Below are 50,570 nucleotides of genomic sequence, written 5' to 3'. Positions count from 1 at the left end.
CTGGAAACCGATTCAAGCCGTCACGCTCAATCCAGAACGGGATTCAGTCGTCGCAGCTGAATTGGCCAACCTTTCTATAGATCGATTGGCTGCATAAGTCAGGCGACAACTATCTTGACACGCGCCGGTTGGCTCATGGGACTGTCTAGGTTGTTGTTCTACTCGTTGTAGAGAACTGTTTTATATGACAAAGGGGCTTGGGCTAAGCACGCATGCCACTTCCGAAGTTCAAGTAGCTTTTGAAGAAAAAGCGAAGCGGAGTGCAGTTACTCCCGTCAGTGGAAAGGTCACGATATTTGCGGCACCAACCATAGACATGACTATTTACGAAATATATCTTGAATTTCGCACAGCACCGATCGGCAGCCTGGCAGCGAGCTCTGCGATTGCAGAGACGGCGATTTTTACTGGTGGTCGCTTGCTCCCGGCATTTGGGGCGGGCTACGAAGTTGGTACGGGAATTAACTACCTCATCACCAGCTATGCTCCGGAATTGGGTGACGCGATTGGAGGTACGATTTACGGAATAATTCAGAATATTAACGCTGCTGCATCGAATATTCAAAGAGGACAATATGAGCAAGGCCTGCGTCGCTGATCTGGCGCATCTTTGGACAATACAAATGCGTCTTCCTTGAAATATGCGCTCCCACAGATGTCTGTGATGGCTCCCCTCTGAGCGCCTGGGTTTTTGTCGTTGGTTTGAATCCAGCGGCGGCGTCCACTTGCTTGATTTACTCAAGAAGTGCGGCGCGACAATGGCACCACGCTCAATACGACGCGTTGCCCAAACTGCATAGATGCGTGATGGTTTTCATTCTACTCAAGCAGTAGCCAGTACACTTTTGCATCAAAACACACTCCTTTTATCAATCAATGATGGAATAATTTCTCGTGACTGCCAACTATCCCTTACCCGTTTTCACTGACACGAAACTCGTTGAACTGGTGACGTATGATCCAAATCATCTGTTGAATACACTGGTCAACACGTTGCGATTGAAAAATGACGCTGAACTTTCTCGCGTGCTCGAAATCGCACCACCGGTTATTAGCAAAATTCGCCACCACAGTATGCCAGTAGGTGCGTCAATGCTGATCCGCATGCATGAAATCAGCAATCTGAGTATCAGAGAATTGCGTGCCTTGATGGGGGATCGACGTCAAACATTTCGCGCGGGTGGCAAGTACCTCAAGCAGAAAAAATGATTGGAGTCGGTACAATGCAGAGTCCGCATGATAGATTGTCAATATAACTAAATTCGCCCATCCCCCACAAATGTAAAATTAGCCAAAAATACTCCCTGCTGCCTACAGGTTTCACTCAATCCTTGGTCGGTTTTGAAACCAATCCCCTCGCTGTTTTTACATTTTTGGGGAAGCTTTTACCTTCACCTTGGCGGTGCCTCCTCTTGGTCCTTTAAGGTATTGAGCCAATAAGTCGGATCCAAATATAAAGATGCCCAGGCGTCACGTCTAGCGTTGACGTACTTGGGCTGAATTCAAAGGTTCCGGATAGATTAATGTGCTGCCGGGCAATTGGCGAAATCCGACGCATCAGCTCGATCGCCAGCTTGCCGCCAGAAATCAATTTTCGCTCATAGAGGCGGGACAATATTAGTGTGTTGTAATAAATGACTGCATTGGCAATCAACCGTGAACATTCGTTCCACGCATGTTGCTCTTCTTCGGTCTTGACGCGGAATTTCTCTCCGTTGACGAACGCAACTGCGTGCCGGAAACGATGATAGGCATCCCCCCGATTCAAAGCTTTCTGGATCCCTTGCCGGAGATTTGGGCCGTCGATGTATTTCAGAACGTACTCGGTAAAGCACGGATTATTGAGTGTATAACGCCACCGCGCGCAGCGCCTACCAAGCTGACAATACGGGGCAGTACCAGGGTATCCCGCTGGGCGGTATGTCCGGCGTCATGCTCAACATAACGATTCCGGCCATGGCAATCGAATTCTGGGTTGAAAACGACTAATCATTTGCACCTCCAAGGTGTCTGGGGAAACGGGATTGCATATATGCAGTCCCGTTTTATCGCCGCCTATACACGCGAATTCGATGCCATCATGTATTACGTTCAGTTGAGGTTACCGTTCGGGCCGTTCTATAAGCGTTAACTGACAAGTTGCATTTTTGCAACAGTAGCCCCCAGCTCACCAGAAATGCCGGAGGCCGCTTGCTTGACGGTGTCGATCAGCGATTGCATTCGCTTGAGCGACATATAAGGAACGGTGCTGGACACGCTGATCGCAGCGACAATCATGTGGCGGGCGTCGTAAATTGGTGCTGCGACACAGCGAATCGACGGTTCGTTGTCCTCCAGGTCGAAGGCGTAGCCTCCCGCCGTGTATTGACGCATCTGATCGCGAAATTCAGTCCAGCTGCGCTTTTGCAATAGTTTGGAAGTGTCGGAGTTGGCTGCCGTGTTGCGCTTCTGGTAAAGACTTTTCCATTCATCCTCCGGCATTCCCAGCATCAATGCCTTGCCAACACCGGTGGTCGCGATCGGCATTCGATGGCCCACGCGTGAGCGCATTTCCAATCCCTTTTTCCCGGGAATTTTATCCAGGTAAAGCACATCGTCGGCGTCGCGTATGGCCAGATGAATGGTGTCGCCGGACTGTTCTGCCAGTTGATCGAGATAGGGGCGAGCAACCACTGTCAGCGAAATTTCTTCGCGCGCCTGAAACCCCAATTCAATCAACTTTGGTCCTAGCGCATATCCGACATTCGCCGTAAAGCGTAGATAGCGCTCCTGCACCAGGCAACTCGCGAGTCGGTGAGTCGTGCTACGAGTGGTACCAACTACCCGCGAAATTTCCATCAACTCACGCGCACCGCCGGCTACCGCTTGCAATACCGACAACCCGCGCGCCAGCGTTTGGGTGCCTGTAGTAGTGGCGCTATTTTGATCTACCTCGGTCAAGTCGGGGGGCTTACGCATCATGAAAGTCCGGCATCGTAAAAATTCCTATCGAAGAAGCGCATAGGATAACCGTTTAAATGAGAAACGGCGATAGAGTCATGTGTTATTTGAATTAAATACTATATATTGGGATTTGATTTCATATATTGACAGGTTAGGTAACTTCAAATAAAGTACGTCAAAATACTCCCATGGAATCTTTTCCAAACAAATTGATGAATCAGGCACAAAATCAAACACAGCTAATCGCACTCGACTGGGGCACCTCGTCGTTGCGGGCTTATCGTCTCGGTGTGGACGGTCAGGTATTGGAGTTACGCGCGTTGCCGTGGGGCGTGATGCGCCTGCCGGAGGTTGTGTCAGCTGAAAATTCCGGTGCGGATGGCAAGGAGGGGTTTGAGTTGGCGTTTGAGCAAGCTTGCGGCGATTGGCTCCTTGCCGCGCCGCACACCCCGGTGATTGCGGCAGGGATGGTCGGCAGCCGTGAGGGCTGGCGCGAAGCGCCTTACTTATCGATACCGATTACGGTCGATCAGATCGGCAGGACGCTGAGTACCGTACGCACGCGCACCGGCCAGATCATATATATCGTACCCGGGCTGATCCAGAACTCGGCACTACCGGACGTCATCCGAGGTGAAGAGGCTCAGGTAATCGGTGCGCTCAGCATGCTCGATTTCAATAAAAGCAGCTCCAGCACAGAACAGCAAGATGAGCCGGATGCGGTCCTGATCGGCTTGCCCGGCACCCATTCCAAATGGGTTCAAGTACGCGGGCAGCATCGTGAAATGAAAAGTCACATCGAGCATTTCAGCACATTCATGACTGGCGACGTGTACGCAGCGCTTTGCGCGCACACCATTCTGGCGCGCGGCATGCAAGCCAGCGACATCAGCCGCGGCGATCATGGTGCATTCGACCGCGGCGTCCTGGTGGCGAAAACACCGGCAGGACGCGCCGGCGTCCTGTCTACCATCTTCAGCACACGCACACTAGGCCTGACCGGTGTGCTGGATGCCGCAGGCCAACGCGAGTATCTGTCAGGGTTACTGATCGGCCATGAAGTGGCGGCATTACAAGCTTCATTGACGGAGCAACGCCAGCAGTTTCCGCGCGTGATACTGATCGGCGATGCGGCGTTGTGCGAACGTTACGTGCGAGCCCTCAAAGCATATGGTATTGATCAGGTCGAAGTGGCGGAACAAGCAACAGAACGCGGCTTGTGGCAACTGGCGCTGGCCGCGGGTCTACTGACTCGTATACAACCATAACCAAAGAATGACATGCTAAAAAATGCAATGCAACATTGTGGCCTGATTGCGATTCTGCGCGGCGTTGAGCCGCACGAAGTGGCGGCGATCGGTTTGAAACTGTACGAAGCCGGCTTCCGGATCATTGAGGTGCCGCTCAACTCGCCACAGCCTTTCGACAGCATCCGCACCCTGCGCAACGGCTTGCCGGCAGACTGCGTAATCGGTGCCGGCACTGTATTGACGACGGATCAGGTGGCAGAGGTTAAACGTGCCGGCGGTGAGATCATCGTGATGCCGCATAGCGACCCGCTGGTGATCGCTGCCGCCAAGCAGGCCGGATTAGCTTGCGCGCCGGGGGTGGCCACGGTAACGGAAGCATTTGCCGCGCTGGCTGCCGGCGCCGACGTATTGAAAATGTTCCCGGCCGAGCAATTAGGGGCGAACGTGGTCAAAGCATGGCGCGCAGTCATTCCAGCGGCGGTTGCATTGATTCCGGTGGGTGGTATCACGCCCGAAAATCTGGCAACTTTTGTTACCTCAGGTGCATCTGGTTTTGGCCTGGGCTCGGCGCTCTATAAACCCGGTCTAAGCGCAGCGCAGGTCGCTCAGAATGCTGTCAAATTCGTTGCCGCATGGCGCAATACGCAACCTTGAAAATTAATCTGATTCAAAAAAAGCGTGGCGTCGAGCCGACGTCTCCATTGAAGAGAGCGCAACAATGAAAATCACCAAACTGACCACTTACATCGTACCGCCGCGTTGGTGTTTCCTGAAAATAGAAACCGATGAAGGTGTAGTTGGCTGGGGCGAACCGGTCGTTGAAGGCCGGGCACATAGCGTTGCCGCTGCGGTCGACGAATTGTCCGACTACCTGATCGGCAAGGATCCACGCCATATCGAAGATCACTGGACGGTGCTGTACCGCGGCGGATTTTATCGCGGCGGCGCCATCCACATGAGCGCATTGGCCGGCATCGACCAGGCGCTATGGGATATCAAGGGCAAGGCGCTTGGCGTTTCGGTCAGCCAATTGCTGGGCGGCCCGGTGCGCGACAGCATCCGCGTGTATTCCTGGATCGGTGGCGATCGCCCTGCCGATACGGCAGCGGCGGCCAAGGATGCCGTGGCGCGCGGCTTTACCGCAGTGAAGATGAACGGCACCGAAGAACTGCAGTTCGTCGATTCCTATGAAAAAGTGGAAGCGACTCTGGCCAACGTCGCCGCGGTACGTGAGGCGGTCGGCCCGCATATCGGCATTGGCGTCGACTTTCACGGCCGGGTGCACAAGCCGATGGCAAAGGTCCTGATCAAGGAGCTGGACCCGTACAAGCTGATGTTCATCGAAGAACCGGTGCTCAGTGAAAACTACGAAGCCTTGAAAGAGCTGGCGCCGCTCACCAGCATCCCGATCGCGCTGGGCGAGCGGCTGTATTCCCGTTGGGACTTCAAGCGCATCCTGAGCGAAGGTTATGTCGACATCATCCAGCCCGATGTTTCCCACGCTGGCGGCATCACTGAAACCCGTAAAATCGCCACCATGGCCGAAGCCTACGATGTGGCAGTGGCATTGCATTGCCCGCTCGGTCCGATTGCCCTGGCCGCCTGCTTGCAGGTTGACGCAGTGTCGTACAACGCATTCATCCAGGAACAAAGCCTGGGAATTCACTACAACGAGAGCAACGATTTGCTCGACTATGTGAAAAACCCTGAGGTATTTGCCTACGATAAAGGCTACGTGACCATCCCGCAAGGACCAGGGCTCGGCATTGAAATCAACGAGGAATATGTCAAGGAGCGCGCCGCTATCGGCCACCGCTGGCGCAATCCGATCTGGCGTCACAAGGATGGCAGCTTCGCTGAGTGGTAGGAATAACGAATAAAAAGAGGCAGCCATAGCCTCATTCATACAACTATCAATCGATTCAATCTAAAAATCTAGAAGAATCCAAAAGGAGACACGCATGCGACATGCACCGCCGGACATCGGCAATTCAAACCTATTCAGAATTTGGCGCAGCCAACCCGGTTAGCAGGTCATGGTCATGAGAAACGGATCATGGACGGGGCTTAGTCGTAAGACTATCCGGAGGAGAAAATTGGAGCGTCATGCTATCGGCGCTCGTGCCGCTTTCTGCGAACGTCCGGTCCCGGGGCAATATTCAATTGGCAGCAACACAAACACATCCATAGTCTGAGCATGACGTGCTGCACGCGCAATTCTACACAATGACCTGATCGTCATTTTGAGGAGTAACCGGACCGATGAAGTCGCGGCCATCGGCCCGGTGTTACATGAAGCCGGACAGTGGGGTAGTTTGCTGTGATGCAGCCCCGATTTGAAACTAACAAGGAGACTTTTGCATGAAAAACATAATCCGAAAATCGATTGCCATGTTGGGCTTCGCCACGATAGCGCTGGCTAGTCATGCTGCGATGGCTGAGGAAACCAAGATCGGCTTCCTGGTCAAGATGCCTGAAGAAGGCTGGTTCCAGGAAGAGTGGCGTTTTGCAGAGCAGGCAGCAAAAGAAAAAGGTTTCACGCTGATCAAAATTGGTGTTCCTAATGGCGAAAAAGTGATGAGCGCCATTGATAACCTCGCGGCGCAGCATGCGCAAGGCTTTGTGATTTGTGTACCCGATGTCAAGCTGGGCACGGCCATCGTTGCCAAGGCAAAACAACTCAACTTGAAGTTTTCTACTGTAGACGATCGCCTGATCGACGGTAAAGGCAAGCCAATAGAAAGCGTGCCGCACATGGGCATTTCCGCTTTTGAAATCGGTAAACAGGTAGGAGCGGGTCTGGTCGCCGAGATGAAAGCACGGGGATGGAACATGAACGAAGTTGGCGCATTGCGCATTTCGTTTGATGAACTTCCTACAGCAAAAGAGCGGACTGATGGCGTACTCGATGCGCTTAAGGCCGCCGGTTTCCCAATGGCCAACGTCGTCAATGCACCTGAAGTGAAGACAGATACCGAGAGTGCCTTCAATGCAGGCAGCACCGCGTTGCTGAAAAATCAGAAATTCAAAAAATGGCTGGCTTTCGGGTTGAACGATGAATCTGTCTTAGGGGCCGTGCGCGCCGCTGAAGGCCAGGGTATCAAGGCGGACAGCATGATCGCCATCGGTATCGGTGGTAGCGCCTCCGCAGTCAGTGAATTCGCAAAGAAAGACGTAACCGCGTTTTTGGGTACGGTCTTGATCAGTCCGAAGCGCCATGGTTATGAAACCGCAGTGAACATGTACGACTGGGCAAAGAACGGCAAAGCTCCGCCAGCCTTGGTCCTTACCAGCGGCAAGATCATGTACCGCGGCAACCAAAAAGAAGTCAAGGCTGAAATGGGCTTGTAAGCCATGTAGGCGGGTATTCACCCGCCATGCAAGCACAAGCCAAGCTGCGCCGAGACCTATTGGGCGGCCGGCGCAGCCTTCGTTATAAATCAGCAGATCGCCCAGCGCGAGGAGACTGCCAGTGAGTACCTATTTACAATTTTTATCAATCAGCAAGCAGTTTCCTGGTGTGAAAGCGCTTGACGGTGTGTCGTTTGAGGCCGCCGAAGGACAAGTCCATGGACTGATGGGCGAAAACGGAGCCGGAAAATCTACCCTGCTGAAAATCCTGGGTGGCCAATACATTCCATCGTCAGGGCAAATTCTGATTGGTGGTCAGGAACAGCACTTCCGTAGCGCCAGCGATTCGATTGCTGCTGGCGTTGCGATCATCCACCAGGAACTCCAGTATGTGCCAGACATGTCGGTGGCTGACAACCTCATGCTGGGACATTTTATTTCAAAGTTCGGCTATCTGCGTGAGTCTGCTGCACTGGAGTTGGTTCGGTCGGAGTTGGAACGAATGGGCGTTGACATCGATCCGCGTGCCAAATTGCGAGATCTGTCCATTGCGCAGCGTCAGATGGTTGAGATCTGTAAGGCATTGATGCGTGATGCCAAGATCATCGCCCTGGACGAGCCTACCAGCAGCCTGTCTAATCGCGAAACAGAAATCCTGTTTCGCATGGTGGACGACCTCAAGCGCAAGAATAAGGCATTGATTTATATTTCTCATCGCTTAGATGAGATTTATCGTTTGTGCGACAGTTGCACCGTCTTCAGGGATGGACGCAAGGTGGTGTCCTACCCGTCGCTGAGCCAGGTGTCCCAGCATGAGCTGATTAACCAGATGGTAGGGCGTGAAATTGCCGATATCTATGACTACCAGCCTCGACCCTTGGGGCCGGTGGTGCTGAAGGTCGAAAACATGCAAGGCAAGTCCGTGCCGCAGCCACTGAGTTTTGAGGTTCGCCAGGGCGAAATCGTTGGCTTTTTTGGTTTGGTGGGTGCGGGCCGAAGCGAATTGATGAAGTTGGTTTACGGGGCCGAGACCATGCATACCGGCAAAATTTTCCTGGGTGATAAGGAATTGCAGGGAGTGGGGATTCAAAACTCGATTGCCAACGGCATTGTATTTTGTCCCGAGGACCGCAAGGAAGAGGGGATCGTGGGCGGACGCTCGGTGTCAGAGAACATCAACATGAGCGTACGACGCCATGATCGCAAGTTCAGATTTTTCGTCGACGATAAAAAAGAAGCCGCAACGGCAGACCGATTCATCAAATTGCTGAAAATTAAGACACCGAACCGATCTCAGGAAATTCGTTTTCTATCGGGCGGCAATCAGCAAAAAGCCATTCTGTCACGTTGGCTGGCAGAACCCAATGTAAAAGTCATCATCATGGACGAGCCCACACGCGGCATTGACGTAGGCGCAAAGCATGAAATCTACGCCGTGATGTACGAGCTGGCGCGTAAGGGCTGCGGCATTGTGATGGTGTCTAGTGAACTACCCGAGGTACTGGGTGTGTCTGACCGCATTGTGGTGATGTGTCAAGGACAAATTGTGGGTGAAGTGAGCCACGAAGATGCCAATGAAAACAAGGTACTTGCAATGGCTTTGCCCAAGAGCGCCACTGCTTCAATAACTGGAAATTGAGAGAACATGAAAACACAACCATCCTTGATGCGACGGGTCATCGAAGACTACAGTCTGATTTTTATCTTTGTCGCGATGTTCGTAACCTTGTCGTTGACCGTGCCGTATTTCTTTTCGCAGCAAAACATGATCGGGCTTGGCCTTTCAGTTTCGCAAATTGGCATGCTTGCCTGCACCATGATGTTTTGCCTGGCCTCGCGTGACTTCGATCTTTCGATTGGTTCAACCGTGGCATGCGCGGGCGTGGTCTGCGCCATGGTGCTGAACAAGACAGACAGCATAACCATGGGGATTCTGGCCAGCCTGGCGTGCGGGATTATTGTCGGATGGATCAACGGCGCGGTGATCTCCTATCTACGCATCAACGCGTTGATTACCACCTTGGCAACCATGCAAATCGTGCGCGGCATGGCCTTCCTTGCCTCTGGTGGACAGGCGGTCGGGGTCACCAACGAGAGCTTTTTCGGCCTGGGTACGAGCATGCTGCTGGGCATTCCTACCCCGATTTGGATCACGGTACTGTGTTTTGTGGTGTTCGGCGTGATGTTGAACAAGACGGTATATGGACGCAATACCCTGGCAATCGGGGGAAACCCGGAAGCCTCCCGGCTCGCCGGCGTCAACGTTGCAAAGACCCGTGTCTACATCTTCCTGATCCAGGGTGCTGTAGCAGGTTTGGCGGGCGTCATCCTGGCCTCGCGCATTACGAGTGGGCAACCCAATGCGGCGCAAGGTTTTGAGCTCAGCGTGATCTCGGCCTGCGTGCTGGGCGGGGTGTCCTTGATGGGCGGACGCGCCACTATTAGTGGGGTGGTGGTAGGGGTGCTCATCATGGGGACCGTGGAGAATGTGATGAGCCTGCTCAATGTCGACTCGTTCTACCAATATGTGGTGCGGGGTACGATTTTGTTGTTGGCCGTGCTGGTGGACCAGCTCAAGAGTCGGGCTGAGTGAGCTCCTGAAAAATGATTTCCCACTATCTCCGTTGCTATAACGAAAAGCCGTACTGGAAAAAAACATGACTCATCGACTTCAAGGAAAAATTTGCATCGTGACCGGTGGCGGCCAAGGCATCGGTGCGGCGGTGGCGGACTGCTTTGCCGGGGAAGGTGCCAGCGTGGTGATTGCCGAACTGGATGAGGCCGTGGGGGCTGCCAAAACGCGTGACCTCGTAGCGCAAGGCGCCTCTGCGTTGTTCGTTCGCACCGATGTGGCGCAGGCCGAATCGGTTCAGGCCATGGTGGCCGCAACGCTGGCACGGTTTGGACGCATCGATGTGCTGGTCAACAACGCGGGTATCAACGTCTTCCGGGAACCTCTGAAAATGACGGTGGATGACTGGAAATTGTGCATGTCGGTCGACCTGGACGGCGTGTGGCATTGTTGTCAGGCCGCGCTGCCTGCCATGCTCGACGGCGGCGGTGGCAGCATTATCAATATGGCCTCGACGCATTCCTTTTCCATCATTCCCGGGTGCTTTCCGTACCCGGTGGCCAAGCATGGCGTGATTGGCTTGACTCGGGCGCTGGCGCTGGAGTACGCCGCCCGCGGCATACGTGTCAACGCGATTGCACCGGGTTATATCGAAACGCGCCTGAATATCGAGCACTGGAATAGTTTTCCCGATCCTGCCGCTGCCCGGCAAGCTACTTGCGATCTGCTGCCACCTAAACGCATCGGGCGTCCCGATGAGGTCGGGATGACGGCAGTTTTTCTGGCGTCCGACGAGGCGCCATTTATCAACGCCAGTACCATCGTCATTGATGGCGGACGATCAGTTGTATATCACGACTGATCGGGTACTCGGAATATCGCGGGAAACCTCAATTCCCACAATTACAAAGGCAATTCTGGAGGCACTATGACAGAACCAAAACACCCATCCCGCCGCCTGCGCTCGCAAGCATGGTTCGGCGGCGACGACAAAGATGGTTTCATCCACCGCAGCTGGATGAAAAATCAGGGTTATCCAAACGATGCATTTGATGGCAGACCAGTGATTGGCATCTGCAACACCTGGTCCGAACTAACGCCTTGCAACGGTCATTTCCGCGACCTGGCCGAAGCCGTCAAGCGCGGCGTCCTGGAAGCGGGTGGTTTTCCGGTCGAATTTCCCGCCATGTCGCTGGGGGAATCGAATTTACGCCCGACCGCCATGCTGTTCCGTAATTTGGCCAGCATGGATGTGGAAGAATCGATCCGCGCTAACCCGATCGACGGTGTGGTGCTGCTAACCGGCTGTGACAAAACTACCCCGGCGCTGTTGATGGGCGCGGCCAGTGTGGATCTGCCGACCATCGTCCTGTCGGGTGGCCCTATGTTGAACGGCAATTACCGCGGCAAACCTATCGGTTCCGGCACCGACGTCTGGAAATTCTCGGAAGACTTGCGTGCAGGCCGCATGACCTTGAGCGATTTCAAGCAGGCCGAATCGTGCATGTCGCGCTCGACCGGGCACTGCATGACCATGGGCACGGCTTCGACCATGGCCAGCATGGTGGAGGCGCTGGGCGTCACCTTGCCAGGTAATGCGGCGATTCCGGCCGTCGATGCGCGGCGCAAGCTGCAGGCGCAAATGACCGGACGGCGCATCGTCGATATGGTGCATGAAGATTTGAAGCTATCGCAGATATTGACCAAGCAGGCGTTTGAAAACGCCATCATGGTGAATGGCGCAATCGGGGGCTCGACTAATGCTGTGGTGCATTTGCTAGCGATTGCCGGCCGTATTGGCGTCGACCTGACCCTGGCAGACTGGGATCGGCTGGGGCGCGATATCCCCTGCCTGCTGAACCTGATGCCGTCAGGCCAGTATCTGATGGAAGATTTTTATTATGCGGGCGGCTTGCCGGTGATTATTCGCGAGCTGCTGGGGAGTTTGCACGGCGACGCTCTGACCGTCACCGGGACTAGCCTCGCGGCCAATGTCGAGGATGCGGAAAATTTCAATCCCGACGTCATCCACCCGCTGGCCGAGCCTTTCAAGGAAGAGGGTGGCATTGCGGTCTTGAAGGGCAATCTGTCGCCGCGCGGAGCGATCATCAAACCATCGGCCGCAACGCCGGCGCTGATGCAGCATCGCGGCCGCGCCGTGGTGTTTCACAGTATCGAGCATTACAAGGAAAGAATCGACAATCCCGATCTCGATATCGACGCCAGCTGCGTCATGGTGTTGCAAAACTGTGGCCCCAAAGGCTATCCGGGCATGGCAGAGGTGGGCAACATGGGCTTGCCAAAAAAATTGCTGGAGCAGGGAGTCCAGGACATGGTACGCATCTCGGACGCGCGCATGAGCGGTACCGCGTTTGGCACCGTGGTGTTGCACGTTGCGCCGGAAGCGGCGATGGGCGGCCCGCTGGCGCTGGTGCGCGACGGCGACATGATCGACCTCGACGTGGCGGCACGGCGTCTGCACCTGGATGTCAGCGATGAAGAACTGGCCCGCCGGCGCGCAGAATGGCAGGCGCCCGTGCCGGCCATGCGCGGCGGTTATCAGTCCATGTATATAAAGCATGTATTGCAGGCCGATCAGGGCGTCGATCTGGATTTTCTGGTCGGTTGCCGCGGTTCCGCAGTGCCGCGTGAATCACACTGAGCATGGACGGTAACATGAGTGCGGCGAAGCAACTCGATCTGCTGGTCGATGCCCAGAACCATCTGGGGGAGGGTGTGCTGTGGTGCGAACGCAGCCAACGGGTCTACTGGACCGATATCCTGGCGCAGCGGCTGCATTGTTATTGTCCGGATAGTGGCGCGTGCAGGGATTGGATCATGCCGGAGCGGCTGTCCTGTTTTGCATTCACGACAGATGAAAACATTTTTTTGTTAGGGCTGGCATCCCGACTGGCTTTTTTCGATCTGCGCACCGAGACCGTGACCGATATCTGTGCGGTGGAAGCCGAATTGCCGATGACGCGGGTCAATGACGGCCGTTGCGACCGTCAGGGCCGCTTCGTGTTCGGCACCATGGATGAACGGGGTAGCAAAGAGTCAATAGGTAGTTTTTATCGGCTTAATCACGATCTGACGCTGGAACGTCTGCCATTGCCGAGGATTGCCATCGCCAACAGCATTTGTTTCAGTGTCGATGGCAGCGCCATGTATTTTTGCGATTCGATAGGGAAAATCATCTACCGCTGGGACGGCTACGGGAGCAGCGATGCCTCGCAGTTCAATGTGTTTGCCGAGCTCGGCTCCGGCCCCGCTGCACCCGATGGCGCGACCGTCGACGCCGATGGATTCCTATGGAGCGCACAATGGGGAGGTGCCCGCGTGGTCCGTTACGCACCGGATGGCGGCGTTGACCGTATGTTGCATCTGCCGGTGTCGCAGCCAAGCTGCGTCTGCTTCGGCGGTACACAGTTCAACCAGCTGTTTGTGACGACAGCGCAGGAATCGCTCTCGGTCGGCATGCTGATCGACGAGCCGCTGGCCGGCGGCCTGTTCCATAAGCAGTTCAATGATGTGCGCGGTTTGCCAGAGGTGCGCTTCGGTGGACGTATATAACGATTACAAATGAATGAAGTCAAAGGAGCAGGCATGACAAATTATCAGGGCATCTATCCGATTCTGTACGCGTTCTTCAAGGCCGACGGGACGTTGGACCGCAACGCCATGCGGGCTCAGGTCGAAGCCAGTATCCGTCATGGTGCGCATGGCATTGCCATCCTCGGTTTGGCGACCGAAGCCAATAAGCTGGCGGCCGGCGAACGGCGCCAGGTGATGGAATGGGCGGCCGAGGATGTTGCTGGCCGGGTACCGCTGGCGGTGACCATCAGCGAGCCGAATATTCCCGAATATGTGGCGTTTGCCAAGGCGGCCGCCGGACTGGGAGCCGACTGGGTGGTGCTGCAACCACCGGCTGGCCGGAGCGTGCCCGAGACCGAATATATTCGTTTTTTCGGCGCGGTAGCCGACGCTTGTCCGGTACCGGTAGCGATCCAGAATGCCGCCATGTATTTGGGCACGGGCTTGTCTGATGCGGGTTTGAAAGTGCTGGGCCGGAATCATCAGAACGTAAAAATCCTGAAAGCCGAAGGTACTGCCGCCGCAATCCGGAAAACCATTGAAACTACCGATGGTATGTTCACTGTTTTCAACGGGCGTGGCGGTTTGGAACTGCCGGATAATTTGCTGGCCGGCTGTGCCGGCCTGATCCCGGCACCGGAGTGTTTCGATGTGCAGGTCAAAATATACAATCTGATCAGGCAAGGCGGCGAAGATAATTTGCAACAGGCACTGGCGCTGTACCGTGAGATATTGCCGCTGATTGTGTTCCTGATGCAGTCGATCGATAACTTCCTGTGCTATGGCAAACGCCTGACGGCTCGCCGTCTGGGACTGGAGCAGGTGTTTGATCGCGCTCCGGCGTTGGCGCCTGATGCTTTTGGTCTGGCCACGCTGGAACGTTATAGCGATCACTTGCTGGCCTGGTAGCGTTCTGTGTGGCAAAGGATGCCATCATGAAAAGTATGGAATCGGCCATGGAGGTTTGGCATGAATCACTGGCTGCAGTCGCACCTGGTTTGTTTCGAATTCATGTGCGAGGTGCGCGGGTCTGGCTGACATTTCTGAATGTCGGTGCGCGCATCGAGCGTTGGCGCCGCCTCACCAGGGATGGCGATTGGGTAGATCTATGTCTTTTCTATCCCGACCCGAGGCATGCCTTGGCGGATCAAGTCTCAATGGGGGTGACCGTAGGGCGGTTTGCAAACCGTATCGCCAATGGCGAGTTCCCGATGAACGGCAAAATTGTACGCCTGGAGCGCAACGACTCCGGGAAGAATCATGTCCACGGCGGTGCGCTGGGATTTGGTCAACGCCTGTGGCAACTGAAATGCATAGGCTCGCACGGCGTGGAGTTCAGTTTGCATTCCCCGGATGGCGACCAAGGTTATCCGGGTTCTGTCGAAATGGAAGTCTGCTATGACCTCGAGTCCGAAGACCTGTTGCGCATCGTCCACAGAGCTTTTTGCGCACAAGAAACGATCATCAACACCACCAACCATGCCTATTTCAATCTGCATGGGGTTTCGTTGAGGGCAGGTGAGGCGCATCAGCCAAGCATCATGGACCACCAATTGCAAATTGCCGCGGACCAGTATCTGCACGATCGTGGTGACTATATCCCCTCGGGTGCAGTGCTGGAAGTCGAAAATACGGCTTTTGACTTTCGAGTGGCACGTACCTTGTCCGACCAGGTGCCGAGAATGCCCAACGGATGTTTCAATACCACATATGTGAACCCCCAGCGCGATCCAACCCGCATGCTGGCGCACGTTAGTTCTCCAGGATCTCCTTGGACGCTTAGTGTAGGGAGCGATGCACCTGGCGCAATTTTTTATAACGGATTCGTACTTTCCAAAGAACGTACTTTTGGTTTGTATGGGCCGCTGGCTGGATTGTGTATTGAGCCCCAAAACTATCCCGATTGTGTCAATCATCCTGAGTGGCCCTCGGCGGTAGCGAGTCCTTCGCAACCCTATTCACGAACAATCATTTATCGATTGGCAGAGAGCGAGTGATAAGCGTCACGGTTAGCGCGGCCATGTCTGACGTTATTTGATAACGCCATGTGGCGGTAGGTAAAGTGGGCTGTCTTTACCCGAAAATTCCTCAAATCTCAGTTTAGAAAATTCTCCGTTGATGCATCTTGATTTATTCAGATGGCCTATCAAATCGCGAGAGTGTCGCATTTCAGCACAAATTAATCCTATATATTGGGATTTAATATCAGATATTGACAGTTAATTTAACTTGAAATACAGTGAGTCAAAATCCTCTTCGTGAAATATTTTTCAGCCAGACAGGCGAATCAGGTTCAGCGTCAAACATGGCTAATCGCATTGGGGTGGCCGGCCGCCGCCGGGATTGGTGCGAAGCGCCGGCCTGTCGATACCGGTTGCGGTCGATCAAGTTGAAGATGCAACGAATGGATATGGCGTAGGCGGCAATCGGTGGATACGGCATTTGTGACTTTCTGTGCCGTCGCCGGTTTGTCGTTGTTTTACGCGCGACAGACTTCGAAGGAAGGCTCGATTTTCATCTCAAAAAAAGAGGGATATTGAGCAAAATTAAACTCATAAGGAGACTTAACATGCAGCAGAAAAAAATCAAATTGCAATGTATGCGGGCGGCGGCAGTCACGATGTTGATCGGTGCCGCTTGTGCCCAGGCACAGGCACAAACCAACGTCACTATCTACGGCCGGGTTGACGCCGGCATCGATTATCAAAGCAGCGTTGCGTTGAAAGATGCCAATGGCAACCTGACCGGCCAGACCGGCAGCAAGTGGGCGGCATCCGGTAATCAGTGGGGGACCAGCATGATCGGCTTCAAGGGCACCGAAGATCTGGGTGGCGGACTTAGCGCCTTCTTCCTGTTGGAATCCGGGTTTGATGCCAGAAACGGGACCACAAACGGTAGCGCCTTGTTCAATCGGCGTTCTTATGTCGGCTTGAACGGCAGCGCCGGCTCGATCAAATTCGGCAAAAACCTGTTTATCGTCAATGACATCTGGAATCTCGACCCTACGGGCCAGCAATTCATGAGTACGCAGAATCTGGTCAAGGGCCGCAACTGGCCGGGAGCCAACAACGTCATCGAATACCAGACACCAACCTGGGGCGGCTTTAACGCTACCGTGCAAACCAGTCTGGGCGAGCAGGCCGGCTCCACCAAAAATGGCCGTAAAGACGGCATTTCCCTGCTGTACTCCACCGGCGGCCTCGAACTGCGTGCTATCTATGACGTTATCCGCGATGCCAACGGCCGTTATACCGACGTCTACAGCGCTTCCAAGGATCTGATTGTGGGCGGCACCTTCACCGTGGACCAGTTGAAACTGTTCGCAGGATACGAGAATGTCTCGGCCCCGGATACCGCCGCGGCTACTGCTCCGGACAAGATCAATCATTACTGGATCGGCGCCAACTACGCGGTGACGCCTGCATTGACCCTGATCGGCGCTGCTTACCATGCCAAGCTCAATCACGATGCAGGAAGTGGTAGCCTGTTTGTGGCCGGGGCCAATTACAACCTGTCGAAACGGACTTTGTTGTACGTGGCTGTTGGCACGATGCGCAACAAGGGTAATGCCAATTTTGGAACAGAGTTCGACAGCCCGTTGCCAGGCCACGCGCAAAACGGTGGTTATGCCGGCATCAGCCACTCCTTCTAAGCGAATTTGATATAGCTGCTAAGTAGCCAGGTATCGTCCCCCTCACTGATCTTGCCGGATCCCTGAGGTTGGAGGCAACAGTCTTACGATTGTTGCCTTCTTTTTTTGCCAAGGGATATGGCGACCCTGATCGCCGCCGCAGTCTGAGGCTGTTTAGTATTTGCGTCAGTACTTACGTGTGTGCCTTGGCTGTGTGTTTGCGGGAATGTGACACTGAAAATCGCGAAGTATATTTGCCACTGGCAAATATAACAATGTTTCCGGACAAAAGAAAAGGGGCTGGATTTGCATGCAACCCCTTATATATCTTGGCTCCCCGACCCGGACTCGAACCAGGGACCTGCGGATTAACAGTCCGTCGCTCTGCCTAAGTAATAGAGCAGAGAAATATCTCATTAATGATGCAAAAAAGCCACCTTCGAAGGGTGGCTTTTCATTTCATCTTCCAAAATTTGGAATTCCATCTTCCAAAAGTTAGTAGGTACTATCGTTTAGAGCATTGAATTTATTGGGGTGGCTGATGGGGCTCGAACCCACGACAACAGGAATCACAATCCTGGACTCTACCAACTGAGCTACAGCCACCATTGCTGTACTACTGCAATTACCGTCATGCTTATTCAGCACTAAGGCAGCTGGCAATTATACAAACTTGCTCGCCGCTTGGCAAATTAATTTATCGGTTTTTATGAAATTCCTGCTGGCTGGCCGATTGTAGCCACCACCGACACCGGTGGATGCAGCTGTAGCAAGCTGGCAAACGCGGTCGTCAGGGCGGACTGGCTGCCGCTGGTGAAGGCGCTCACCTGGCCCGCATGCACGGAAGTACGCAACAGATTGTTTTCAGTCAATATCTTAACCAACTGACGGCTGACCGCGGCGCCGGTATCGATAACGGCGACCGGCCGGGTTGTCAGCTCACCAGCGATTTCTTCGATCAACGGACGGACGAAAGGGTAGTGGGTGCAGCCAAGCACCAGCGTATCGGCGCCTTGCTTTATCAGCGGACTGATATAGCGCCGTAGCAGAAGCGCGGTTTGGGCAGAACGTAATTCGCCTTTTTCAATCTGGTCGACCAGGCCGACGCAGGCCTGCAATTCAAAGCGCACGCCACTGGCCGCGCTGATTTGCTGTTGCAGTGTCAGCAGCCGGGCGCTCAGTAGCGTCGCTTTGGTGGCCAATACGCCAACGATCTTGCTCGGGCTTTGCGCGGCGGCCGGTTTGAGCCCGGGTTCGATACCGATCACCGGCAAGTCGGGATAAGCGCTGCGTATCGCCTTGATGGCGGCGGTGGTAGCGGTATTGCAAGCAACCACCAGCGCCTTGACGCCGCTTTGCAGAAGGAATTCCGTTACCGCCAGCGAGCGCGTGGAAATTTCCGCTTCCGATTTATCACCATACGGGGCGTACGCCGAATCGGCGAAATACAAAAGATCTTCGTGCGGCAGATGCTGACGAATATGCTGCAGCACCGACAAGCCGCCGATACCGGAATCAAAAATGCCGATGGGCGCAACTTGCGCCATCGGCATTTCTTGGGTGTTACCTGTCATTGCGCTTAATTTCAATCAAGTCGACTCAGATGGTGGTCACAGGAATTTTCGACAGCGCTGCATGCGCGATCTTTTCCTGCCATTCCTTCGGCCCGGTGTTGTGCACCGAAATACCGTTGGAATCGACCGCCACCGTCACCGGCATGTCCTTGACGTCAAACTCATAGATCGCTTCCATGCCGAGGTCGGCAAAGCCCAGCACCTGCGCCGATTTGATCGCCTTGGAAACCAGGTAAGCCGCGCCGCCAACCGCCATCAGGTAAGCCGATTTGTGCTTCTTGATCGATTCGATCGCGACCGGGCCGCGTTCCGATTTGCCGATCATCGAAATCAAGCCGGTTTGTTCCAGCATCATGTCGGTGAATTTATCCATGCGGGTAGCGGTAGTCGGGCCAGCCGGGCCAACCACTTCGTCGCGCACCGGATCAACCGGGCCGACGTAGTAGATCACGCGGTTGGTGAAATCCACCGGCAGCTTCTCGCCCTTGGCCAACATCTCCTGGATACGCTTGTGGGCAGCATCGCGGCCAGTCAGCATCTTGCCGTTCAACAGCAAGGTCTGGCCCGGTTTCCACGAGGCGACTTCTTCCTTGGTCAGCGTGTTGAGATCAACCCGTTTCGATTTCTCGGTATCCGGCACCCAATGCACTTCCGGCCATTCCGACAACGATGGCGGCTCCATGTAGGCCGGGCCGGAGCCGTCAAGCACGAAGTGGCCGTGGCGGGTCGCTGCGCAGTTCGGAATCATCGCCACCGGCTTCGATGCCGCGTGGGTCGGATGCATCATGATCTTGACGTCGAGCACTGTGGTCAGGCCGCCCAGTCCTTGCGCGCCGATACCCAGTGCATTGACCTTCTGGAACAGTTCGATACGCAATTCTTCAGTCTTGTTTTGCGGGCCGCGCTTGAGCAAGTCGTACATGTCGATATCTTCCATCAGCACTTGCTTCGCCATCAGCATCGCCCGTTCCGCAGTGCCGCCGATACCGATGCCCAGCATGCCCGGCGGGCACCAGCCGGCGCCCATGGTCGGCACGGTCTTCATGACCCAGTCGACCAGCGAATCGGAAGGATTCAGCATGACGAATTTGGTCTTGTTTTCCGAACCGCCGCCTTTAGCCGCGATCTGGACGTCAATCGTATTGCCCGGCACCAGTTCCATGTGCACCACGGCTGGTGTGTTGTCCTTGGTGTTCTTGCGTTCGAATTGCGGATCGGCCACGATCGACGCGCGCAGCATGTTGTCCGGATTCAGGTAACCACGGCGCACGCCTTCGTTGACGGCATCGGTGATCGAACCCTTGAAGCCTTCAAAGCGCACATCCATGCCGATTTTCAGGAACACGTTGACGATGCCGGTGTCCTGGCAGATTGGCCGCTTGCCTTCAGCGCACATGCGCGAATTGGTCAGGATCTGCGCAATCGCGTCTTTCGCCGCAGGACTTTGCTCCTGCTCGTAAGCGCGTGCCAGATGCTGGATGTAGTCGACGGGATGGTAATAGCTGATGTACTGGAGCGCAGCGGCTACCGACTCGATGAGATCTTCTTGCTTGACGGTGGTGAGGGTGGTCATGGCGTTTCTCGGTAATGGAATTCGGAATTCGGTAAAAGTATTCGGTGAAAATTCGCGATAAAAAATGATAACAAATGACAACAAGTCGACAACAAGTAGACAACAACTACATTCTGTTGCTCATTGGAATCATCGGGATGGAATAAGGTCGCTATTTTACACTTCTTGCACGGCTTTCATGGGCTGCGGCCAACTGGCCACTGCGATTCCGGTCAGCACCAGCGCCAATGCTGCAAAGTGGCCCCAGCTCAAACTCTCATGCAAAAACACCACGCCGATAAAGGCCGCGGCCAGCGGCATCAAGGCCGTGAAGATGCCCGCCACATTGGCTTGCACATGTTTGGTGCCAGTCAGCCACAGCCAGAACGCGATCACGCTTGCTGCCAGCGCATACCAGAAGATCAGCATCCACATGCCGGCAGTGACCTGGCTGAAATCATAAGAAAAGGCGGCAATGAGACCGAACGGTAGCATCAGCAACAGGCCGAACAGATGGCTGTAAGCGGTGATCCGCATCGGCGACAGGGTTTGCGTCAGGCGCTTGGAGAGCACCACGTAAGTGGCTTCGCACAATACCGCAGCCATGACAAGCAGATTGCCGATCACTGAAGTATCGCCGCCATCGGACTTGCTCAGGTTAAGCACGGCAATACCGGCAATCGCCAGCAGGATCGAAGCCAGCGTACGCGGTTGCAATCTCTCCTTGAGGATCAGGCGCGACAAAATCGCCACTGCGGCCGGCAAGGTGCTGGTGATCACGCCCGCAGCAGTTGCGGTGGTGTGCTGCACTCCATACAACATGCACAGCGTAAATAAAAACGTACCGAAGAAAGCCTGGCCAAACAATGTCAGCCATTCGTGGCGCTCCAGGCGCGGCGCTGCTTTGAAGAACTGCGGCGCCATCACGATTACGGCGATCACAAAACGCAACAGGCCGAACACCACCACCGGCATCACGGCGATGATTGCTTTACCGAAACCGATATTGGCGCCCACCAGCATCATGGCCAGTGCCAGGTAAACGTAGGATTTTGTGTGGTGCATGGACTGTAGGATTAAGCTGAATGTGCGATGATAGTCGATTGCAAGGCGGATTGCAGCGTGGATTGTGGGGCGCTGGTAGCGTTAGCATCGATCTATGTAAGGCTTGAGTAAGTGTAAAAGTTTACTTTTAGCGTCAACTTAGCGTATCTATTATTAAAAGCAGGAGACAGCATGGCGAACATCGAAACCTTTGGCCAGGAAACCCGCATTTTCCCCGCCCCGGCAGAATTTTCCAAGACTGCAGCAATTTCCGGCATGGACGCGTATCGCGCTCTGGTAGCCGAAGCCGAGCAGGACTATGAAGGATTCTGGGGCCGCTTGGCACGTGAAAACCTGCAATGGCAAACGCCTTTCACCAAGGTTCTGGACGAATCCAATGCACCATTCTACAAATGGTTCGACGACGGCAAGCTGAACGTTTCCTACAACTGTCTCGACGTGCATTTGCACAACGGCAATGCCAACAAAGTCGCGGTGATCTTTGAAACCGACAGCGGCGATGTCACCAAGGTCACTTATCAGGAATTACATAAAAAAGTCTGCCAGTTCGCCAATGGCCTGAAATCGCTCGGCATCAAGAAGGGCGACCGCGTCGTCATCTACATGCCGATGTCGGTAGAAGGCGTAGTCGCGATGCAAGCCTGCGCCCGTATCGGCGCCACCCATTCGGTAGTGTTCGGCGGCTTTTCCGCCAAGTCGCTGCAAGAGCGCATCATCGATGCCGGCGCAGTCGCCGTGCTGACCGCCGACGAACAAGCGCGTGGCGGCAAGCGTCTGCCATTGAAAGCCATCGTCGATGAAGCATTGGCTTTGGGCGGTTGCGACAGTGTCAAGAACGTAGTGGTCTACAAGCGCACCGGCGGCGACATCAATTTTGTCGCGGGCCGCGATCTGTGGCTGCATGAACTGGTAGCATCGCAGGCTGAAACCTGTGAGCCGGAATGGGTCGATGCGGAACATCCGCTGTTCATCTTGTACACCTCCGGTTCCACCGGTACGCCAAAAGGCGTGCAGCACTCGTCCGGCGGCTATCTGCTGTGGGCCGCGCTGACCATGAAATGGGTGTTCGACATCAAGCCGGACGATGTCTACTGGTGCACCGCCGATATCGGCTGGGTTACCGGCCACACCTATATTGCGTACGGCCCGACAGCTGTCGGCGCCACCCAGATCATTTTCGAAGGCGTGCCGACCTATCCTAATGCTGGCCGTTTCTGGGATATGGTGCAAAAGCACAAAGTCTCCATTTTCTACACGGCGCCGACTGCGATCCGCTCTCTGATCAAAGCTGCCGATGCTGACAAAAACATTCATCCATCGCAATACGATCTGTCGTCCCTGCGCTTGCTGGGTACGGTCGGCGAGCCGATCAATCCGGAAGCCTGGATGTGGTACCACAAGCATATCGGCGGCGAGCGTTGCCCGATTGTCGACACCTTCTGGCAAACCGAAACCGGCGGCCACATGATCTCGCCGCTGCCAGGCGCTACGCCGCTGGTACCGGGCTCCTGCACCTTGCCGTTGCCGGGTATCCAGGCGGTGATCGTCGACGAAGCGGGGCAGGAACTGCCGGATGGCCACGGCGGCATCCTGGTTGTCAAGCGCCCATGGCCGTCGATGATCCGCGCCATCTGGAACAATCCTGAGCGTTTCAAGAGCGCCTACTTCCCGCCCGAGTTCGGCGGCACGCTGTACCTTGCCGGCGACGGTGCGATCCGCAATAAAGACACCGGTTACTTCACCATCACCGGCCGCATCGATGATGTATTGAATGTTTCCGGCCATCGCATGGGCACCATGGAAATCGAATCGGCGCTGGTAGCCAATCCGATGGTTGCCGAAGCGGCCGTGGTCGGCAAGCCGGATGAAACCACCGGTGAAGCCATCTGTGCTTTCGTGGTACTCAAGCGCAGCCGCCCGACCGGCGACGAAGCAAAACAGATCGCCAAGGAATTGCGCGACTGGGTAGCCAAGGAAATCGGCCCGATCGCCAAACCGCGCGAAATCCGTTTCGGCGACAACTTGCCGAAAACCCGCTCCGGCAAAATCATGCGCCGCCTGCTGCGAGTGCTGGCCAAAGGCGAGGAGATCACTCAAGACGTCTCCACGCTGGAAAACCCGGCCATCCTGGACCAGCTCAAAGAAGCGCAATAAATGTTTTAACGGCCTATGCAACGAGCGGTTCGATCTAAGCGAGGGCAGAGTGAAGTTTCGGCATGTCTTTCCGCCAAAACTTCACTCTGCCCCTAATGCCGTTAAGTCAAGGTTACCGGTTATAGCGCTTGGCACGTCATTCCCGCGAACGCGGGAATCCATCTTAACCACCATGCTCTGCAACATGGATCCCCGCGTTCGCGGGGATGACGGAGTGACCGCATTGGTCCATCTAAAGAATACCGTTTGTGGCTTAACTTAACGGCATTAGACTCTGCTCCCGCTTAGTGGGCCACGAAGCAGAAGCAGTAAAACGAAAAGAAACAAACAGGCACTTAAGTTGATAACCAGTGCAGGATGCACCCGGCTTACGCCCTTGGACAGCCCGGTCAGCGCCTGAATAACGGTTTTCTACATAAATTTCGATTTCCGCCGGATTTGTTGCTATAATACGCGGCTTCGTGAAAATCAAATCTAACGAAGCGCTGTTGTAGTTGCAGGAGAGATGGATGAGTGGTTGAAGTCGCACGCCTGGAAAGCGTGTATAGGTTCATAGCCTATCCGGGGTTCGAATCCCCGTCTCTCCGCCAAGTGTTTATAAGGCATCCCGAGCGGGAGGTCTTTTCATTTGTACTATAGATCAGCGTAGTGGTTTTACAAATTCCGGCTTGCGTCGGTACACTCTGTTGGTGATCTTTTCGTCCACATGCGCTAGCAGCATACGGGCATGTTCCAGGGTATCTGCGTCACTGGCACACTCGCGCGTACATCATGCTCCGTGAATCTCTCAGTAACTTTGGTTTCCTGCAGCACTATAGCGGCATAGTTGCGCCACATTGAATCCCAGCCCCTCCGCCACGACCGGTCTGCTGATCAAAACAACCCTCGTTTGCGTCCGTAGCAACAGTTGAGCGTAACGCTAGCACTGTGCCGATTTCGTCATGTAATGCGGTGCGTAGTAGCAAGACAGCGTTGGTGGGCAAGGTTACGCTGTCAGCATGAAAAAAATCTCGATTCTTGATTCTCACACCGGCGGTGAACCTACCCGCCTGGTGCTCGACGGTGGTCCCGATCTTGGGGGCGGCCCTTTGTCCGAACGGCTGCAGATATTGCGCTCGCAACACGATAATTTGCGTACTGCGGTGGTGTGCGAGCCGCGCGGCTCCGATGTGCTGGTCGGTGCGCTGCTGTGCACGCCGCAGGATCCTGCTTGTGCTGCCGGCGTCATCTTCTTCAATAATGTCGGCTACCTAGGCATGTGCGGACACGGCACCATCGGCTTGATTGCTTCGCTGGCATATTTGGGACGCATGGGTACAGGTCGTTACAAAATAGAAACTCCCGTCGGGGTGGTCGAAACCGAACTGCACGACGATGGCAGCGTGACGGTGCACAATATTCCCGCGTATCGCCTGCACAAGGATGTAGTGCTGCAGGTGCCAGGTTACGGCCAGGTGGTGGGTGACATCGCCTGGGGCGGCAACTGGTTTTTCTTGATCGGTGACCATGGTCAAGATCTGCGGCAAGACAACATCGCTGCTTTGACCGATTTTTCCTGGGCGGTACGAGAGAATCTGGCGCTGGCCGGTATTACCGGCGCCAACCAGGCGCCCGTCGACCACATCGAATTGTTTGCGCCTGCTCTGCAAGATGGCAACCACAGCCGCAATTTTGTGTTGTGTCCCGGTAAAGCGTATGATCGCTCGCCCTGCGGTACCGGCACCAGTGCAAAGATTGCCTGCCTGGCGGCGGACGGCAAACTGGCGGAAGGCGCAGTCTGGCGCCAGGAAAGCATCATCGGCAGCGTATTCGAAGCCTCGTATCGGCGCCAAGGCGAGAAAATATTGCCGGTCATTCGCGGCCGCGCGCACGTCAACGCCGAAAGCAGCTTCATTTTCAACCAGAACGATCCGTTCGCCTGGGGGATCGTTTGACCATCGATGTCCTGGTAGTCGGCGCCGGCATTATCGGCGCCGCCTGCGCCGATGCGCTGGCGGCCGAGGGCTTGGCGGTAACGGTCATCGAACGCGAAGCGATCGGGAGTGGCGCCACCGCAGCTGGCATGGGGCATCTGGTGGTGATGGATGATAATCCTGCCGAACTGGCTTTGACTGCTTACTCGGTTGCTCTATGGCGGCAACTGGTCGCGGTTGATCCCAAGCCCCATGAATACAGCTGTTGCGGCACGTTATGGATCGCCGCCGATGAGGAGGAACTGGCCGTCGCGCGCGAAAAGCAGCGCACCTTGAGTGAGCACGGCATAGCTTGCGAGCTGCTGGATGCCGCGTCATTGTATGCACATGAGCCACAGCTGCGGCCCGGTTTGTGCGGTGGATTGCGGGTTAGCGCCGACGCCGTAGTGTATCCGCCCAAGAGCGCCGCGCTGCTGCTGGCTCGTGCGCAGAGCCGTGGCGCCAAGCTGCGCAGCGGCCAGGTGAGTGCTGTAATCGAAGGTGGCGTGTTACTGGCCGATGGCAGTGAAATACACGCCAGCATAGTGCTGGTGGCGAATGGCAGCGCGTCGGTACAGCTGCTGCCGGAATTACCCGTTCGCCCCAAAAAAGGTCATATCGCGATCACCGACCGCTATCCTGGAATGATCAACCATCAACTGGTCGAACTCGGCTATATCAAAAGTGCGCACGCGGCCGATGGCGATTCGGTTGCCTTCAACCTGCAGCCGCGCCCGACGGGACAGTTGCTGATTGGCTCTTCGCGTCAGTTCGATGTTACCGATAAAACTGTCGAACCGGCGATACTGGCGCGCATGCTGGCGCACGCTGCCAGTTTCGTCCCGGGGCTGACGGACTTACATGTCTTGCGCTGCTGGACAGGTCTGCGCGCCGCTAGCAGGGACGGTCTACCACTGATTGGGCCGCATCCATCGAGACCGAATGTATGGCTGGCTACCGGTCATGAAGGACTCGGTATTACCACCTCGCTGGCCACCGCGCAGCTGTTAACCGCGCAGATCGTTGGCAGGCAGACACAGATACCGATAGTGCCGTATTTGCCGGCGCGTTTCGAACAATTAGGAAGATAATATGGCTGATGACCTCACTATCACAATCCACATCAATGGCAGTCGCGTCACGGTGGATGATGGGTGCAGCGTAGCGGCTGCGCTGTCGCTGGCCGCCGCAGGTGCGCCCAGTATCACCCGGAGATCGGTCAGCGGCATGTTGCGGGCGCCATTGTGCGGCATGGGTATTTGCCAGGAATGTCGAGTCAACATCGATGGCAATCCCCATTGCCTCGCTTGCCAGACCATATGTGCAGAGGGTATGCAGATAGAAACTGCACAGGCCGCAACATGATGCGCGATTTCGACATCGTGATAGTCGGTGCCGGACCAGCTGGTCTAGCCGCTGCTCGCTGTGCCGCTCAAAGCGGTGCTGCCATAGCGCTCATTGACGACAATCCCTTGGCAGGCGGTCAGATCTGGAGAGGCGGTCCGGATCGCAGCACACATCCGCAGGCGAAAAAAATATGGACTGAATTGCAAGCGATGTCCAATGTCCAGTGGTTCATGCATAGCCGCATCGTGGGGCTGGTCGGTCCTGCGCAACTGTTGCTGGAAACATCGCAACAGGCGTTTCAGCTGGGTTATCGCAAGTTGATATTGGCGACCGGCGCGCGCGAGCGATTGTTACCGTTTCCCGGATGGACGCTAGCCGGGGTGACTGGCGCTGGCGGCTTACAGGCGCTGGTTAAAGGCGGCTACCCAGTACATGGCAAGCGCATCATCGTGGCTGGTTCCGGTCCTTTGTTGCTGGCGGTGGCGGCGACCTTGCAACAGCGCGGTGCGCAGGTGCTGCAAATACTGGAGCAAGGTAATTGGCGTCAGCTGGCTGGCTTTGCCCTGCAACTCACTCGTACGCCAGCGAAATTGAGGCAGGCCTGGCAATTGCGTGGGCAACTGGCGGGCATACCTTATCACGCCGATAGTTATGTAGTCCAAGCGGAGGGCGAGCGACAGTTACGCGCAGTGCAGGCGGTGAGTGCCGGGCAGCACAAGACGATCGCCTGCGATTATCTTGCTTGTGGATACGGTTTGCTGCCAAATACGGAATTGGCAGAGGCGATCGGTTGCCGCATCGTCGGCGGTGCGGTGCAGGTGGATATGTGGCAGCAGACCAGCATTGAAAATGTGTATTGTGCAGGTGAGGGTAGCGGCGTTGGTGGTGTCGATCTGGCGCTGGCAGAGGGGCACATAGCTGGTGCTCATGCCAGTGGGCTCGGCACTCCCGGCCCCTACTGGCTAGCGCAACGACATAGTCAGCAGGCCTTCGCCAGCCGTTTGAGCAGGGCTTTCAGATTGCGTCCTGAGCTGCGCAATTTGTGCCATTCCGATACCCTGGTCTGTCGTTGCGAAGATGTCGCGTATAGCGCTTTGCAATCGCATGCCAGCTGGCGTAGTGCGAAACTGCACACACGCTGCGGCATGGGGCCATGCCAGGGCCGGGTCTGCGGTGGCGCCACCGATTTTCTGTTCGGCTGGAAACCGGATTCGGTGCGGTTGCCGATTTCGCCAACGCGGATTGGCAGCCTGATGGCCTTGCATGGCAAGAGTGCTGCACAAGATAGCGATCTGGCAGGTTGACTTATCTCGCTCGCAGCAGCCGCCGGTATGCTCGCGGTGTCATTCCGACCGTGGCCTTGAACTGACGCGTGAAAGCGCTATGATCGTGATAGCCGCAAGCGACGGCAATTTCGGTGATGTTGCCATGACCGGCAAGCATGGCCGAAGCCGCATCTAAGCGAGTCTTGATGATCATCTGTCGTGGATTCAAGGAAAAAATCTTCTGGAAGTAGCGCTCTACCTGTGACACCGATAAATCGGCGATTTGCGCGAGATCACCGATCTGCAACTGCTGATCGTAGTGATCATGGATAAAACGCGCGGCTGCGGCGACGCGCTTATAAACAGGATGGTCCTTATCCGGCATCGCCAGATCCCGCGAAATACCTGCCATGCCGGCGATGTCGCCATGGCGGTCTCGCAACACTATTTTATGTGTTACACACCAGCCCGGCGCACAGTTAGGGTACAGGTGCAGTTCCAGTTGATCGTGGATGTCGATGCCAGTGCTCAACACTCGCATGTCCTGTTCCAGATAATTGGCACCGAACCTTGACGGGAAAATATCGCTGACAGTACGTCCCAGTAAAGCGGCCTTGTCGGGGAGCCCGCAACGTGTTACCAGCGTGCGATTGGCAAGCAGATACTGGGCTTGCTTGCCCTTGACGAAAAACACCACATCCGGCAATGCGTCAAACAGTGCTTCGGCAAAAAAGACGTTAGCCAGCGATGCTGCCAGCAGGGTACGGTCGGTCTGGACAGTTGTGTCCGTAGGCGCGGCTAACTGTTTCATTCTGACAATGGGTCGGCTAAAGTTGTATGTATCATACACACAGAAAAATTACAGTGAGGCTGCTGCCAGCGTTCAGCTGGCAGCAGCGTGCTCGAGGCAGCCTAGTTGAGCGGGGCAGGGACTGGTTCACCACCCTTGAATCGATAGATCGTCACCGGCGCATTCTTGAGGTTGTGTCCGACGTCAAATTCATAGTCGCCGACCACGCCTGAATATTTCAGAGCCGCCAGCACAGGACCAAATTTGGCTGGATCGGTGGAGTTGGCTTTCTTCATCGCTTCTGCAATCATCAGCATGCCGTCGTAGAAATACGGTGCGTATGTGAGTGGCGCTTTGCCATAGATTTTCTGGAAATCACTCAGGAAAGTCTTTTCCGTGGTCTTGTTGCCCAACACGGTGCCCCCTTGCACGCAGTACAGCTTGTCGTTGACGACTTCGCCGCCGAGCTTTCCGGTTTCCGCATTGCAGATGGCGTCTCCGCCCATCAGATAAACCTCAAGCCCCAATTCTTTCATCTGACGTTTCATCGCAGCGGCCTGCGTGAAGTAGCCGCCGTAGAAAATGCCATCAACCTTTTTGCCTTTGATCGAGGTCAAAATGGCGCTGAATTCGCTTGCTTTATCATTGGTGAATTCACGACTGACAATGTCGATTTTATTGGCCTTGGCTGCTTTCAGGAAAGCGTCGGCGACGCCTTGGCCGTAGGCGGTGCGGTCATCGATGACCGCAATTTTTTTCAATTTCAATTGCTTGGCCGCATATACAGCCATGTCTCCGCCCAACTGGTTATCGTCCGGATCTAACCGAAACACATGTTGGTAACCCTGCTCCGTAATACGTGGATTGGTGCCAACGGTAGCCATGACGATACCGGAATCGTTGTAAACTTTTGACGCTGGAATCGCTACGCCGGAATTGTAAGGCCCCAGGACCGCTTTGACTTTGCTATCCACTAATTTTTGGGCGACCGCGACACCCGCTTTCGGATCGCCCTGATCGTCTTCTGACTCCAATTGAAACGTTACCGCTTTGCCGGCCACTGTGAACTTGCTCCTGTTGAGCTGGTCGATAGCCATTTTGGCGCCGCTTTCATTGTCTTTTCCAGCCTGTGCCTGCGAGCCGGTCAGCGGGCTGGTGAGGCCGATCTTGACGATCTCCTGTGCCGCCGATACGCCGCTGATTACCAAACTGCAGGCCAGACAAATTGCTTTGCTTGTAAAGTTCATCTTCATTTCTCCCGGGTCGTTAATTAGAGATCAATTTGCAAGAATCGTGTGGATCAAAGATTCACGCCAATGGATTTTTCGAATCTATCCTAGTCATTTCACTGATCTATACCGATTCAAACATGATTCATGCTGAGTTCCGCATAGTGCTGAAGGTATTGATAAATGCCATGGTTGTCGACTTTTCAGAGCAGTTGATTTCCACTCCCTTACTTTGGTGCGACCGCCTAATTTAAATATATTACAAATATATTTGCAAGGTATTATTTTCGTCGCGAAAATTTTTTCCATTGGATTTTTTTTAACCAATCCTGGCTATTTTGTTGATCTATACCGATTCAAACAAGAATCACGCGGAGTTCCGCACAGTGCTGAATTTATTGATAAATGTCATAGTCATCGGCTTTTTTTGAGCGGCATGTTTCATCATTTAAATATATTGCAAATATATTTGTGAGACATTATTCTCACTGCGAAGTCGCATTTTTCAGCACCGGTGGTGACACCAGTCAGATGTATTTTTTTTAAAGGAGCCGCACATGTCGTTACCAAAATGGGAAGGCGTATTCCCCGCTGTTACCACAAAATTCAAAGAAAATGAGGATCTCGATCACGCTGAAATGGAACGGCATTACGCCTTCCAGATCGATAGCGGCGTGCATGGTTTAGTTACCTGCGGATCGTTGGGTGAAGCCAGCACCTTGTCGCTGGATGAAAAGCTGGAAGTTACCAAGATCGCGTTGTCTGTCGCCAACGGTCGTGTACCGGTGCTTGCTAACGTGTCCGAATTGCGTACCAAAGACGCCGTGCATTTCGTCGAGCAGGCCGCCAAGCTGGGCGTGCAGGGCTTGATGGTCATGCCATCAGTGCTGTATGTGGCCGATGCCCGCGAGGCCAAGGATAATCTACGCACCATTGCCAACGCGGCGCAATTGCCGGTGATGGTCTACAACAATCCGGTGGCCTATCGAGTCGATCTGACGCCGCAGGATTTCGTCGAGCTGGCGGACTGTAAATGGCTGGTGGCGATCAAGGAGTCGACCGACAACATCCGCCGCATCACCGACCTGCGCAATGCTCTGGGAAATCGATATCAGCTGTTCATGGGGGTTGACGATCTGGCTTTCGAATCGCTGGCAATCGGCGCCGACGGCCTATTGGCTGGTGTCGTCGTCGCCTTCCCGAAAGAAACGGTGGCGCTGTACACGCTGATGAAAGCCAAGCGCTACGAGGAAGCCCTCAAGCTGTATCAATGGATGACGCCGCTGCTGCATCTGGATGTCTCGACCAAGCTGGTGCAAAACCTGAAACTGATTGAAGCGATGGCGGGAGTTGGCAATGAATTCGTGCGTCTTCCACGTCAGCCGCTGGCTGGAGCAGAGCGTGAGCGTGTTACCGCGATCATTCAGAAGGCGATCGATACGCGTCCTGATCTGCGCAAATTCCAGATCGGTTAATAAGATAGTTGAACGTAACGCCGGTTTTTGAGCGGACCTGGGTAGATCTGCTGGCGCCTGTCATCAATTCGCCGGCGTAGCTTGCGAGAAGCCGTAAGCCATACGACGGATTGCGTTATTACTGGCATCAGCAATATAAAAAAATGGATTTTTCTAATCTTTGGGAGCAAGACATGAAGAAATCGATTCTGATTGCAGGATTGTTGGGTGTTGTTGGCGTGGCGCAAGCACAGACCAACGTCACAATTTATGGCGTTGTCGATTTAGGTATCAACTACACCAATAATGACGGTGGTAAAAAAATCGTTCAATTGGAAAGTGGCTATGCACAAGGTAGCCGCCTTGGTTTTAAAGGAAATGAAGATCTGGGTGACGGCCTGAGTGCTGTGTTCCAGCTTGAAAACGGCTTTGCTGCAGATACCGGAAAACTGGGTCAGGGCGGTTTGTTGTTCGGACGTCAGGCGCTGGTTGGCTTGTCGAGCAAAACGGCAGGTACCGTCACGCTGGGCCGTCAATACGATTCCTTGGTCGATTACCTCGCGCCGATGACAGCGAATGGCAACTGGGCTGGTTATCTGCTTTCGCATCCGTTGGATAACGACAATACCGACAACTCGTTCCGCATCAATAATTCGGTTAAGTACGCTAGCCCTACTTTTAGCGGATTCACATTCGGCGGCCTGTATGGCTTGGGCGAAACGGCCGGTGATAGCACTAAAAACCGTACCTATAGTCTGGGCGCGAGTTATGCCAACGGTCCATTGTCGGCTGGCCTGGGCTACTTGAATTTGACGCGTACCGGCACGACTGCGAGCGGTTCTATCACGCCGACTGATGCTAATTTCCTGGCCGATAAGCAAAAGATCTTTGGCGCCGGTATCAATTACGCGTTTGGTGCGACGACGCTCGGGTTCGTGTACACGAACACCAATCTGACTAATCCAACCGGCGGAAATGGTTATATCAGCTCGTTTGCACCAGCTGTCGGGACATTGAATTCGCTTAAGTTGAGCAACTACGAAATCAATGCCAAGTATCAATTCACGCCAACGTTTTACGCCGGTGCGATGTATACCTATACGCAAGGAAAGTACGACACGACGGTTGGCAATGCTAAGCCAAAATGGTCGACCCTGGGCTTGATGGCCGATTACAATTTCTCCAAGCGGACTGACGTTTATCTGCAAACCGTCTACCAAAAAGTTGGCGGCGATTTGACCGGATCGTCACTTGATAAAGCGTACATCCCTGGTGCTGGCGGCGTTTCGGATAATGACAAGCAATTTGTCGTCCGCGTAGCATTGCGTCACAAGTTTTAAGCGGAATCCGGGTATTGCCAGTTGCCGCGCTGCTTGTGTTTGGCGCGACAGGCTGCAATACCTTGCAATTTTGTCGATTAGAGGTAGTGGCGAGACGTCCTTGGGAGCCCCCCAGTTTGCCCACTTGTATTTGAGTGGGCATTTTTTACGTATTGATCCGCACCAAAATGCGATAACCCATTGAATAAGGCCTATGACGTAAATCTGGAGGAAACGGGTGAAACAAACGACATTTTCCGCGGGTGGTTTTGAAAAATACGGAAAGACGACACGTCGAGCATTGTTCCTGAGTGAGATGGATTGCGCGGTGCCATGGTCGAAGTTGTGCAAATTGATCGAACCGTACTATCCAAAAACCGGTAGCGGCCGGCCGCCAGTGTTACTTGAGCGTTTGCTGCGGGTGTATTTTTTACAGCATTGGTTCAAGCTGTCTGATATGGCGGTCAATGACGCGTTGTATGAATCGATATCGATGCGCAGTTTTGTTGGCGTAGATCTGGGGCTTGGTCCGATACCGGACGAAACTATGATGTGCAAATTTCGTCATCTTCTGATGCGTCACGAGCTGGATCATTGTTTGATTGAAGCGGTTGGGCGCAGTCTGCAAGAACGCGGCATGAAGGTTGCCGGCGGTATCATCGTTGATGCGAGGATCATTGCGGCATCACACACGTCTTTGGCTTTGCCAAGGTGCGCTTTCGCGACATGATGAACGAGTGCGGTCGATGTATCATTGAAAACCTCGACGGCAGTGGTGCTGATGACCTTGCTTGGCACGTATGAGCACTATCTGGGATCGGTTGACAAAATTATGTGCTGGCGCCGGCAATTTGATAGCCAATGTCATCAATCCGATATCTATCGTTTGCGCATGGCTTTTGCGGCATATGATATCGAAGAAGTATCCACCTGGCTGCGGTGTCGCCAGGCTCTGGCAGTCAATCGGGCAGAATGCAGGGCAAGAAAATAAAGGTAGCACGCAATGAAAAACGCAATGACCAAAACTGAAACCAGTCGCCGCACCGTACCTGCACCCAAATTGCGTGCAGCCGATATCGCGTATGACACCTTGGAAAACCTGATCGTGACACTACAGATCCAGCCCGGCGCGCCTGTGGTTGAAGCCGATCTGGTCGAAATGACCGGGCACGGGCGCACCCCCTTGCGCGAAGCGTTGGTGCGGATGACCTCGAACGGCTTGATCAAACAGATGCCCAGGCGCGGTTTGATCGTCAGTGACATTGAAGCAGCCGAACATCTGACGCTGATCGAAACTCGGCGTGTGCTCGATCAACTGATCGCCCAAAGCGCCGCGCGCCTGGCTACGCCGCAGCAACGCAAAGATTTACTGACTTGCGCAAAACGGATGGTGGCTGCAGCCAAAAAGGATGATTTGGGTGCTTACATGCAGGCGGATCAGGAGCTCGATCATGTGGTTCACGCGGCCTGTCGCAATCCGTCGGCCGTGACGGCTGTGATTCCACTGATCATCAAGTGCCGGCGCTTCTGGTATGCCTTCCAGCACGAGGGAGACATCGTCGAAGGCGCCAAATGTCATATGCTGATGGCCTCTTCGGTCGCTGAGGGCGATCCAAAGAACGCTGCAAAAGGAACCAACGCGCTGATCGACTATTTGGAATTGTTTGCGCGCAAAATTATAGATAATTGAACATACTTTAACTAAGAAAATAATATGACCATTACAGGGAAGTCGCTTATCGGCAGCAGCTATAGCACCAGCAACGGTACTGTATTTCAGGCCTTTGATCCGACGCTGGGGACGGAGATAGGGCCGAACTTCCATAGTGCGGACCAGTGCGACGTCGAGCATGCCTGTGATCTGGCGCAAGCCGCATTCGATATCTATCGAGAAATTAACCCGGAAGTGCGTGCAGGGTTTCTGGAAATGATTGGCCAGTACATCCTCGACATTGGCGATGAACTGATCGTTCGCGCCATGGCTGAAAGCGGTTTGCCGCGCGTGCGCCTGGAAGGCGAGCGAAGCCGCACCATAGCTCAGCTACGTCTGTTTGCTGCGGTGTTGCGCGAAGGCTCGTGGAACGATGCCCGCATCGATCCGGCAATACCTGAACGTCTACCGCTGCCACGCGTCGATTTACGTCTACGAAATATTGCGATCGGTCCGGTAGCGGTGTTTGGCGCCAGTAATTTTCCTTTGGCATTTTCGGTTGCAGGCGGCGATACCGCAGCAGCGCTAGCCGCTGGTTGCCCGGTTGTGGTCAAGGCGCATCCGGCCCATCCTGGCACCTCGGAGCTAGTCGGGCGTGCGATTCAACAGGCGGTCGTCGCCAGCAAATTACCGGAAGGCGTGTTTTCGCTGCTGACCGGTATTGGCAATGCTCTCGGAAGCATGCTGGTGCAAAATGCACAGATTCAAGCAGTCGGTTTTACCGGTTCGCGCCAAGGTGGCCTGGCGCTGATGAAAGTAGCAGCGGCTCGGATGCAACCGATTCCAGTGTATGCCGAAATGAGCAGCATAAATCCGATTTATCTGCTGCCGGCAGCGTTGGCAGCGCGGGCTGACACTATCGCCAGGAATTTTGTCGATTCGGTTACCATGGGAGCCGGTCAGTTCTGTACCAATCCGGGACTCGTGTTAGGCCTGGCTGGTGCTGATTTTGAGCGCTTTGCACAGCTGGCGGGAAAGGAATTCACACAACGCAGTGCGGCCACCATGCTGACTGCCGGCATCCATGCGGCGTATCAACACGGTGTCGCCACGTTAGCTGCACAAGCCGACGTCAAACAACTGGGACAAGGTGTGGCTGCTGATGGTTATCAGGCAACGCCCACATTGTTTGCCACTAGCGCGCATGCCTTCCTGAACAACCCGAACTTGAGCGCAGAAGTGTTTGGCCCGGTATCCTTGATGATCGCGTGCGAGAATGAGGCGGAGTTACTACAGGTGACTGAGCATCTGGAGGGGCAGTTGACCGCAACCCTGCAAATGGATGATGGTGATAAGGCACTGGTGCGCCGTCTGTTGCCCCTGCTGGAACGTAAGGTTGGCCGGATTCTGGCAAACAGTTTCCCGACCGGTGTTGAAGTTTCGCATGCGATGGTACACGGTGGTCCGTTCCCGGCCACCTCGGACAGCCGCAGTACGTCGGTCGGTAGCGCAGCGATTTATCGCTTTCTCCGTCCAGTGTCGTACCAGAATCTGGCGCAGGATTTATTACCTGCAGCGGTACAAGATGCCAATCCGCTGCACATTTGGCAGCGACGTGACGGACGGTTGTGGAGGTAAGATTTGCGCAGCTTTATACGCATTCATTGGGACGCCGGGTTCCCATCCAATTGGGTAAGCTTCTCCTGAAAATTGGCCTGCCATCTCGGAGTAGGCCTGAAGCGAATAGGCAATATGCGTGATTAAGAAATTTCCTACATATGATTAGAACAATTCCGCTATCTATTCTTCTTGAGATATTGGAATATTTGTTACCGCCATTTCCCCAGCAATCAAATGTCCAAATCCGCTCCTCGCAATTGCGACATACCGGTGGATAAAGAGATGCGATCTGACAGGCAATCCCGCTTCCGGCCGGACAGATATCACCCTGTAAATCTGACGAGCACTTATGACGAAAATAATGTTATATGGCAATATCATGGGTAATGGACAAGCGGGGAACGGGCGAATTGAAAAAACAGGTCAGGTTCAATCGATAGATTTTTGGAGAGTGCATGGGTAAGATTTTGATCGTCGACGATCATCCGGTGATCCGTATGGCAGTGCGTACTTTGCTGGAACGCGAAGGGCACAGCGTGGTGGCCGAAACCAACAACGGCATTGACGCAATAAGCCTGGCCAAAGAGTTGACGCCAGACTTGATCGTGCTCGACCTGACCCTGCCCAAGCTGGATGGACTGGAAGTAATTGAACGGCTCAAAGCCCTCAATATCCCCATGCAAGTGCTGGTGCTTACCTCGCACAATCCGCTGCATTTCGCGTTCCGCTGCAAGATGGCCGGCGCCGCCGGTTATGTCTGGAAGCAGGGCGATCTGAACGAACTGGTCGATGCTGCCAAGGCGATTCTCTCCGGGTATACCTATTTTCCCAACCTGGCCGCACAGGATGCCCGTTTCGGAGGTCATCAAGTCAATGAGACCGAGCAGCTTGCCAGTTTATCCAACCGCGAGATGGTAGTGCTGCAATGCCTGGCCCAGGGCATGTTGAACAAGGACATTGCCGAACGCATGCTGATCAGCGACAAAACCGTCAGCACCTACAAGACCCGCTTGCTGCTCAAGCTAAACATGAGTTCACTGCTCGAACTGATCGAATTTGCCAAGCGTAGCGGGGTCGCTGGCGAAGGGTGACCACGCCGTATCTCTTTATACCGCTATCGCTTCAAATCCCGATAGAGAATGTCATGCGAACTAATTGCTTCTAAGTAGACAAGTCGAATGCCGTCATCGACCGTATAGCCGAGTAGATATAACTGGCCTTGACCTCTAAATTTATACACAAAGAGATCAGCAAGGTCGCCCTTTTTACGTTCTCCAAGCTTTGGATCGGTCAAAATCACATCAACTGCGTCATCAACGTCAACAGCGATGTTGTCATGCAATTTTTTATATTGGCGAGAAAATCTGCGTGTCTGCCTGGCTTCGTGGCTCATTTGATCCGACTTCCAGGAACGAATGGCACTGCTTGTTCGCGCGGTTCAGACATCGCGGCCATGCGGCACTGTTTTGCCACTGACGCATCCCATATGATTTACAGAAATATTGCCAGTTTCAATCAGATATTTCCTGCATCCAATCCCGACAGCGCCATGCAAAATGGCAGATATTGAAAACTGTCGGGAGCAACATTGAACACCATCGCCGAACTGTCCATCCTGATCGTCGAAGATCATCCCTTGCAACAAAAACTGCTGGTCGAACAGCTACACCGATGGGGGTGCAATTCGGTAGCTGTCGCCAACGATGGCGTCGAGGCGATGAGGGTATTGGCGCGCTCGCCGGTGGATGTGGTTGTTTGCGACATCAACATGCCGAACATGAATGGGCCCCGCTTCGCCGTTGCGCAAGGGGAGCTGGCGCGCAGCACCGGGCAAGCCTTGCCTATGCTGGTCTGGATGAGTTCGGAGGACCGTAATGTGCTTGATCTGCACATCATGCTGGCGCGCGAAGCTGGTTTCCCTGGAGTGTGCGCCTACAGTAAACCGCCTACGGCGTCCTCAGTCTTGCACATACTAAAAGACGCTCTTTCCTTTAAGGATGGCGGAGTGATGTGAATGAGGGCGCTTTTATGGATTGCAGGGCGATGTACCCATCCCGTCAAGCGTCTGCAGCAGCCGAAACCGAAACCATGTGTTGTATCTTCAAGCGAAAAACAAAACGGTCGTCGCCTGCATCAACAAGACATTGCTCATATTTGACGCAGATGAGATGTTTTAACAACAATTTACAAAAAAACGGCATTAACGGAATTTTCCTACGTGATTGCCATACGTCCCCGACATCTTTTCCTTCCGCAAAAAATTAGACTGACGTCACTCCAGTTAAGGAGCTTTCGTCAACCTAATAGGATTCTACATCGTGAAAAAACAAGCACTCATCATTTCCCTGCTGGCCGCATCCGCCTTCGCCTCCACATCAGCCTTTGCTGCAGACGGCACAATTGATTTTACCGGCGCCATCACTGCGGTGACTTGCTCCATTAGCGGCGGCACGCCAGGTTCAGGTACTGGCGACTTCAACGTAACTTTGCCGACAGTGCAAGCCTCGGCATTTACCGCCAATCCTGCAGCTGGCTCCACAGGTTACAACATCTACATTGGTGCAGCGGGTGAGGCAGGTTGTGTGAACGGCACGCTGGCCGCGGTTCACTACGAAGCATCAAGCCCTATGGTTGATCGGGCAACCGGCCGTTTGAACTTGCTGCCAGCTAGTACAGCTGCTGGCGTACAGGTGCGTATTTTGGATGCATTGGCAGGTAATGCGCCAATCAACCTGTTTACCAACGTTGAATCTACTCCAGTTACCGTTGTAGGTAACCAGGCAACTCTGCCATTTATCGCTGAGTACTACGCTGCAACTCCTGCTGCGGTCACTCCAGGTAGCGTTCTCAGCAATGTCAACTATTCAGTGACATTTAACTAATCCTGTAACGCAGACGTTGACGCCGGTTTGTTAGCGTCGCATTTAGTCTGAATGCAATCCATCTCATTCCCGGATGGGATGGATATTTATTTTGTTTTGTTTTTTGCCTGACGAGGAGAGCAGAAATGCGCTATCTGACACACTTGTCCCGCTCTTTTGCCATAGTGATATTGGGCCTCGCGGGATTAATGAGCTTGCCTGCGCAAGCCGGTATTGTGATTGCTGGCACCCGTACGGTGTATCACGCAGATGATCGTGAAGTCACGATAAAACTGACCAATGATGATAAAAAATTTCCCCGTCTGGTACAGGCCTGGGTGGACGATGGTGATGAAAAAATCAGTCTGGATAAACTCGATGTTCCGTTTACGCTGACGCCGCCGGTATTTCGGGTGGAACCCGGGAAGAGCCAGGCAATACGTATGGTGTACACCAAAGAGCCGTTGGCAACTGACAAAGAAACGTTGTTTTGGCTCAATGTGCTGGAAGTGCCACCGAAAGTCGGTGAAGAAGATGAAAACCAGCTGCGTTTTGCCTTTCGCATTCGTACCAAAATATTTTTCCGCCCAGCCAAGCTGGCAATGAAGCCGGAGGATGCGCGCAACGCACTCACATGGTCATTGGTCAAGGACGGAGCAAACCAGGTATTGGAAGTACGTAATCCATCTCCCTATTATGTATCGTTCCAGAAAATAGCCCTGGCGATCGGTGAGAAAGAGATCGACAGCCCGGATTACGCCATGGTGGCCCCAGGTGGTACCCAACGTTACATGTTGAAGGATGCACCAGCGACACTTGGCGCCGATGCCAAAGTGAAGTTCTCAATTGTTGATGATTTCGGCGCATTTATTCCTGTTACCTCTCCACTGACTGCCCACTAAGACTCTCTGGGCCTGGGCAGCGTTTGCCCAGTCAGTTGGCTGCCACTCTATAAGAGTTGGTGAACACATATTAGTGGTAATACGACTGTTTTCCAGCACATCCCACCTGTTTTGTACGCCATCCGCTGAGCGGACGGTGGGCTGCAATTTTGCTTTCATATTTGAGTGACCCATGAACCGATCTTCTGCCCTGTCAACAGCGCGCACCAGTCGCCACAAGCGTACCGATTACGCGGTATGCCAACCGCGTTTGCTCAGCATGCTGGTATCCGGTGCGATCGCCAGTATGCTGGCGCCATCGGCGATTGCCTCTACTGCCATACCGATGGCTGCCGCAGCGATGAAATTCGATAGTGGATTTTTTCCGGGTGGTTTCTCAACTACGCCAGTGGATGTGTCGCGCTTCGAGGTTGCAAACGTCGTCCTGCCGGGCACTTACCGGGTCGATATCAGCGTCAATCAAAACCGTCAAGGGCGGGAAGATGTCACGTTTTCCACGTTACCGGACCAAGACAATGCGGTTCCCTGTTTTGATCGCGCGACCTTAATCCGGTTCGGTGTCGACCCGGACAAGGTCGCACGGGGTGAGGGTAGCCGTTCCGTGGAAGATGTCGCCGCCCATCAAATCCCGGATGGTCCGTTATGTGGCGATCTGTCCACGTGGATTCCTGGTGCGACGGTAGTGTTTGATGCGGGGGAACAATCGCTAGAGATCAGCATTCCGCAAATTTTCATGGATCGCTCAGCCCGTGGCTATGTCGATCCAAGTCTGCTTGATAGTGGCGTTACCGCGGGAATATTGGGTTACAACTTCAGTACATCGACCGCTACCGGTAGTGGACGAGGCACGCAAGCTTACCTGGGCTTGAATGCGGGCGTCAATGTCGGTGATTGGCGTTTGCGGCATCAAGGCGCCATCAATTGGAACTCCCAGTCTGGTGCTGTGCCTTATCAAAATACTGCCACCAATATACAACGTGATATCACAGCCCTGAAATCGCAGCTGATTATCGGGGATACGTTTACCACAGGCCAGATTCTCGATAGTGCTCGGATACGCGGTGTAACGCTGTCAACGGACGACAGGCAACTCCCGCATTCGCAGCAAGGTTATGCACCGGTGGTACGTGGCGCCGCAGAAAGCAATGCCCGTGTTACGGTTAGCCAAAATGGTTACACGATTTATGAAACCACGGTATCGCCAGGGCCTTTCGTCATCGATGACCTGTATCCCACCGGCTATGGCGGCGATTTACTGGTCACCGTAACTGAAGCCGATGGCCGCAAGAGTACCTTCTCGGTGCCCTATGCCGCGGTGCCGCAGTTGCTGCGCCCCGGTGTCACCAAATATAGCGTCTCGGCAGGTCAGCTCAAGCAATACGGTATCAACGCCGAACCGTTTGTGATGCAAGCTGCCGTGCAGCATGGCGTAAATAATATTGTCACCGTTTACGGTGGCTTGATCGCGTCCGAAGGCTATATGCAAGCAAAAGGGGGCGCCGCGATCAGCACCCCGATTGGCGCGGTTGCAATTGATGCGTCGACCTCCAGCACACAAGTACCGGGTGGCGGCAGTACGCTAGCCGGTCAAAGTTTCGGCATTACTTATAGCAAAAATATCCCGGAAACCGGTACCAATTTCGCTTTGGGCGCTTATCGTTTTTCCACCGCCGGTTATCTGGGCTTGCAAGATGCGGCGAATCTGCGTGATATGGCGGATCGGGGCCTGGACACCAGCGGCGTAAGCCGCCAGCGTAGCCGTCTGGATTTGAATATCAGTCAAAAAGTCGGTGCAGGTAGTCTCTTTCTCTCCGGTAGCGCGACGGACTACTGGGGTGGCAGTGTCGGCCGCCAAACCTCCTACAGTGCCGGTTATGGATCCAGCTGGCGCAAAATCAACTGGAATGTGTCGGTCCAGCGCAGCCTGGCACAGGCCGCCACATTGACCCCGGAACAATTGCGTCAACAGCAGTTCGATAATGTGTTCTATGGCGCCGGCGCCAACAATAGCCGTGCCGGCAGCAGCATCATGCTGTCCTTGTCAATGCCATTAGGTAACGCTGGCCGCGCGCCAACGCTCAACAGTTCCATGACGCGCAATACGGGCGACAACAAGGGCAGCAACTTGCAGGTAGGAGTAAGTGGTACGGCAAATGAAGACCGTACCATAACCTACGGCGTGTCTGGTAACCACAACGACAGTGGCAATAGCCGCAGTAGCACATTCAATGGCAATCTGGGCTATCAGGGCAGCGTGGCCACGCTGAATAGCGGTATCAGTCAATCCGGCAACACCGGTCAGATCTCGTTCAGTGCCAGCGGTGGCGTGGTGGCGCATCCGGGCGGTGTTTCGCTGGCGCAGACGTTGGGTGACACCATCGGCGTTGTGCATGCACCAGATGCCGAAGGTGCGGCGGTCGGTGGCACGGTTGGCGTTACCATCGATCGTCACGGTTACGCAGTCGTACCTAATTTGCAATCGTATCAAAACAATGCCATTACGATTGATCCCAAAGGATCATCCAGCGATATTGAATTTAAAGACACCAGCAAAACCGTTGCTCCGCGCCTGGGTTCTGTTGTGATGGTTGGATTTGAAACCGATAACAGCCGCGCCGTTGTCCTTAAAGTTACGCGTGCCGATGGCGCATCGTTGCCCTTTGCTGCAGAAGTATTTGATGCCGCCGGCAAGGTGGTGGGGGTGGTTGGACAGGGTAGTAAAGCGTTCGTGCGTGGGGTGGAAGACAGCGGTACCTTGACCGTTAAATGGGGTAGTACGGCTGATAGCCAGTGCCAGGTTGCTTATCAATTGCCGGCCCCGGTGAAAGGAAAGATCATTGCGGACATAGTGCAGGGGCAGTGTATGAATGGGGAAATTTCTGCGGATGAAAATTCTACCCCACTGGGATCGACGGAAAAGTCGATGAACGCAAAGGAAAATTCATCTTTTTAAACTATTACTAGTTTGCATGAGGTAACTTCATATGAAAAAAATTCTTTATTCTTTATTTACGCTGTTGATATTAGGTATTTCAAATTTTGCTCAAGCACAGGAATGCCGAAACCAAGTAATTGGCGGTGCACCTGTCCTACCAACGCCATTCAACTACACCATTCCAGGGCTTAATAATATAACTGTCGATCCGACTGTTCCCGATGGAACGGTACTTTATACTTTTCCCAGAGTTGATACACGTACCATAGGGAATGCTAGGGGATGGAATATGTATTGCACTTTAGGTGTTGGAATTGCTGACGCCAGAGGAATTGGCACAAGAGGAGCGTATGAAACATATCCGACACCGTTCCCGGGGATTGGTTTACGTATCTATGGAGACGGTGCTGGCGGAGCTTGGACACGGGGGACTTGGCCAAGAAGTTACGACTATGGCCCCGTCGGCGATCCTTTGGGTAATCGTTATTTGGAATATGGTGGGGGTGAATTTTTTGCTTTAGTTAAAACAGGGGTTATCAGTGCTTCAGGAACGATACCCGCTCGGGAGGTTGCGCGAGCAACCGTTAGAAGTCAGTCTATTGTAAGCCTCTCATTCAGAATGGGAGCTATTACGATCAATCGCCGGGCCCCTGCTGTCCCGACCTGCTCCGTCAGCACACCCTCTCAAAATCAATCAATTAATCTGGGGAATGATTACAAGCTGTCCGACTTTGCCGGGGTGGGCAGTATGACGCCGACCAGAGATGTCAATATTGCGCTCGATTGCGCGGGCGGCGATGCGGGGCAAAGTGCCAGGATATTGATGACCATGAGCGATGCCACCACGCCAGCGAATCGAACCGATATTCTTTCTTTGGGCGCTGCCTCCACCGCTAGCGGAGTCGGGGTACGGATAGAACGGGACGCCGCCGGGACACCGGTAGTGTTCGGCGCTGACTCCAGTGCCATCGGTAATCCCGGGCAATGGGAGGCTGCTACGGTGGCAACCGGAACGCCTACTGTGACGATCCCGCTAAAGGCGCGCATGATACAGAGCGCGCCAGCTATCACCGGCGGATCGGTTAGGGCGCGTGCGACGTTTACGATGGCGTATAACTGATGTGCGGTTAAGCGGTGTCCATCTTTTTGTATTGAGCGGCACCGCAAAAATTTCTATCGGCCGCCATCTCCCAGCAAGTGGGAAACTACCTTGCGATTTATCAAAACAAGTACACCGGATTGCTTACCTTAGCATTGCAGTAGAAAATAGGTAAGGTCCGCACTTATTGTGCCCGCACTGTGCTATATCCGGTCTGCGGGCTCACGCGATACCGATGTAGACATCCGCGCGGAGTGAATGCGTGCGCGGACACGATGCACCCACTCTATCAGGCTTTTCAAACCGGTCCATCCTTACGGTTTGCAACAAGCAAGGCTTGACGCTTCCTCTTCAATCGCCAAAAACAGTTGGCGCCTGCATCAACAAGTCATTGCTCTTATCCAACGCAAGTGTGGTGCTTTAACAAAAATTGACAAATAAAGAGCGTTAACGGATTTTTCCTACAGCGCCGTCATCCATCCCCGACATCTTTTTCCTCCGCAGAAAATTAGACTGACGTCACTCCGTTAAAGGAGCTTTCGTCAATCTAACAGGAATCTACATCGTGAAAAAACATGCACTCATTATCGCCCTGCTGGCCGCATCCGGCTTTGCCTCCACTTCCGCCTTCGCTGCAGACGGCACCATCAATATCACTGGTGAAATCAAGGGACTGACTTGCTCCGTCTCCGGCGGCCCTGGCACCACGCCAGGCACGGGCGGCGACTTTGGCGTTGAATTGGTGACAGTGCAGACAACAGCATTGGCAGCAGCCGGTAGCGTAGCCGCTGCCAAACCTTTCTCTATCCAGCTGGGTACAGCCGGCGGCGCTACCTGTCCGGACGGCACCCGTGCCGCGATCCTCTACGAGCCGACCAGCCCGATGATCAATCCCGTCACTGGCAACCTGCGCAATACCGTTGGCGCTACTCACGCGACCAATGTTGAAGTACAGATCCTGGATGGCAATAACGGCAATGCAGCGATGAACCTGGCTTCCGGTGTTGCTTCGGCCGAGGTGACGGCAGCCGGCGGAACTGCAATGTTGCCATTCATGGCGCAATACATCGCCGTCGGCGGCGCAGCTACCGTGGGTCTGGTCGACACCAGCGTGCAGTACTCCGTTACTTATCCTTAATTCAAGCTGATTTGACGGCAATTAATTGAATTTGCAAGAAGCCCGCATCCAGCTCAGTCGGCTGGGCGGGCTCCGTCTTCCCGAGAAAATAAAATGACCCATTTAAGCTCCGTGTTGCAACGCTATTTGCCCCTTGTCTGCCTGCTCCTCGCTGGCTACCTGACGGTATTGCCTGCGCAGGCCGGTGTAGTGGTCAGCGGCACACGCCAGATTTATCCCGCGCAAAGCCGCGAAATTACCGTTCAAGTGACGAACGATGATAAAAAAATGCCGCGTCTGGTGCAGGTGTGGCTGGACGACGGTAACGAAAAACAGACTGCCGAGCAGGCCGATGTGCCGTTTACCATCACGCCGCCAGTGTTCCGGCTGGAAGCAGGCAAAAGCCAGACGCTGCGCCTGGTCTATACCAAAGAGCCGCTGCCTGCCGACAAAGAATCAGTGTTCTGGCTGAATGTGCTGGAAATACCACCCAAAGTCGACAGCGGCGAAGAAATCAATCAGCTCCGCTTCGGTTTCCGCATCCGCACCAAATTATTTTTCCGTCCACAAGGCTTGGCGGGCAAACCGGCAGATGCTGCATCCCGACTAAGCTGGTCTTTGCTTAAAACTGAGCATGGCAGTGAGCTGGAAGTGCGCAATCCCACACCGTATCACGTGTCGTTCCAGGCGGTGGCTTTAGCGCTGGGCGAAGGGATGAACGCCAGGTTGAATCAGAGCGATCAATACGAAATGGTCGCCCCCGGCGGCATCCAGCGTTATCTGCTCAACGAGAAGGTTGGCGCGTTGCCCGCGGGCGCTCATGTGCAGTTCTCCATGATCAATGATTTTGGTGCTTTCTTGCCGATGCAGGCGCCGTTACTGCCGGCATCGAACTGATTTCCCCATGATTTCGCCTTCTATGCCGAGCGCGGCTGGGACGATTTTGCTTGCCTGTGCCACTGACCTACTGCTGTTTTTTTTGAAAAACGACTATGCAATCACCCACAAAATCTATCGCTAACCGCACGGCCCGTAACGCTCTCGTGACGGAGCTGGCAATGCGGCCGCGTCTGCTGAGCGTGCTCATCGGCAGCATATTTTCCGGCGTGCTGGTATCTTCGGGCGCTGCCGCGGCAGCGATGAAATTCGATGTTGGCATGTTCTCTTCAGGCGGCAGCAAGGGTGTCGATTTTTCACGTTTCGATAAAGGTAATGTCGTGTTGCCCGGTACTTACGGCGTCGAGGTGGTCGTTAACGAAAATATGCAAGGACGGCGCGATGTCACCTTCAGCGTCGTCGACGGTCAGGACAGTGCAACAGCCTGCTTTGATCGTGCCCTGTTGGTCCAGCTTGGCGTCGACCCAGAGAAGGTAGCACGCGGCGACGGTACCCGTAGCGAGACTGAAGCCGCTGCCAATCCAATTCCGGATGGCCCGCTATGCGGTGATCTGGGTATCTGGATACCGGGTGCAACAGCCTCGTTTGATGCAGGCGAACAGGTATTGTCCGTCAGCGTGCCGCAGATCTATATGAATCAGTCGGCGCGCGGCTATGTCGATCCTTCGCAGTGGGACAACGGTGTCAATGCTGCGCTGTTAGGCTATAACTTCAGCACCTCCACCGCTACCAGCGGAGGCGGCGGGTCGCAATCGTACCTGGGCTTGAACGGCGGCATCAATGTAGGCGATTGGCGCTTGCGCCACCAAGGTGCGCAAGCCTGGAATTCAAATACCGGCCGCGTCTCCTATCAAAATACCGCGACGTATCTGCAGCGCAGCCTTGCCGATTTGAAATCGCAACTGATTGTCGGCGACAGTTTTACCAGCGGCCAGATCATGGACAGCGTGCGTCTGCGCGGCGTTAGCATAGCTACCGACGACCGTATGCTGCCGCAATCGCAGCAAGGTTATGCGCCGGTGGTACGCGGCAATGCCGACAGCAATGCAAGAGTCACCATCACCCAGAACGGCTACAAGATTTACGAAACCACGGTATCGCCCGGCCCCTTCGTCATCGACGATCTGTTCCCTACCGGTTACGGTGGCGATCTCGATGTCACCGTAACCGAGGCCGATGGCCGCAAGAATACCTTTGTCGTTCCATTTGCAGCCTTGCCGCAACTGTTGCGTGCGGATACCACCAAGTACAGCGTCGCCGCCGGTCAGCTGAAGCAGCACAGCGTTGACGACAGTACTCCGTTTGTGATGCAGGCATCGATCCAGCATGGCGTCAGCAACGCCGTCACCTTATACGGTGGCGCTACAGTCACCTCGGGGTATACCCAGGCCAAGGGCGGCACGGCAATCAGCACGCCAATCGGAGCGATCTCGCTGGATGCTACCGTCTCGCGCACCAGTGTGCCGGGTAATAACAGCCTGTCAGGGCAAAGTTACGGCATCTCCTATAACAAAAACATGCCCGAAACCGGCACCAATTTTGCGTTGGGTGCCTACCGCTTTTCCACAGACGGCTATCTGAACCTGGCCGATGCCGTCAATGTCCGCGATCTGGGCCGTCGCGGCGAAGACATCAATCAGTATGCGCGGCAGAAAAGCCGACTGGATATCAACCTCAGCCAAAAGCTGGGTGACGGCACGCTGAGCCTGTTCGGCAGTTCGATTGATTACTGGAACAGCAGCCAGGGCCGTCAAACCTCCTTTACCGCAGGCTATGGCTCGACCTGGCAGCGCATCAACTGGAACCTGTCGGTACAACGTTCGCGCATCCAGGACAGCAAGCCGCTGTCCATGCAGGAGCAGAGCGACGACGTGTTCTTCGGACCGTCCTACAACAAAGGCCGCATCGACAATCGCATCATGCTCACCTTGTCGATGCCTCTGGGCCAGGAGTCGCGCGCACCTAACCTGACAAGTTCCATGAGCCGCAACACCGGCGACAGCCGCGGCAGCAATCTGCAGGTCGGCGTTAACGGTAATGTCGGTGAACAGCGCAATATGAGCTATGGCGTCTCCGCCAGCCGCAACGGCAACGATGGCGGCAGTAGCGAAAGTTTCAACGCCTACGGCGGTTACCAAGCCAGCGCCGCCAATCTGCGCGCTGGTTATAGCCAATCGAGAAACAGCGGCCAGCTTTCGTTCAGCGCCGATGGCGGTGTTGTTGCACATGGCGGCGGGGTGGCGTTTTCACAAGGCTTGGGCGATACCGTCGGTCTGGTTCATGTGCCGGATGCTGAAGGCGCTTTGCTCACCAGTGCCTCTGGTGTCAAGGTAGATAGCCGCGGTTACGCCGTCGTCCCGTATATGACGCCGTTCCAAAACAATATCATCGGCATCGACCCTAAAGGCATGTCTGAACATGTGGAACTGAAAGAAAGCACGCAAACCGTGGCGCCAACCTTAGGTGCGGTGTCGCTGATCAAATTCGCCACTGTCAGCGGTCGCGCCGTTATCGTCAAAGCCATGCAGGAAGATGGCAAGCCTCTCCCGTTTGCGGCGCAGGTATTTGATGAATCAGGTACAGAGGTCGGTGTGGTCGGTCAAGCCAGTAAAGCCTTTGTTCGCGGTATTGCGGATCGCGGATTGCTTACTGTGAAGTGGGGCGAAAGCGTCGATAGGCAGTGCCGCATCAGTTATCAATTGCCGGCACAGGTCACAGGCAAGAGGCAAGCAACGGCTGATGTAGTCGAAGGACAATGCGTGTCGAGCCGGGATGCAGGAGTGGCAGCAAGTTCTGCAGAGATCGTTAGCAGGGCTATTGATGTCAAATCTGCAGTGTTTAATGAGAACGACAAAAATCGCTATACCGAAGAAAATAATTTCGAAGAAGGTCAAAAATGAATTCTCTCTTAAAATCAATTTTTGCTTTGGCATTAACGCTATCTGCTTTAGTGCCAAGCGTTAGCCATGCGCTGGCATGCAATGTAGGTGGAGCTGTAGTCGGTACCACCCCCATGGGTACTCAATCAGTGCTCGCAAGTGCCCCGGATGAGACCATCGTATGGGACTCAGGGCCAATAAACAGGAGAGTACATTGCTGGCAGGATGCACCCGCTGCCCCCGCAAGTACAATTCATTTTCACGTTAATCCGCGAAATGCTGCTTTTGCTCCCGGCCTTGTAGTTGGAATCCGTTTTAATGGCGTAGTTTATACGCAGGCAAATGGCCGTATTTTCACAGGGGCGAGCATTGCGGCAGGTCGACTTTCAGTGGTGGATTTTGATCTGTCGTACTCACTCGTAGTTTTAAAACGAGGAAGCTCACCTCCTAGCGGCTCATCTACTATTACAAATTATAGTATTTTCCAGATAGATGGGGATGGTGCTATTCCCAACGCACCAGTTCGCAATTACAATAATCTCACAAGCGGGACTGTTAATTTTACCCAAGAGATGTGTTACATCAGTATACCGCCGGTGGATCTGGGGATTCGCAATAGCGGTGAATTTTCCGGCGTCGGAGGTCCCACTTCCTGGCGGAATTTCCCTATTATATCGAGCAGTTGCGGGGTAGATGTTGCCACGGTCCATATGCGTTTTGACGGTACGGCTGACACCAATAATCCCAATTTATTTGCGCTAAGCCCTGGCGGCGCCAGCGGTGTCGGGATTGAATTGCAGGCTCAGGATGGCCGTACCGTGGTACCTAACAGTGCTGCCAATTTATTAGACTGGGCGCCGGTCGCTACAGGTGGCAACTATCCTATGCGGGCGCGTTACGTTCAAACATTGCCTACCATCAGTCCGGGTGCTGCCAATGGCACGGTGACGGTTCTCTTGAGTTATAACTGACTCGGCTCCCATCTTTCGGAGATTCACAATGAAGACTGTTGTTGAACAACAGTCTTTGGAATCAATATCATGAAAATTTCTTTTTCGAAGGTTCTTGGCTCATTTTGCGCGGTATGTTTGACCGGTTTGCTGTCAGCGCCGGCACAGGCGGATATCGTGTTCAGCAAAACACGCGCGATTTACCCAATGCAGGAACGTGAAATCACGGTTACGTTGAGTAATGAGAATGCAACCGCCCCGCGTCTGATGCAAGCCTGGATAGATGACGGCGACATTAATGGGGCCCCTGAACAGATAGATGTACCGTTTACGCTGACTCCGCCGGTATTTCGCATGGAGGCGGGGAAAAGCCAGGCGCTGCGAGTCGTCTACGCAAGAGAAGATGGTAAGGGCAAGGCGTTACCTAAGGATAAGGAGTCTGTGTTCTGGCTAAACGTGCTGGCAGTGCCCCCAAGGCCGCACGATGCGGCGGTAGTTGTCAATAAAGATGTCGCGTCACTTCAAGCAGCTTGCTTTAGTATTTCCGGCTGAACCCGTTCCGGATTAAGCCAGACCTCGTCCTTCAAATCCCAGTTCCGTGTGGCACCTGACCAACG

General features: G+C 54.3%; 42 protein-coding genes, 2 tRNA genes and 2 pseudogenes. 37 read left to right on the top strand and 9 right to left on the bottom strand.

Translation table 11 applies throughout. The features are described 5' to 3' along the window. Window positions 1-184: 184 nt before the first annotated feature. A complete protein-coding gene (locus KHU29_RS19155) occupies window positions 185-598 on the top strand; it encodes a hypothetical protein (protein ID WP_211454773.1) in 414 nt (137 codons plus the stop codon). A 296-nt stretch (window positions 599-894) separates the two neighbouring features. Then, entirely contained in the window at window positions 895-1,209 is a 315-nt protein-coding gene (locus KHU29_RS19150) for a hypothetical protein (protein WP_211454771.1), read from the top strand. 211 nt (window positions 1,210-1,420) lie between these two features. Here KHU29_RS19150 and KHU29_RS19145 read toward each other — a convergent pair whose 3' ends face one another. Continuing rightward, window positions 1,421-1,780, bottom strand: a complete 360-nt coding sequence (locus KHU29_RS19145; RefSeq protein WP_425514495.1) for a Tn3 family transposase — start codon at window positions 1,778-1,780, stop codon at window positions 1,421-1,423. A 65-nt stretch (window positions 1,781-1,845) separates the two neighbouring features. On the opposite strand from KHU29_RS19145, the gene KHU29_RS19140 reads away from it, so the two are divergent. After that, window positions 1,846-1,989 carry a hypothetical protein gene (locus tag KHU29_RS19140; RefSeq protein ID WP_211454769.1) on the top strand — a complete coding sequence of 48 codons (144 nt, stop codon included), beginning with the start codon at window positions 1,846-1,848 and terminating at the stop codon, window positions 1,987-1,989. A 138-nt stretch (window positions 1,990-2,127) separates the two neighbouring features. Here the strand turns inward: KHU29_RS19140 and KHU29_RS19135 are convergent, their stop codons facing one another. Continuing rightward, window positions 2,128-2,961 carry an IclR family transcriptional regulator gene (locus KHU29_RS19135; protein ID WP_425514494.1) on the bottom strand — a complete coding sequence of 278 codons (834 nt, stop codon included), beginning with the start codon at window positions 2,959-2,961 and terminating at the stop codon, window positions 2,128-2,130. A 170-nt stretch (window positions 2,962-3,131) separates the two neighbouring features. Between KHU29_RS19135 and KHU29_RS19130 the strand changes: the two genes are divergently transcribed. From KHU29_RS19130 to KHU29_RS19075, 12 genes and pseudogenes are all read left to right on the top strand, one after another. After that, window positions 3,132-4,211, top strand: coding sequence for a 2-dehydro-3-deoxygalactonokinase (locus tag KHU29_RS19130; protein ID WP_246542274.1), 1,080 nt, complete (start codon window positions 3,132-3,134; stop codon window positions 4,209-4,211). A gap of 12 nt (window positions 4,212-4,223) precedes the next feature. Then, a complete protein-coding gene (locus KHU29_RS19125) occupies window positions 4,224-4,847 on the top strand; it encodes a 2-dehydro-3-deoxy-6-phosphogalactonate aldolase (RefSeq protein WP_211454767.1) in 624 nt (207 codons plus the stop codon). 64 nt (window positions 4,848-4,911) lie between these two features. After that, window positions 4,912-6,060 (top strand): galactonate dehydratase, encoded by a 1,149-nt coding sequence (gene dgoD, locus KHU29_RS19120; protein WP_211454765.1) that lies wholly within the window; start codon window positions 4,912-4,914, stop codon window positions 6,058-6,060. Between the two features lie 494 nt (window positions 6,061-6,554). Next, complete coding sequence (locus KHU29_RS19115) at window positions 6,555-7,544, top strand: arabinose ABC transporter substrate-binding protein (protein WP_211454763.1); 990 nt, start codon at window positions 6,555-6,557, stop codon at window positions 7,542-7,544. Window positions 7,545-7,665: 121 nt separating this feature from the next. Further along, the gene (gene araG / locus KHU29_RS22480) at window positions 7,666-9,183 is read left to right on the top strand and encodes an L-arabinose ABC transporter ATP-binding protein AraG (RefSeq protein WP_211454761.1); all 1,518 of its coding nucleotides are present in this window, start codon (window positions 7,666-7,668) and stop codon (window positions 9,181-9,183) included. 6 nt (window positions 9,184-9,189) lie between these two features. Beyond that, window positions 9,190-10,119 (top strand): annotated as a pseudogene (gene araH, locus KHU29_RS22475) (L-arabinose ABC transporter permease AraH); the annotation flags it as partial. 82 nt (window positions 10,120-10,201) lie between these two features. Next, a complete protein-coding gene (locus tag KHU29_RS19100) occupies window positions 10,202-10,978 on the top strand; it encodes an SDR family oxidoreductase (protein ID WP_211454756.1) in 777 nt (258 codons plus the stop codon). A gap of 66 nt (window positions 10,979-11,044) precedes the next feature. Then, window positions 11,045-12,778 carry an L-arabinonate dehydratase gene (gene araD / locus KHU29_RS19095; protein ID WP_211454755.1) on the top strand — a complete coding sequence of 578 codons (1,734 nt, stop codon included), beginning with the start codon at window positions 11,045-11,047 and terminating at the stop codon, window positions 12,776-12,778. A gap of 14 nt (window positions 12,779-12,792) precedes the next feature. Beyond that, complete coding sequence (locus tag KHU29_RS19090) at window positions 12,793-13,689, top strand: SMP-30/gluconolactonase/LRE family protein (RefSeq protein WP_211454754.1); 897 nt, start codon at window positions 12,793-12,795, stop codon at window positions 13,687-13,689. 33 nt (window positions 13,690-13,722) lie between these two features. Further along, on the top strand, window positions 13,723-14,619 hold the full coding sequence (locus KHU29_RS19085; protein WP_211454753.1) for a dihydrodipicolinate synthase family protein: 897 nt from the start codon (window positions 13,723-13,725) through the stop codon (window positions 14,617-14,619). Window positions 14,620-14,645: 26 nt separating this feature from the next. Further along, on the top strand, window positions 14,646-15,707 hold the full coding sequence (locus tag KHU29_RS19080; RefSeq protein ID WP_211454752.1) for an aldose epimerase family protein: 1,062 nt from the start codon (window positions 14,646-14,648) through the stop codon (window positions 15,705-15,707). A gap of 572 nt (window positions 15,708-16,279) precedes the next feature. Further along, entirely contained in the window at window positions 16,280-17,362 is a 1,083-nt protein-coding gene (locus KHU29_RS19075; protein ID WP_425514493.1) for a porin, read from the top strand. Between the two features lie 509 nt (window positions 17,363-17,871). Here the strand turns inward: KHU29_RS19075 and KHU29_RS19070 are convergent. The 4 genes from KHU29_RS19070 to KHU29_RS19055 form a co-directional block, all read right to left on the bottom strand. Then, a tRNA-His gene (locus KHU29_RS19070) sits at window positions 17,872-17,947 on the bottom strand. 101 nt (window positions 17,948-18,048) lie between these two features. Continuing rightward, entirely contained in the window at window positions 18,049-18,915 is an 867-nt protein-coding gene (gene murI / locus KHU29_RS19065; RefSeq protein WP_246542272.1) for a glutamate racemase, read from the bottom strand. Between the two features lie 25 nt (window positions 18,916-18,940). Next, window positions 18,941-20,488 (bottom strand): fumarate hydratase, encoded by a 1,548-nt coding sequence (locus KHU29_RS19060; protein ID WP_211454751.1) that lies wholly within the window; start codon window positions 20,486-20,488, stop codon window positions 18,941-18,943. 156 nt (window positions 20,489-20,644) lie between these two features. Continuing rightward, entirely contained in the window at window positions 20,645-21,532 is an 888-nt protein-coding gene (locus KHU29_RS19055) for a DMT family transporter (RefSeq protein WP_211454750.1), read from the bottom strand. A 171-nt stretch (window positions 21,533-21,703) separates the two neighbouring features. Here KHU29_RS19055 and acs point away from each other — a divergent pair, with 171 nt between their 5' ends. The 6 genes from acs to KHU29_RS19025 all read left to right on the top strand — a co-directional run bounded on the left by acs (window position 21,704) and on the right by KHU29_RS19025 (window position 28,289). Then, window positions 21,704-23,686 (top strand): acetate--CoA ligase, encoded by a 1,983-nt coding sequence (acs, locus tag KHU29_RS19050; protein ID WP_211454749.1) that lies wholly within the window; start codon window positions 21,704-21,706, stop codon window positions 23,684-23,686. Window positions 23,687-24,185: 499 nt separating this feature from the next. Further along, a tRNA-Ser gene (locus KHU29_RS19045) sits at window positions 24,186-24,276 on the top strand. 408 nt (window positions 24,277-24,684) lie between these two features. Then, window positions 24,685-25,620: a 4-hydroxyproline epimerase gene (locus tag KHU29_RS19040; RefSeq protein ID WP_211454747.1), complete on the top strand. Its 936-nt coding sequence runs from the start codon at window positions 24,685-24,687 to the stop codon at window positions 25,618-25,620. Continuing rightward, on the top strand, window positions 25,617-26,729 hold the full coding sequence (locus KHU29_RS19035) for an NAD(P)/FAD-dependent oxidoreductase (protein ID WP_425514492.1): 1,113 nt from the start codon (window positions 25,617-25,619) through the stop codon (window positions 26,727-26,729). The genes KHU29_RS19040 and KHU29_RS19035 overlap by 4 nt, the downstream gene beginning before the upstream one ends. Before the next feature lies 1 nt (window position 26,730). Next, window positions 26,731-27,003 (top strand): 2Fe-2S iron-sulfur cluster-binding protein, encoded by a 273-nt coding sequence (locus tag KHU29_RS19030; RefSeq protein ID WP_211454745.1) that lies wholly within the window; start codon window positions 26,731-26,733, stop codon window positions 27,001-27,003. Further along, complete coding sequence (locus tag KHU29_RS19025; protein WP_211454775.1) at window positions 27,003-28,289, top strand: NAD(P)/FAD-dependent oxidoreductase; 1,287 nt, start codon at window positions 27,003-27,005, stop codon at window positions 28,287-28,289. Before KHU29_RS19030 ends, KHU29_RS19025 begins: the two co-directional genes overlap by 1 nt. A 1-nt stretch (window position 28,290) precedes the next feature. On the opposite strand, the gene KHU29_RS19020 is transcribed toward KHU29_RS19025, so the two are convergent. Next, on the bottom strand, window positions 28,291-29,061 hold the full coding sequence (locus KHU29_RS19020) for an AraC family transcriptional regulator (protein ID WP_211454743.1): 771 nt from the start codon (window positions 29,059-29,061) through the stop codon (window positions 28,291-28,293). 101 nt (window positions 29,062-29,162) lie between these two features. Beyond that, complete coding sequence (locus tag KHU29_RS19015) at window positions 29,163-30,287, bottom strand: branched-chain amino acid ABC transporter substrate-binding protein (protein ID WP_246542270.1); 1,125 nt, start codon at window positions 30,285-30,287, stop codon at window positions 29,163-29,165. Window positions 30,288-30,826: 539 nt separating this feature from the next. Here KHU29_RS19015 and KHU29_RS19010 point away from each other — a divergent pair. The 6 genes and pseudogenes from KHU29_RS19010 (at window position 30,827) to KHU29_RS18985 (ending at window position 37,404) form a co-directional block, all read left to right on the top strand. Then, window positions 30,827-31,744 (top strand): dihydrodipicolinate synthase family protein, encoded by a 918-nt coding sequence (locus KHU29_RS19010; protein ID WP_211454739.1) that lies wholly within the window; start codon window positions 30,827-30,829, stop codon window positions 31,742-31,744. 173 nt (window positions 31,745-31,917) lie between these two features. Next, on the top strand, window positions 31,918-33,063 hold the full coding sequence (locus tag KHU29_RS19005; RefSeq protein ID WP_211454738.1) for a porin: 1,146 nt from the start codon (window positions 31,918-31,920) through the stop codon (window positions 33,061-33,063). 217 nt (window positions 33,064-33,280) lie between these two features. Next, window positions 33,281-33,727 (top strand): annotated as a pseudogene (locus tag KHU29_RS19000) (transposase); the annotation flags it as partial. A 330-nt stretch (window positions 33,728-34,057) separates the two neighbouring features. Further along, the gene (locus tag KHU29_RS18995) at window positions 34,058-34,732 is read left to right on the top strand and encodes a GntR family transcriptional regulator (protein ID WP_211454736.1); all 675 of its coding nucleotides are present in this window, start codon (window positions 34,058-34,060) and stop codon (window positions 34,730-34,732) included. 24 nt (window positions 34,733-34,756) lie between these two features. Beyond that, on the top strand, window positions 34,757-36,331 hold the full coding sequence (locus KHU29_RS18990) for an aldehyde dehydrogenase (NADP(+)) (protein WP_211454735.1): 1,575 nt from the start codon (window positions 34,757-34,759) through the stop codon (window positions 36,329-36,331). A 437-nt stretch (window positions 36,332-36,768) separates the two neighbouring features. Then, complete coding sequence (locus KHU29_RS18985) at window positions 36,769-37,404, top strand: response regulator transcription factor (protein WP_211454734.1); 636 nt, start codon at window positions 36,769-36,771, stop codon at window positions 37,402-37,404. 23 nt (window positions 37,405-37,427) lie between these two features. Here KHU29_RS18985 and KHU29_RS18980 read toward each other — a convergent pair whose 3' ends face one another. After that, entirely contained in the window at window positions 37,428-37,706 is a 279-nt protein-coding gene (locus tag KHU29_RS18980) for a type II toxin-antitoxin system RelE/ParE family toxin (protein WP_211454733.1), read from the bottom strand. A 195-nt stretch (window positions 37,707-37,901) separates the two neighbouring features. On the opposite strand from KHU29_RS18980, the gene KHU29_RS18975 reads away from it, so the two are divergent. The 10 genes from KHU29_RS18975 to KHU29_RS18930 all read left to right on the top strand — a co-directional run bounded on the left by KHU29_RS18975 (window position 37,902) and on the right by KHU29_RS18930 (window position 50,505). Beyond that, complete coding sequence (locus tag KHU29_RS18975; protein ID WP_211454731.1) at window positions 37,902-38,327, top strand: response regulator; 426 nt, start codon at window positions 37,902-37,904, stop codon at window positions 38,325-38,327. Window positions 38,328-38,631: 304 nt separating this feature from the next. After that, window positions 38,632-39,195: a fimbrial protein gene (locus tag KHU29_RS18970; protein WP_211454730.1), complete on the top strand. Its 564-nt coding sequence runs from the start codon at window positions 38,632-38,634 to the stop codon at window positions 39,193-39,195. Window positions 39,196-39,320: 125 nt separating this feature from the next. Beyond that, on the top strand, window positions 39,321-40,076 hold the full coding sequence (locus tag KHU29_RS18965; protein ID WP_211454728.1) for a fimbrial biogenesis chaperone: 756 nt from the start codon (window positions 39,321-39,323) through the stop codon (window positions 40,074-40,076). A gap of 172 nt (window positions 40,077-40,248) precedes the next feature. Further along, window positions 40,249-43,029: a fimbria/pilus outer membrane usher protein gene (locus KHU29_RS18960; RefSeq protein WP_211454726.1), complete on the top strand. Its 2,781-nt coding sequence runs from the start codon at window positions 40,249-40,251 to the stop codon at window positions 43,027-43,029. Window positions 43,030-43,060: 31 nt separating this feature from the next. Beyond that, window positions 43,061-44,131: a fimbrial protein gene (locus tag KHU29_RS18955; protein WP_211454724.1), complete on the top strand. Its 1,071-nt coding sequence runs from the start codon at window positions 43,061-43,063 to the stop codon at window positions 44,129-44,131. Window positions 44,132-44,675: 544 nt separating this feature from the next. Continuing rightward, the gene (locus tag KHU29_RS18950; protein WP_211454722.1) at window positions 44,676-45,248 is read left to right on the top strand and encodes a fimbrial protein; all 573 of its coding nucleotides are present in this window, start codon (window positions 44,676-44,678) and stop codon (window positions 45,246-45,248) included. Window positions 45,249-45,341: 93 nt separating this feature from the next. Beyond that, window positions 45,342-46,124 (top strand): fimbrial biogenesis chaperone, encoded by a 783-nt coding sequence (locus KHU29_RS18945; protein WP_211454720.1) that lies wholly within the window; start codon window positions 45,342-45,344, stop codon window positions 46,122-46,124. A gap of 95 nt (window positions 46,125-46,219) precedes the next feature. Further along, entirely contained in the window at window positions 46,220-49,024 is a 2,805-nt protein-coding gene (locus tag KHU29_RS18940; protein WP_211454718.1) for a fimbria/pilus outer membrane usher protein, read from the top strand. Further along, on the top strand, window positions 49,021-49,974 hold the full coding sequence (locus KHU29_RS18935) for a fimbrial protein (protein WP_211454716.1): 954 nt from the start codon (window positions 49,021-49,023) through the stop codon (window positions 49,972-49,974). The genes KHU29_RS18940 and KHU29_RS18935 overlap by 4 nt, the downstream gene beginning before the upstream one ends. Window positions 49,975-50,043: 69 nt before the next feature. Beyond that, window positions 50,044-50,505 carry a fimbrial biogenesis chaperone gene (locus KHU29_RS18930; protein ID WP_211454714.1) on the top strand — a complete coding sequence of 154 codons (462 nt, stop codon included), beginning with the start codon at window positions 50,044-50,046 and terminating at the stop codon, window positions 50,503-50,505. Window positions 50,506-50,570 lie beyond the last annotated feature (65 nt).

The sequence above is a fragment of the Collimonas antrihumi genome (assembly GCF_018304965.1).
Lineage (GTDB): Bacteria > Pseudomonadota > Gammaproteobacteria > Burkholderiales > Burkholderiaceae_D > Collimonas > Collimonas antrihumi.
The sequence above is the reverse complement of the archived record's forward strand: the minus strand, read 5'-3'. Positions and strand labels throughout refer to the sequence as shown.

Excerpts from the sequence above, each read along its gene's own strand:
- KHU29_RS19020 (WP_211454743.1), bottom strand. The coding sequence starts at position 29,061 with ATGAAACAGTTAGCCGCGCCTACGGACACAACTGTCCAGACCGACCGT.
- KHU29_RS19015 (WP_246542270.1), bottom strand. The coding sequence starts at position 30,287 with ATGAACTTTACAAGCAAAGCAATTTGTCTGGCCTGCAGTTTGGTAATC.
- acs (WP_211454749.1), top strand. The coding sequence starts at position 21,704 with ATGGCGAACATCGAAACCTTTGGCCAGGAAACCCGCATTTTCCCCGCC.
- KHU29_RS19155 (WP_211454773.1), top strand. The coding sequence starts at position 185 with ATGACAAAGGGGCTTGGGCTAAGCACGCATGCCACTTCCGAAGTTCAA.
- KHU29_RS18940 (WP_211454718.1), top strand. The coding sequence starts at position 46,220 with ATGCAATCACCCACAAAATCTATCGCTAACCGCACGGCCCGTAACGCT.
- KHU29_RS19080 (WP_211454752.1), top strand. The coding sequence starts at position 14,646 with ATGAAAAGTATGGAATCGGCCATGGAGGTTTGGCATGAATCACTGGCT.
- KHU29_RS19085 (WP_211454753.1), top strand. The coding sequence starts at position 13,723 with ATGACAAATTATCAGGGCATCTATCCGATTCTGTACGCGTTCTTCAAG.
- KHU29_RS19125 (WP_211454767.1), top strand. The coding sequence starts at position 4,224 with ATGCTAAAAAATGCAATGCAACATTGTGGCCTGATTGCGATTCTGCGC.
- KHU29_RS18995 (WP_211454736.1), top strand. The coding sequence starts at position 34,058 with ATGACCAAAACTGAAACCAGTCGCCGCACCGTACCTGCACCCAAATTG.
- KHU29_RS19010 (WP_211454739.1), top strand. The coding sequence starts at position 30,827 with ATGTCGTTACCAAAATGGGAAGGCGTATTCCCCGCTGTTACCACAAAA.
- KHU29_RS19135 (WP_425514494.1), bottom strand. The coding sequence starts at position 2,961 with ATGATGCGTAAGCCCCCCGACTTGACCGAGGTAGATCAAAATAGCGCC.
- KHU29_RS18930 (WP_211454714.1), top strand. The coding sequence starts at position 50,044 with ATGAAAATTTCTTTTTCGAAGGTTCTTGGCTCATTTTGCGCGGTATGT.
- KHU29_RS19025 (WP_211454775.1), top strand. The coding sequence starts at position 27,003 with ATGCGCGATTTCGACATCGTGATAGTCGGTGCCGGACCAGCTGGTCTA.
- KHU29_RS19090 (WP_211454754.1), top strand. The coding sequence starts at position 12,793 with ATGAGTGCGGCGAAGCAACTCGATCTGCTGGTCGATGCCCAGAACCAT.
- KHU29_RS19115 (WP_211454763.1), top strand. The coding sequence starts at position 6,555 with ATGAAAAACATAATCCGAAAATCGATTGCCATGTTGGGCTTCGCCACG.
- KHU29_RS19075 (WP_425514493.1), top strand. The coding sequence starts at position 16,280 with ATGCAGCAGAAAAAAATCAAATTGCAATGTATGCGGGCGGCGGCAGTC.
- KHU29_RS19130 (WP_246542274.1), top strand. The coding sequence starts at position 3,132 with ATGGAATCTTTTCCAAACAAATTGATGAATCAGGCACAAAATCAAACA.
- KHU29_RS18990 (WP_211454735.1), top strand. The coding sequence starts at position 34,757 with ATGACCATTACAGGGAAGTCGCTTATCGGCAGCAGCTATAGCACCAGC.
- KHU29_RS18985 (WP_211454734.1), top strand. The coding sequence starts at position 36,769 with ATGGGTAAGATTTTGATCGTCGACGATCATCCGGTGATCCGTATGGCA.
- KHU29_RS19100 (WP_211454756.1), top strand. The coding sequence starts at position 10,202 with ATGACTCATCGACTTCAAGGAAAAATTTGCATCGTGACCGGTGGCGGC.
- KHU29_RS18955 (WP_211454724.1), top strand. The coding sequence starts at position 43,061 with ATGAAAAAAATTCTTTATTCTTTATTTACGCTGTTGATATTAGGTATT.
- murI (WP_246542272.1), bottom strand. The coding sequence starts at position 18,915 with ATGACAGGTAACACCCAAGAAATGCCGATGGCGCAAGTTGCGCCCATC.
- KHU29_RS18935 (WP_211454716.1), top strand. The coding sequence starts at position 49,021 with ATGAATTCTCTCTTAAAATCAATTTTTGCTTTGGCATTAACGCTATCT.
- KHU29_RS18965 (WP_211454728.1), top strand. The coding sequence starts at position 39,321 with ATGCGCTATCTGACACACTTGTCCCGCTCTTTTGCCATAGTGATATTG.
- KHU29_RS18945 (WP_211454720.1), top strand. The coding sequence starts at position 45,342 with ATGACCCATTTAAGCTCCGTGTTGCAACGCTATTTGCCCCTTGTCTGC.
- araD (WP_211454755.1), top strand. The coding sequence starts at position 11,045 with ATGACAGAACCAAAACACCCATCCCGCCGCCTGCGCTCGCAAGCATGG.
- KHU29_RS18980 (WP_211454733.1), bottom strand. The coding sequence starts at position 37,706 with ATGAGCCACGAAGCCAGGCAGACACGCAGATTTTCTCGCCAATATAAA.
- KHU29_RS19055 (WP_211454750.1), bottom strand. The coding sequence starts at position 21,532 with ATGCACCACACAAAATCCTACGTTTACCTGGCACTGGCCATGATGCTG.
- KHU29_RS19030 (WP_211454745.1), top strand. The coding sequence starts at position 26,731 with ATGGCTGATGACCTCACTATCACAATCCACATCAATGGCAGTCGCGTC.
- dgoD (WP_211454765.1), top strand. The coding sequence starts at position 4,912 with ATGAAAATCACCAAACTGACCACTTACATCGTACCGCCGCGTTGGTGT.
- KHU29_RS19040 (WP_211454747.1), top strand. The coding sequence starts at position 24,685 with ATGAAAAAAATCTCGATTCTTGATTCTCACACCGGCGGTGAACCTACC.
- KHU29_RS19005 (WP_211454738.1), top strand. The coding sequence starts at position 31,918 with ATGAAGAAATCGATTCTGATTGCAGGATTGTTGGGTGTTGTTGGCGTG.
- KHU29_RS19060 (WP_211454751.1), bottom strand. The coding sequence starts at position 20,488 with ATGACCACCCTCACCACCGTCAAGCAAGAAGATCTCATCGAGTCGGTA.
- KHU29_RS18960 (WP_211454726.1), top strand. The coding sequence starts at position 40,249 with ATGAACCGATCTTCTGCCCTGTCAACAGCGCGCACCAGTCGCCACAAG.